56 protein-coding genes (2 of these 56 cut by a window edge) are annotated in these 55,227 nt (G+C 62.4%); 29 read left to right on the top strand and 27 right to left on the bottom strand.

Annotation, left to right across the window (positions count from 1 at the left end):
* Positions 1-762, bottom strand: the 5' portion of a protein-coding gene (cobT, locus tag MUU56_RS23090) for a nicotinate-nucleotide--dimethylbenzimidazole phosphoribosyltransferase (protein ID WP_244769611.1). The gene continues 255 nt to the left of window position 1, outside the view; 762 of the gene's 1,017 nt are visible here — the first part of the coding sequence; it begins with the start codon at positions 760-762; its stop codon lies beyond the left edge, outside the window.
* A 419-nt stretch (positions 763-1,181) separates the two neighbouring features.
* On the opposite strand from cobT, the gene MUU56_RS23085 reads away from it, so the two are divergent.
* From MUU56_RS23085 to MUU56_RS23075, 3 genes are read left to right on the top strand one after another with little or no spacing between them, the layout of a single operon-like run.
* Entirely contained in the window at positions 1,182-1,964 is a 783-nt protein-coding gene (locus MUU56_RS23085; RefSeq protein ID WP_244769610.1) for an adenosylcobinamide-GDP ribazoletransferase, read from the top strand.
* Positions 1,965-2,001: 37 nt separating this feature from the next.
* A complete protein-coding gene (locus MUU56_RS23080) occupies positions 2,002-2,223 on the top strand; it encodes a DUF1289 domain-containing protein (protein WP_244769609.1) in 222 nt (73 codons plus the stop codon).
* Entirely contained in the window at positions 2,220-2,918 is a 699-nt protein-coding gene (locus tag MUU56_RS23075; protein WP_244769608.1) for a retropepsin-like aspartic protease family protein, read from the top strand. Before MUU56_RS23080 ends, MUU56_RS23075 begins: the two co-directional genes overlap by 4 nt.
* Here MUU56_RS23075 and MUU56_RS23070 read toward each other — a convergent pair.
* From MUU56_RS23070 to MUU56_RS23050, 5 genes are all read right to left on the bottom strand, one after another.
* Positions 2,915-3,676 (bottom strand): ABC transporter permease, encoded by a 762-nt coding sequence (locus tag MUU56_RS23070; protein ID WP_244769607.1) that lies wholly within the window; start codon positions 3,674-3,676, stop codon positions 2,915-2,917. The two genes, MUU56_RS23075 and MUU56_RS23070, sit on opposite strands and share 4 nt — an antisense overlap.
* Complete coding sequence (locus MUU56_RS23065; protein ID WP_244769606.1) at positions 3,673-4,599, bottom strand: ABC transporter ATP-binding protein; 927 nt, start codon at positions 4,597-4,599, stop codon at positions 3,673-3,675. The genes MUU56_RS23070 and MUU56_RS23065 overlap by 4 nt, the downstream gene beginning before the upstream one ends.
* A 91-nt stretch (positions 4,600-4,690) precedes the next feature.
* Entirely contained in the window at positions 4,691-5,512 is an 822-nt protein-coding gene (locus MUU56_RS23060) for a sulfite exporter TauE/SafE family protein (protein ID WP_244769605.1), read from the bottom strand.
* A gap of 370 nt (positions 5,513-5,882) precedes the next feature.
* Positions 5,883-7,076 (bottom strand): extensin-like domain-containing protein, encoded by a 1,194-nt coding sequence (locus tag MUU56_RS23055; RefSeq protein ID WP_244769680.1) that lies wholly within the window; start codon positions 7,074-7,076, stop codon positions 5,883-5,885.
* 758 nt (positions 7,077-7,834) lie between these two features.
* Positions 7,835-9,655 carry a methyl-accepting chemotaxis protein gene (locus MUU56_RS23050; RefSeq protein WP_244769604.1) on the bottom strand — a complete coding sequence of 607 codons (1,821 nt, stop codon included), beginning with the start codon at positions 9,653-9,655 and terminating at the stop codon, positions 7,835-7,837.
* A 205-nt stretch (positions 9,656-9,860) separates the two neighbouring features.
* Here MUU56_RS23050 and MUU56_RS23045 point away from each other — a divergent pair, with 205 nt between their 5' ends.
* Both MUU56_RS23045 and MUU56_RS23040 read left to right on the top strand, forming a co-directional pair.
* Entirely contained in the window at positions 9,861-10,247 is a 387-nt protein-coding gene (locus tag MUU56_RS23045) for an acyl-CoA thioesterase (protein WP_244769603.1), read from the top strand.
* Between the two features lie 17 nt (positions 10,248-10,264).
* Complete coding sequence (locus MUU56_RS23040) at positions 10,265-10,855, top strand: hypothetical protein (RefSeq protein ID WP_244769602.1); 591 nt, start codon at positions 10,265-10,267, stop codon at positions 10,853-10,855.
* Positions 10,856-10,857: 2 nt separating this feature from the next.
* On the opposite strand, the gene MUU56_RS23035 is transcribed toward MUU56_RS23040, so the two are convergent.
* From MUU56_RS23035 to MUU56_RS23020, 5 genes are all read right to left on the bottom strand, one after another.
* Positions 10,858-12,027, bottom strand: a complete 1,170-nt coding sequence (locus MUU56_RS23035) for a DUF1501 domain-containing protein (protein WP_244769601.1) — start codon at positions 12,025-12,027, stop codon at positions 10,858-10,860.
* A gap of 9 nt (positions 12,028-12,036) precedes the next feature.
* The gene (locus MUU56_RS23030) at positions 12,037-13,503 is read right to left on the bottom strand and encodes a DUF1800 domain-containing protein (RefSeq protein ID WP_398431452.1); all 1,467 of its coding nucleotides are present in this window, start codon (positions 13,501-13,503) and stop codon (positions 12,037-12,039) included.
* Between the two features lie 57 nt (positions 13,504-13,560).
* Positions 13,561-13,914 carry a DMT family protein gene (locus MUU56_RS23025; protein WP_244769600.1) on the bottom strand — a complete coding sequence of 118 codons (354 nt, stop codon included), beginning with the start codon at positions 13,912-13,914 and terminating at the stop codon, positions 13,561-13,563.
* Positions 13,915-13,971: 57 nt separating this feature from the next.
* The gene (locus MUU56_RS32735; RefSeq protein WP_263193643.1) at positions 13,972-14,103 is read right to left on the bottom strand and encodes a hypothetical protein; all 132 of its coding nucleotides are present in this window, start codon (positions 14,101-14,103) and stop codon (positions 13,972-13,974) included.
* A gap of 125 nt (positions 14,104-14,228) precedes the next feature.
* Positions 14,229-14,816: an NAD(P)H-dependent oxidoreductase gene (locus MUU56_RS23020; RefSeq protein WP_244769599.1), complete on the bottom strand. Its 588-nt coding sequence runs from the start codon at positions 14,814-14,816 to the stop codon at positions 14,229-14,231.
* An 88-nt stretch (positions 14,817-14,904) separates the two neighbouring features.
* Between MUU56_RS23020 and MUU56_RS23015 the strand changes: the two genes are divergently transcribed.
* Complete coding sequence (locus MUU56_RS23015; RefSeq protein ID WP_244769598.1) at positions 14,905-15,873, top strand: LysR family transcriptional regulator; 969 nt, start codon at positions 14,905-14,907, stop codon at positions 15,871-15,873.
* Here MUU56_RS23015 and MUU56_RS23010 read toward each other — a convergent pair.
* Both MUU56_RS23010 and MUU56_RS23005 read right to left on the bottom strand, forming a co-directional pair.
* On the bottom strand, positions 15,818-16,594 hold the full coding sequence (locus tag MUU56_RS23010) for a LytR/AlgR family response regulator transcription factor (protein ID WP_244769597.1): 777 nt from the start codon (positions 16,592-16,594) through the stop codon (positions 15,818-15,820). The genes MUU56_RS23015 and MUU56_RS23010 overlap by 56 nt on opposite strands.
* A 4-nt stretch (positions 16,595-16,598) precedes the next feature.
* Complete coding sequence (locus MUU56_RS23005; protein WP_244769596.1) at positions 16,599-17,690, bottom strand: sensor histidine kinase; 1,092 nt, start codon at positions 17,688-17,690, stop codon at positions 16,599-16,601.
* 203 nt (positions 17,691-17,893) lie between these two features.
* Here MUU56_RS23005 and MUU56_RS23000 point away from each other — a divergent pair, with 203 nt between their 5' ends.
* Positions 17,894-18,526, top strand: coding sequence for a calcium-binding protein (locus tag MUU56_RS23000; RefSeq protein WP_244769595.1), 633 nt, complete (start codon positions 17,894-17,896; stop codon positions 18,524-18,526).
* 51 nt (positions 18,527-18,577) lie between these two features.
* Here MUU56_RS23000 and MUU56_RS22995 read toward each other — a convergent pair whose 3' ends face one another.
* Positions 18,578-19,522 (bottom strand): hypothetical protein, encoded by a 945-nt coding sequence (locus tag MUU56_RS22995; protein WP_244769594.1) that lies wholly within the window; start codon positions 19,520-19,522, stop codon positions 18,578-18,580.
* A gap of 113 nt (positions 19,523-19,635) precedes the next feature.
* Here MUU56_RS22995 and uvrB point away from each other — a divergent pair, with 113 nt between their 5' ends.
* Positions 19,636-22,713 (top strand): excinuclease ABC subunit UvrB, encoded by a 3,078-nt coding sequence (gene uvrB / locus MUU56_RS22990; RefSeq protein WP_244769593.1) that lies wholly within the window; start codon positions 19,636-19,638, stop codon positions 22,711-22,713.
* Positions 22,714-22,727: 14 nt separating this feature from the next.
* Here uvrB and MUU56_RS22985 read toward each other — a convergent pair whose 3' ends face one another.
* Positions 22,728-24,728, bottom strand: a complete 2,001-nt coding sequence (locus MUU56_RS22985) for an ATP-dependent nuclease (protein WP_244769592.1) — start codon at positions 24,726-24,728, stop codon at positions 22,728-22,730.
* A 622-nt stretch (positions 24,729-25,350) separates the two neighbouring features.
* Between MUU56_RS22985 and MUU56_RS22980 the strand changes: the two genes are divergently transcribed.
* Positions 25,351-25,773 carry a hypothetical protein gene (locus MUU56_RS22980; RefSeq protein ID WP_244769591.1) on the top strand — a complete coding sequence of 141 codons (423 nt, stop codon included), beginning with the start codon at positions 25,351-25,353 and terminating at the stop codon, positions 25,771-25,773.
* A 15-nt stretch (positions 25,774-25,788) separates the two neighbouring features.
* Here the strand turns inward: MUU56_RS22980 and MUU56_RS22975 are convergent, their stop codons facing one another.
* Complete coding sequence (locus MUU56_RS22975) at positions 25,789-26,376, bottom strand: J domain-containing protein (protein ID WP_244769678.1); 588 nt, start codon at positions 26,374-26,376, stop codon at positions 25,789-25,791.
* 220 nt (positions 26,377-26,596) lie between these two features.
* On the bottom strand, positions 26,597-27,631 hold the full coding sequence (gene dusA / locus MUU56_RS22970) for a tRNA dihydrouridine(20/20a) synthase DusA (protein WP_263193709.1): 1,035 nt from the start codon (positions 27,629-27,631) through the stop codon (positions 26,597-26,599).
* Between the two features lie 147 nt (positions 27,632-27,778).
* Between dusA and MUU56_RS22965 the strand changes: the two genes are divergently transcribed.
* The 4 genes from MUU56_RS22965 (at position 27,779) to MUU56_RS22950 (ending at position 32,303) form a co-directional block, all read left to right on the top strand.
* Positions 27,779-28,858 (top strand): site-specific integrase, encoded by a 1,080-nt coding sequence (locus MUU56_RS22965; protein WP_244769590.1) that lies wholly within the window; start codon positions 27,779-27,781, stop codon positions 28,856-28,858.
* Between the two features lie 437 nt (positions 28,859-29,295).
* Positions 29,296-29,682 (top strand): hypothetical protein, encoded by a 387-nt coding sequence (locus MUU56_RS22960; protein WP_244769589.1) that lies wholly within the window; start codon positions 29,296-29,298, stop codon positions 29,680-29,682.
* Positions 29,683-29,776: 94 nt separating this feature from the next.
* A complete protein-coding gene (locus tag MUU56_RS22955; RefSeq protein ID WP_244769588.1) occupies positions 29,777-30,016 on the top strand; it encodes a hypothetical protein in 240 nt (79 codons plus the stop codon).
* Entirely contained in the window at positions 29,997-32,303 is a 2,307-nt protein-coding gene (locus tag MUU56_RS22950; protein WP_244769587.1) for a bifunctional DNA primase/polymerase, read from the top strand. The genes MUU56_RS22955 and MUU56_RS22950 overlap by 20 nt, the downstream gene beginning before the upstream one ends.
* Positions 32,304-32,586: 283 nt before the next feature.
* Here the strand turns inward: MUU56_RS22950 and MUU56_RS22945 are convergent, their stop codons facing one another.
* Both MUU56_RS22945 and MUU56_RS22940 read right to left on the bottom strand, forming a co-directional pair.
* Positions 32,587-32,769 carry a hypothetical protein gene (locus MUU56_RS22945; protein WP_244769586.1) on the bottom strand — a complete coding sequence of 61 codons (183 nt, stop codon included), beginning with the start codon at positions 32,767-32,769 and terminating at the stop codon, positions 32,587-32,589.
* A 67-nt stretch (positions 32,770-32,836) separates the two neighbouring features.
* Entirely contained in the window at positions 32,837-33,067 is a 231-nt protein-coding gene (locus tag MUU56_RS22940) for a DUF2934 domain-containing protein (RefSeq protein ID WP_244769585.1), read from the bottom strand.
* A gap of 217 nt (positions 33,068-33,284) precedes the next feature.
* Here MUU56_RS22940 and MUU56_RS22935 point away from each other — a divergent pair, with 217 nt between their 5' ends.
* The 10 genes from MUU56_RS22935 (at position 33,285) to MUU56_RS22890 (ending at position 44,407) form a co-directional block, all read left to right on the top strand.
* The gene (locus tag MUU56_RS22935) at positions 33,285-34,547 is read left to right on the top strand and encodes a hypothetical protein (protein WP_244769584.1); all 1,263 of its coding nucleotides are present in this window, start codon (positions 33,285-33,287) and stop codon (positions 34,545-34,547) included.
* Positions 34,548-34,794: 247 nt separating this feature from the next.
* On the top strand, positions 34,795-35,187 hold the full coding sequence (locus tag MUU56_RS22930; protein ID WP_244769583.1) for a hypothetical protein: 393 nt from the start codon (positions 34,795-34,797) through the stop codon (positions 35,185-35,187).
* Positions 35,180-36,112 carry a hypothetical protein gene (locus MUU56_RS22925; protein ID WP_244769582.1) on the top strand — a complete coding sequence of 311 codons (933 nt, stop codon included), beginning with the start codon at positions 35,180-35,182 and terminating at the stop codon, positions 36,110-36,112. The genes MUU56_RS22930 and MUU56_RS22925 overlap by 8 nt, the downstream gene beginning before the upstream one ends.
* A complete protein-coding gene (locus tag MUU56_RS22920; RefSeq protein WP_244769581.1) occupies positions 36,105-36,530 on the top strand; it encodes a hypothetical protein in 426 nt (141 codons plus the stop codon). The genes MUU56_RS22925 and MUU56_RS22920 overlap by 8 nt, the downstream gene beginning before the upstream one ends.
* Positions 36,531-36,950: 420 nt before the next feature.
* Positions 36,951-37,217: a phage tail assembly protein gene (locus MUU56_RS22915; RefSeq protein WP_244769580.1), complete on the top strand. Its 267-nt coding sequence runs from the start codon at positions 36,951-36,953 to the stop codon at positions 37,215-37,217.
* A gap of 13 nt (positions 37,218-37,230) precedes the next feature.
* The gene (locus MUU56_RS22910) at positions 37,231-39,522 is read left to right on the top strand and encodes a phage tail tape measure protein (RefSeq protein WP_244769579.1); all 2,292 of its coding nucleotides are present in this window, start codon (positions 37,231-37,233) and stop codon (positions 39,520-39,522) included.
* A 70-nt stretch (positions 39,523-39,592) separates the two neighbouring features.
* Positions 39,593-41,938, top strand: coding sequence for an SGNH/GDSL hydrolase family protein (locus MUU56_RS22905; protein WP_244769578.1), 2,346 nt, complete (start codon positions 39,593-39,595; stop codon positions 41,936-41,938).
* A gap of 119 nt (positions 41,939-42,057) precedes the next feature.
* Positions 42,058-42,225 carry a hypothetical protein gene (locus tag MUU56_RS22900; protein ID WP_244769577.1) on the top strand — a complete coding sequence of 56 codons (168 nt, stop codon included), beginning with the start codon at positions 42,058-42,060 and terminating at the stop codon, positions 42,223-42,225.
* Positions 42,226-42,596: 371 nt separating this feature from the next.
* The gene (locus MUU56_RS22895; protein ID WP_244769576.1) at positions 42,597-43,475 is read left to right on the top strand and encodes a macro domain-containing protein; all 879 of its coding nucleotides are present in this window, start codon (positions 42,597-42,599) and stop codon (positions 43,473-43,475) included.
* Positions 43,460-44,407, top strand: a complete 948-nt coding sequence (locus MUU56_RS22890; RefSeq protein WP_244769575.1) for a DarT ssDNA thymidine ADP-ribosyltransferase family protein — start codon at positions 43,460-43,462, stop codon at positions 44,405-44,407. Before MUU56_RS22895 ends, MUU56_RS22890 begins: the two co-directional genes overlap by 16 nt.
* A 17-nt stretch (positions 44,408-44,424) precedes the next feature.
* Here MUU56_RS22890 and MUU56_RS22885 read toward each other — a convergent pair whose 3' ends face one another.
* From MUU56_RS22885 to MUU56_RS22875, 3 genes are all read right to left on the bottom strand, one after another.
* Positions 44,425-44,961 (bottom strand): hypothetical protein, encoded by a 537-nt coding sequence (locus MUU56_RS22885; RefSeq protein ID WP_244769574.1) that lies wholly within the window; start codon positions 44,959-44,961, stop codon positions 44,425-44,427.
* A complete protein-coding gene (locus tag MUU56_RS22880; protein ID WP_244769573.1) occupies positions 44,958-45,965 on the bottom strand; it encodes a tyrosine-type recombinase/integrase in 1,008 nt (335 codons plus the stop codon). The genes MUU56_RS22885 and MUU56_RS22880 overlap by 4 nt, the downstream gene beginning before the upstream one ends.
* A gap of 1,058 nt (positions 45,966-47,023) precedes the next feature.
* On the bottom strand, positions 47,024-47,500 hold the full coding sequence (locus MUU56_RS22875) for a hypothetical protein (RefSeq protein WP_244769572.1): 477 nt from the start codon (positions 47,498-47,500) through the stop codon (positions 47,024-47,026).
* A 111-nt stretch (positions 47,501-47,611) separates the two neighbouring features.
* Between MUU56_RS22875 and MUU56_RS22870 the strand changes: the two genes are divergently transcribed.
* Positions 47,612-47,845, top strand: coding sequence for a helix-turn-helix domain-containing protein (locus MUU56_RS22870; RefSeq protein WP_244769571.1), 234 nt, complete (start codon positions 47,612-47,614; stop codon positions 47,843-47,845).
* Positions 47,846-47,912: 67 nt separating this feature from the next.
* Here MUU56_RS22870 and MUU56_RS22865 read toward each other — a convergent pair whose 3' ends face one another.
* Entirely contained in the window at positions 47,913-49,082 is a 1,170-nt protein-coding gene (locus tag MUU56_RS22865; protein WP_244769570.1) for a hypothetical protein, read from the bottom strand.
* Positions 49,083-49,251: 169 nt separating this feature from the next.
* Here MUU56_RS22865 and MUU56_RS22860 point away from each other — a divergent pair, with 169 nt between their 5' ends.
* Entirely contained in the window at positions 49,252-49,455 is a 204-nt protein-coding gene (locus tag MUU56_RS22860) for a CsbD family protein (RefSeq protein WP_244769569.1), read from the top strand.
* A gap of 49 nt (positions 49,456-49,504) precedes the next feature.
* Here MUU56_RS22860 and MUU56_RS22855 read toward each other — a convergent pair whose 3' ends face one another.
* Positions 49,505-49,690, bottom strand: a complete 186-nt coding sequence (locus MUU56_RS22855; protein ID WP_244769568.1) for a hypothetical protein — start codon at positions 49,688-49,690, stop codon at positions 49,505-49,507.
* 189 nt (positions 49,691-49,879) lie between these two features.
* Here MUU56_RS22855 and MUU56_RS22850 point away from each other — a divergent pair, with 189 nt between their 5' ends.
* From MUU56_RS22850 to MUU56_RS22835, 4 genes are all read left to right on the top strand, one after another.
* The gene (locus MUU56_RS22850) at positions 49,880-50,068 is read left to right on the top strand and encodes a DUF2934 domain-containing protein (RefSeq protein ID WP_244769567.1); all 189 of its coding nucleotides are present in this window, start codon (positions 49,880-49,882) and stop codon (positions 50,066-50,068) included.
* An 87-nt stretch (positions 50,069-50,155) separates the two neighbouring features.
* Complete coding sequence (locus MUU56_RS22845; protein ID WP_244769566.1) at positions 50,156-50,353, top strand: hypothetical protein; 198 nt, start codon at positions 50,156-50,158, stop codon at positions 50,351-50,353.
* Positions 50,354-50,649: 296 nt separating this feature from the next.
* Positions 50,650-51,177, top strand: coding sequence for a gamma carbonic anhydrase family protein (locus tag MUU56_RS22840; RefSeq protein ID WP_244769565.1), 528 nt, complete (start codon positions 50,650-50,652; stop codon positions 51,175-51,177).
* 100 nt (positions 51,178-51,277) lie between these two features.
* Entirely contained in the window at positions 51,278-53,293 is a 2,016-nt protein-coding gene (locus MUU56_RS22835; RefSeq protein ID WP_244769564.1) for a caspase family protein, read from the top strand.
* A gap of 239 nt (positions 53,294-53,532) precedes the next feature.
* Here MUU56_RS22835 and MUU56_RS22830 read toward each other — a convergent pair whose 3' ends face one another.
* The 3 genes in view from MUU56_RS22830 to MUU56_RS22820 are tightly spaced (each overlapping or abutting the next) and all read right to left on the bottom strand, a layout consistent with a single transcriptional unit that may run on beyond the window.
* Positions 53,533-53,928 carry a Fur family transcriptional regulator gene (locus MUU56_RS22830; RefSeq protein ID WP_133033032.1) on the bottom strand — a complete coding sequence of 132 codons (396 nt, stop codon included), beginning with the start codon at positions 53,926-53,928 and terminating at the stop codon, positions 53,533-53,535.
* Positions 53,925-54,755, bottom strand: a complete 831-nt coding sequence (gene znuB, locus MUU56_RS22825) for a zinc ABC transporter permease subunit ZnuB (RefSeq protein WP_244769563.1) — start codon at positions 54,753-54,755, stop codon at positions 53,925-53,927. Before znuB ends, MUU56_RS22830 begins: the two co-directional genes overlap by 4 nt.
* On the bottom strand, positions 54,748-55,227 hold the 3' portion of the coding sequence (locus tag MUU56_RS22820; protein ID WP_317633303.1) for an ATP-binding cassette domain-containing protein. It continues 450 nt past the right edge of the window; only the last 480 of its 930 coding nucleotides appear in the window; its start codon lies beyond the right edge, outside the window; the stop codon is at positions 54,748-54,750. Before MUU56_RS22820 ends, znuB begins: the two co-directional genes overlap by 8 nt.

Here is a 55,227-nt window from a genome sequence, read left to right as displayed (position 1 = left end):
CACATAGCCGTCGAGGATGACGGGGATCTTCTGCATGCGGGCGGCGAGGATCGCGCCGGCCATGGCGGCGATCTCCCGGCCGCCGAGGCGGCGCAGCACTTCGAGCGGGTCGGAAAGATGCGCGCGGTGCAAGTCGACGGCCTTCTTCACCGCCGCCACCTTGCGCTCCAGCACCGCGCCTTCCGAGCCGGTGCCGGGCCCGACCCATTCCTCCGCCGTGCCGCCATAGAGCGCCAGGTTGATCGCCGCGGCGATCGTCGTGTTGCCGATGCCCATCTCGCCGATGCACAGGAGGTCCGTGCCGCCGGCGACGGCCTCCATGCCGAAGGCCATGGTGGCGGCGCAGTCGCGCTCGGAGAGCGCCGCCTCCTCCGTGATGTCGGCGGTCGGGTAGTCGAGCGCGAGGTCGAAGACCTTGAGGCCGAGATCGTGCGTCACGCAGATCTGGTTGATCGCCGCGCCGCCGGCCGCGAAATTCTCCACCATCTGCGCGGTGACGGAGGACGGATAGGGCGTGATGCCCTGCTGGGTGACGCCGTGGTTGCCGGCGAAGATGGCGACCAGCGGGCGCGTCACGGCCGGCGGACGGCCGGTCCAGGCGGCGAGCCAGAAGGCGATCTCCTCCAGCCGACCGAGCGCGCCCGGCGGCTTGGTGAGCTGCCTGTCGCGTTCGCGCGCCGCCACCAGCGCGGCCGAATCGGGACCGGGCAGGTTGCGCAGCAATTCACGAAAATCATCGAACGGCAGGCCGCTGGCACTCATCTTGGGGAATTCCTTAAGTTTCGGCTTTCAAAGGCGGGTGTTTGGTGTCTCCTAATAGAGGCAGGGCGCGAATCCGACAACCGCATTTGCGGCGGCCGGCGCCGCGTTTTGCGGATGGGACGTCTGGCGGCGTGCCGTGCGGGTGGATCCTCGGGTCAAGCCCGAGGATGACGGAGGAGAGGAAGTGCCAGGACGGCCCGGAGACTTGTGCAGGCATGCGCAGGAACGGGCAGGCTGGCGGCAGGGGTGAGCGCGGTCCAGGCGTCCGCGAGCGGTCCGGGAGCACACAAGCGTCCGAAGCGGCCTTACAGCGGTCGCGGCATCGCTTTTGTCGCCGACCGCCCCCCTCCTCCGTCATCCTCGGGCTTGACCCGAGGATCCATCCGTACAGCACCCCCTTTCCATTAACGGGGACTCACTTGGCCATTCAGGACTATATCGACGACACCGCCCGCTCGGTCGCCTTCCTCTCGCGCGTGCCGGTGCCGCAGCGCCACTTCATCGGCCATGACGGGCGGCTGTCGCGCGCCGTGCGCGCCTTCCCGCTGGCCGGTATCCTGATCGTGCTGCCTGCCGCCGCCCTTGCCGCCCTCCTCTCGGCCCTCCATGCCCCGCCGCTGCTCATCGCCTTCGCCACGCTTGCCGCCCAGGTCCTCGTCACCGGCGCGCTGCACGAGGACGGGCTTTCCGACAGCGCCGACGGCATCGGCGGCGGGCGGGACCGCGAGAGCGCGCTCGCCATCATGAAGGACAGCCGCATCGGCTCCTATGGCGCCGTCGCGCTGATCCTCTCCTTTGGGCTGCGCGCCGCGGCCATCGCCGCCCTTGCCACCACCCTCACCCCGTCCGGCCTCGGCATGGCGCTGCTTGCCGTCGCCGCGGCCAGCCGCACCGCGATGGTCTGGCACTGGTCGCTGCTGCCGCCCGCCCGGCAGGGCGGCGTCGCCGCCTCGGTCGGCGAGCCGGACGGCGGCGCGACGACCGTCGCGCTTGCAAGCGGCATCCTCCTTGCCGCCGCCCTCCTGTTGCCGCACGGCGGCGTGCTCTCCCTCGTGCTGGCGCTCGTCCTCGCCGTCGCCGCCGTCATCGCCTTCAACCGCGCCGCCCTCGGCAAGATCGGCGGGCATACGGGCGATACGATCGGCGCCACGCAGCAGCTCGCGGAAATGTCAGTGCTCTTCGCCCTTGCCTTGGCGCTCTGACCTGCCGATATAGGAAGGACAATTTTCGGGAGCCGCGATGGAATCGCCCTGCATCCTCGTCTGTTCGATCGACATGGTGACCGGCTACTGCTTCGGTTGCGGCCGCACGCGCGATGAAATCGGCGCCTGGACGCTCTATTCGTCCGATGAGCGCCGCGCCATCATGGCCGAGCTGCCGGCCCGCCTCGCCACCGTCGAGCGCAAGCCGCGGCGCGAGACCCGCCGCGCCCGCATGGCCCGGGAGCGCGACGAAGCATGAGGCTCTACGTCCTTCTCGGCATCCTCGCCGTCGGCCTCGGCGCCCTGATCCTCAACCATGACAACGGCCGCACGATGGGCATGGACAACAACGATTTCGGCCGCCTCGTCACGCTGTCGGCGCTCGCCACGATGATGGCGGCGGGTGTTCTGGCCGGGCGCCGGCAATGGGGCGAAAGCATACGCCAGGCCGGCATCTGGCTCCTGATCATGCTCGCGCTCGCCGCCGGCTACCTCTACCGCTTCGACCTGCAGGAGGTCGGCAACCGGCTCACCGCCGGCCTCATCCCCGGCCGCGCGGTGGTAACGACGGGCGCCGACGGCGAGCAGATCCTCGTCATCCACAAGGGCGTCTCCGGCCATTACGAGGCCGACGTGACGATCGACGGCACGCCGCTGCGCATGCTGGTCGATACCGGCGCCAGCTCCGTCGTGCTGTCCTACGAGGATGCCATGCGCCTCGGCATCAACCCGGACAACCTCGTCTTCTCCATCGACGTCTCCACCGCCAACGGCCGGGCGCTCGCCGCGCCCGTCACGCTGCGCCAGGTCGCGATCGGCCCCATCCTGCGCGGCGCCATCCGCGGCATGGTCACGGAACAGGGCCGGCTGGAACAGAGCCTGCTCGGCATGAGCTTCCTCGAAACGCTCGGCTCGATCGAGATCACGCGCGACGAACTGCGGCTGAAGGACTAGTTCTTCAGCTTGTAGCCCGTCTTGAAGATCCAGGCCGTGATCGTCAGGCACACCGCCAGGAAGCCGAGCACCGTCACGAGGCTGACGACCGGGCTCACGTCGGCGATCTCGTAGAAGCTCCAGCGGAAGCCGGAGACGAGGTAGAGCACCGGGTTGAAGTGGCTGACCGCCTGCCAGAAGGGCGGCAGCATGTCGATCGAGTAGAAGCTGCCGCCGAGGAAGACCAGCGGCGGGATGATCAGCATCGGGAAGAGGTTGAGCTGCTCGAAGTCCTTCGCCCAGATGCCGATCATGAAGCCGAACAGGCTGAAGCTGACGGCCGTCAGCACGAAGAACAGCACCATCATGAACGGATGCCTGATCGAGATATCGACGAAGAGCGAGGCGGTGACGAGGATGATCGTGCCGACGATCAGCCCCTTGGTCGCCGCCGCGCCGACATAGCCGATGACGATCTCGAGCGTCGAGATCGGCGAGGACAGGATCTCGTAGATCGTGCCGGTGAACTTCGGGAAGTAGATGCCGAAGGAGCCGTTGCCGATGCACTGGTTGAGCAGCGTCAGCATGATGAGGCCGGGCGCGATGAAGGCACCGTAGGAAACACCCTGGATTTCCTGCATGCGCGAGCCGATCGCCGCGCCGAAGACGATGAAGTAGAGCGAGGTGGTGATGACGGGCGACACGATGCTCTGCAGCAGCGTGCGGCGCGTGCGCGCCATCTCGAATGCGTAGATGGACTTGATCGCCTCGATGTTCATCGGCCCTCTCCCACCAGTTCCACGAAAATGTCTTCCAGCGAACTCTGCTCGGTGGAGATGTCCCTGACCCGAAGCCCCGCCTGCGACAGCGCGGAAAGGAGCGAGGAAATGCCGGTGCGCTCGCCGGAGGCATCGAACTCGTAGACGAGCTGTCCGCCGCCCTCGGCCAGCGTCACCCCGTAGGACGACAGCGCATCGGGCACCGCCGTGAGCGGCTCGGCCAGTTCCACGGTCATCTGCTTGCGGCCGAGCTTCGCCATCAGCGCCTTCTTGTCCTCGACCAGCAGGATCTGCCCGTGGTTGATGACGCCGATCCGGTCGGCGATCTCCTCCGCCTCCTCGATATAGTGCGTCGTCAGGATGATGGTGACGCCGGAGGCGCGCAGGCGCTCGACGAGCTGCCACATGTCCTTGCGCAGCGAAACGTCGACGCCCGCCGTCGGCTCGTCGAGGAACAGCACCTTCGGCTCGTAGGACAGCGCCTTGGCGATCAGCACGCGCCGCCGCATGCCGCCGGAAAGGTGGCGCAGCATCGTGTCCTTCTTGTCGTAGAGCGAGAGGTCGCGAAGGATGCGCTCGATCAGCGCCGGGTTCGGCGGACAGCCGTGCAGGCCGCGCGAGAAGGCGACCGTGTTCCACACCGTCTCGAAGGCGTCGAGCGTCAGCTCCTGCGGCACGAGGCCGATGATCGCGCGGGTCTTGCGATAGTCGGTGAGGATGTCGCTGCCGGCCACCGTCACCGAGCCGCCGCTCGGCGTGACGATGCCGCAGATGATCGAGATCATCGTCGTCTTGCCGGCACCGTTCGGTCCGAGCAGCGCGAGGATCTCGCCCTCCTCGATGTCGAGATCGACGCCCTTGAGCGCCTGGAACCCCGATGCGTAGCTCTTGGTGAGATTGCGAATGGAAACGATGGGCGCCATGGGAGGTCCGGAGAGAGGGATTTCATGCGGAAGGACACCCTATATGGCGTGCCCTTCGCCGATTTTCACCCTGAGGGCGCAAAAAAGTCGCTCAGCCGTAGATGCTGGCGAGAAAGCGCAGCGAGACGAGGATGAGGAAGATGCCGAAGCCGATCTCGAGCTGCCGCTTGCTCATCGAATGCGCCAGCCGCACGCCCCAGGGCGTGACGATGAGCGCGATGGGCACGATGAGCGCGACGGCGACCCAGTTGATGAAGCCGGTGGAGAACGGCGGCAGGCCCGGTTCGCCCCAGCCGGCCCAGATATAGCCGACGATGCCGGGGATGGAGATCAGCACGCCGACGCCGGAGGAGGTCGCCACCGCCTGGTGGATCGGCCGGCCGAAGGAGGTCATGTAGGTGTTGTTCAGCACCCCGCCGCCGATGCCCATCAGGCCGGAAAGCGTGCCGATGACGACGCCCGCCACCTGGTTGCCGATGCCCGTCGGCAATTCGTTGCCGACCCGCCAGGTATCGCGGTTGAACAGCATGCGCAGCGCGACCAGCAGCGCGATGGCGACGAAGACGAGGCGAAGGCCGACGCTGGAGATCACCGCCGCGATGACCGAGGCGAGGATGGCGCCGAAGGGCAGCGCGACGATCCAGCTCTTCAGGAGGTCGGTGTCGACCGCGCCGCGCAGCCGGTGCGCGGTGAAGGAGCGGATCGAGGTCGGCACGATGATGGCGATGGAGGTTCCGATGGACAGGTGCATGCGCACCGCCTCCGGCACGTCGAGATAGCCGAACACCTGGTAGAAGACCGGCACGAGGATCGCCCCGCCGCCGATGCCGAAGATGCCGGCGAGCAGGCCGGACACGACACCCGCCGCGACGAGCGCGAGCGCGAAGAGGGCAAGATCGGCGACGGACGGCATGGCAGGCTCCAGGGGATCCGCCAGGACGGCGGCGACTCGCGGGAATTTCGCATTTGCGAAAGCCGCACTGTCATCAAACCGTGACCCATTTCAACCATTGTCTCACGCGAGGCCGCCCGGAACGCCCTTGCACCCCGCTCTCCAGGCGTTTCCATTGCCCTGCGCGCAGCGGCCTTGCTCCCGACCCTGAGGGAGCGATCGGCGGTTCCCATCCGCCCGCTTCCTCCGCGGAAGCCCGCCTTGCATCTTCGCCGGTCCGCGCCGGCGCCGGTGATGGAATGTGACGTTCCAGGGCAGCCGCACCCTACGCGCTGCCACCCCTTTTCGACCGGCGGCCCCGCCGGTCTTTTTTTGTCCCGGGATCAGGCAGCTACAGGCTGCAGTGCCTGTAGCCGGACTTGCGCACCCTGAGGTCGAAGTGGAAATGGTCCTTGTGGTAGCGGTCGCTGCCGGGGCCGAGCACGGTGGAGAAGTACTTGCAGCTGTCGCTGCGCACCGACTTCAGCAGACCCTTCTCGCGGAAGGCGAAGAAGCCCTTCTTCTCGATGGCGATCGCCTTGCCGTTCTTCAGCACGATCTTGCCGACGTCGATGGCATTGCCCTTGGCATGCTCCGACATGGCGGCGCCGCGCTGCGAGTTCATGGTGCGGCAGGAATAGGAGGACATCTGGTGGATGGCCGAGACGCCCGAGAGGTAGCGCGCGCGGCTGGAGGGAACCAGCTCGTGCTTCACCCAGCGCGCGAAGGCCTCGGTGATCTGGCAGTTGACCTGTGCGGCCGGCTTGATCTGGATGCCGCCGGAAAGGCCGGACAGCTCGATCGGCCAGGCGATGCCGCAGGAGCGCCCGCGGGAAATGCGCGGCACGTCGCGGAACTTGACGCCGAGCTTTGCCAGGCGCTGGCGGCAGGCCTTTTCCGAGGCCGGCATGCCGCCCATGGTCTCCGGCGTCTGCATCGGGTTGTTGAGGCGCGGCAGGAAGGCGACCTGCTCGCCCCCGCTCGCCTGCCGTCGGCGGGTCGTCGCCTTGTCCGGCACCTGGAGATAGCCGCCGCCGTCCGGCGCCTCGCCAAGCTCGACGCCGGCCTCCGACATCGGGATCGTCGCCGGCTGGCCGACCTGCTGCGGCGTCTCCGAGCCGATGCCGCCGACGACAACCTGGGTGGCGTTGCCCTCCGCGATCTCGCCCGCCTGCGCCTCCGCCAGCCCCTCGACGCGCCCGACACCGAGCCCCGCATCCATGTTGACGCCGCCTTCCGGCACGGTCAGCACGCCGGAGGAGGCCTGGACGGGCTCCGTGATGCCCATCGCCTCGTCGCTGTCGATCATCGGCAGGCGCTTCTTCTGTGCAGGCGCGGCCATCGCCGTATCGGCCTCGACCGGGTAGTCCGCGAGATCCCCGCCCGTATCGCCAATATCGGCGGCGGGATGCTGCGAAACCTCCTCCGAAGGCCGGATGGCGCCGACGATGTCGTCGGGCGGGGTCATCCCCCCGGAACAGGCGGCCAGCATCGCCGGGACGAGGAACAGCCCGAGCGGTCGGCGCAGACGAGAAACAAACGCAATACCCATTGTCACTTCCGCCAGCCCTGCCCCGCGTCCCGCGGGTCCCGGTTGCGCACATTGTTGTCCGGTCATGGTGCAGGCCGCTTTTGTCCGCATTCGGACGGGACAAGCCCGAAACCGGACGCGAAAAGCGATCGTCCTGCATTTCCAGAGGATTTTCGCGCAACAGGGTAAAGGAACCGTTCCCAGGCGCCCCGCGAGATTAACGGGGGCGAAACCGCTCCGTGGCCCCCCCTCTGCCCTGCCGGGCATCTCCCCTTGTGGGCAGGCGAATTGCTTATGGACTGAGGCGACGCGTCTTGCCCCCTTCTCCCCCGCGGGGAGAAGGTCGCGGCAGCGGGATGAGGGGGTGGCGAAGACGTCAGACGGTGTGCAAGCCCCCTCATCCGGCCCTTCGGGCCACCTTCTCCCCGTGGGGGAGAAGGGAAAGCAGCAGCGTGCCATATGCAATTCGTCTGCTGCCCTGCCGGGCATCTCCCCCCAAAGGGGGAGATCGGCAAGAGACGAGGCAGAGTTCAATCAGCAACGTTTGAGATGGGCGAGACGGCTCTCCATCCAATCTCCCCCCTTGAGGGGGAGATGCCCGGCAGGGCAGAGGGGGGTGTTGCCACACAGGACCACATTCCTTTTGAGGGAGACACAGGCCTTCATGGCCAACCTCCCCGTCGCAACTGCGGACACCCCCCGGCACCGACCCCAACGAAAAACCCCGGCGCCTTGGGCACCGGGGCAAGCGTGTCCGGAGATCGTCTTTTGCGTTATGCCGCGCGGCGCCGGTGGTCCGCCGCTCCGGCTGCGTTCAGCCGGAAATTGCCGAGCAGGGCCTTCAGCTGCTCGCTTTCCTGGGTCAGCGTCTGGCCGGCCGCGTTGGTTTCCTCCACCATGGCGGCGTTCTGCTGGGTCATCTGGTCCATCTGGTTGACGGCCGTGTTCACCTCGGCAAGGCCGGTCGCCTGCTCGCGCGCGGCGGTGGCGATGGAGTTCACCTGGTCGTTCACCTTGTTGACCAGCGCCTCGATCTCGGTCAGCGCATCGCCCGTCGAGCGCACCAGCGCGACGCCGGTGCCGACCTCGGCCGCCGAATTGCTGATCAGCCCCTTGATCTCCTTGGCCGCATTGGCCGAGCGCTGGGCAAGCTCGCGCACCTCCTGCGCCACGACCGCAAAGCCGCGGCCGGCCTCCCCTGCCCGCGCCGCCTCGACGCCGGCATTGAGGGCGAGAAGGTTGGTCTGGAAGGCGATCTCGTCGATGACGCCGATGATCTGGCTGATGCGGCTGGACGCGTCCTCGATACGGCTCATCGCGGCGACGGCGTCGCGCACGATCGTGCCGGAGCGGCCGGTCGACTGCTTGGTCTCGGCCACCATGCGGCTCGCCTCGGCGGCGCGGTCGGAGGCGTTGCGCACCGTCGCGGTGATCTCGTCGAGCGCGGCGGCGGTCTCCTCCAGCGAGGCCGCCTGCTGCTCCGTGCGGTGCGACAGGTTGTTGGCCGCCTCCGCGATGCCGCCGGCGCTGCCGTGCACGATGTCGGTGGAGCGGGCAATGGCGTTGATGACGCTGGAGAGCGCGTCGACGGCGCGGTTGAAGTCGTCGCGCAGCTTGGCATATTCCGGCGCGATCGCCTGGATCGAGACCGTCAGGTCGCCATTGGCAAGGCGCTCCAGCGCCTGGCCGACCGTGTTCATGGCGTCCGCCTGGCCCTGGCTCACGGCCTGCTGGCGGCGCTCGCCCTCGCTGCGTTCCTCCTCGAGGCGAACCTGCTGCTCGCCCTCGCGAAGGCGAAGCTCGGCGCGCTCGGCGACCGACTGGCGCAGGATCGACACGACCTTGGCCATCTCGCCGATCTCGTCCTTGCGGTCCGTTTCCGGCACGTCACCGGACACATCCTCATCGGCGATCGCCTGCATCGAGGCCTTCAGGCGCGAGACCGGGCCGGTCACGCTCTTCACGATGCCGTAGGCGGCGAGGATGATGGCGAGGCCCCCGAGGGCGAGGATGACCGCCGTTTCGATGGCGTTGCGGCGGAACATGGCGGCAAGGTCGTCCGCATAGACGCCCGTGCCGACGATCCAGCCCCACGGGGCGAAGCCCGCGACATGCGAATATTTCAGCACCGGCTGCTCGAAGCCCGGCTTCGGCCACAGATAGTCGACGAAATCCTGGCCGGTCGGGCTTCCCTTCACGGCCTTCACGAATTCGACGAAGATCTTCTTGCCGGTCGGGTCGGCCATGCCGGACTGGTCCGTGCCGTCGAGCTCCGGCTTGATCGGATGCATGACGATCACGGCGTTCATGTCGTTGATCCAGAAGTAGCCGCTGTCCTCGTAGCGCAGCGCCCGCACCGCGTCCTTCGCCCGCGTCTGCGCCTCTTCGCGGGTCAGCGTGCCGGCGGTCTCGAGCGCGTGATAGTGCTGGAAGAGCGTCAGCATGCTCTCGTCCATCGCCGCCAGCTTCGACTTGCGCTCGGCCACCATCGCTTCCTGGTAATGATAAAGGCTGTAGACGAGCGCCGCGACGACGATGGTCAAGGCAAGACCGACGAGCAATGACAGACGCATGGATATTCTGAGATTCTTCACCGGGCTCTCCTCAATGGACGCGGCACTCCAACCTTTCCGAAAGTCCGGGAAACCCTTTAAAATCGCCTAAAATTGCAATCATCAATTTTTAGAGGTTGAAAATACTCGAAAATACCGATCGTCGGGTTTCGGCCGGCCGCGACGTGCCCTCTTCCGCCATCGCGCGCATTCCGTTAGACCGGTATCAGCCAGGAAGAGGATGCGCATGACCGACACCAGCAGGCCCAATGGACAACTCACCCTTCGCACGCTTGCCATGCCGGGCGATGCCAATGCCGCGGGCGATATTTTCGGCGGCTGGGTCATGGCGCAGATGGACCTTGCCTCGGGCATCCGCGCCGCCGAGCGCGCGCAGGGCCGCGTCGTCACCGCCGCGGTCAAGGAAATGGCCTTCGACCTGCCGGTGAAGATCGGCGACACGCTCAGCATCTATACGGATATCGTGCGCGTCGGCCGCACCTCGATCACGCTGTCGGTCGAGGCCTGGGCACAGCGCTATCTCACCACCACGCTGGAAAAGGTCACGGGCGCCACCTTCGTCATGGTCGCGCTGGACAAGGACGGCCATCCGACCCCCGTTCCGGTCGAATAGCGGCCGGGAGGCCCGCCATGGAGCACACCGCCCCCGATCCCGCCATCTTCAGCCATGTGCGCGTCGTCATCGGCATGGTGGTGAGCCTCAGCCTTGCGCGCCTGCTGACGGGCGTCGCGCTCTTCATCCAGCATCCGGGTAAGCTGAAGCCCTACCCCGTCCACCTCGCCTGGGCCGGTTTCCTCCTCCTGTTCCTCCTGCATTTCTGGTGGTGGGAGTTCCGCCTGCAGGCGCTGACGACGATCGGCTTCGGCGTCTATCTCTTCCTGATCAGCTATTGCTGCCTGTTCTTCCTGCTCGCCGTGCTGCTGTTTCCCACGACGCTCGACGACTATGCCGGATACGAGGACTATTTCTACTCGCGCCGCAAATGGTTCTTCGGCGCCTTCGCCCTCGTCTTCGCGGTTGATCTCCTTGATACGGCACTGAAGGGAGAGGCCTATTTCGGCTCCTTCGGCTATGAATACCCGATCCGCAACGTCGTCTTCATCGCGCTCTGCCTTCTTGCCGCCGCAACGGCCAGCCGCCGCTTCCACGCCGCCTTTGTCGGCCTCGGCATCGTCTACCAGCTGAGCTGGATCTTCCGCGCCTTCGACATGCTGGAATAGGGTCAGCCGCGCAGATAGGCCGCGTGCCTGTCGAAGCTCAACCCCGGGAAGACCGCGGTTTCGAGGTCCCGCGCCGAAATGCCGAACTGCTGGCGCAGCATGGCCGCCGCCAGCTGGCGCAGGTCCGTGGTCGGGCGAAGGTCGCGCCCGTCGAGCAGGTCACTGTCCGAAAGCGACGGCCAGTCGCGGTAGACCTTGCCCCCCGCCACGGCACCGCCCGCCAGGACGGCAAGGCCGCCCGTGCCATGGTCGGTGCCTTGCGAACCGTTTTCCCGCGCCGTGCGCCCGAATTCGGTGATCGCCAGGATCGCCGTCTTGCGCCAGACCACCGGCGACAGGTTCGCCTTCAGCGTGGTGATGGCCGTCACGAGCTCATCGACCGGCTTCAGAAAGATTTTCGACTGGGAGAGATGCGTATCCCAGCCGGTAATGGAGAAGCTGGCGATGCGATAGTCAGTCGAAAGCATGCCGGCCGCGAACTTTGCCACGGACTGGGTGCCCACGCTGCGCTTCTCGGTGCCGTAGAGCCTGTCCGACAGCATGTCCGTCACCATCGCCTCGCCGAGGGCGGCGGCAAAGGCCGGGTCGTTTCGATAGAGCTGCACGAAAAAGGCCTGCTCGTCCTCGGCCAGCGCGAGATCGGCGCGCGTCGACCAGACATCGACCGGGCTGTCACCCGAAAGGATCAGCTCCGCCGTCGCGTTGATGTCGATCGCCCGGCGATCGGCCGGCTGCGGGATACTGGCGATGGCGCGGTTGAGCCAGCCGGTGCGCTCGCCCTGTACCGCCGCACCGCCGCTCTCCAGAATGTCCTGCCCGTCGAAATGGCTGCGTTCGTTGCGATAGGGCGTGGAGGTGGCGTGGAGGAAGCCGAGTTCACCCGCATTCCACAGCGGCAACAGGGCCTTGGCTGCGGGGTGAAGGCCGAAGAAGCCGTCGAGATCGAGGAGGCCGTCATCGGCCCCGAGCGCCAGTTTCGGCCGCAGCAGCCTGAGCGCTGGGTCGCCGTAGGGCTGCACCAGCGAAAGCCCGTCCATTCCCCCGCGCAGAATGATCGTCACCAGCCTGTTCTCGCCCGGCATCGCGGCAAAGCTGACCGGCGTGACGAGCGGCGAAGCGGCAAGGCAGCAGGCTCCGGACAGGAAGGCGCGGCGATTGATCTGGCTGGCCATGGTCCACTCCTAACGATGGTTGAACTCGGGAGATGCCAGCACCATCGCCAGCGCCACCTCGCGGTTCGGCGCACGCGAGATGATCTCGATCGTGTCCGCCCGCGCCGTTTCCGCCATCGTATCCTTCAGAAAGGTGCGGGGATCGATGCCACTGCCAAATTGCGTCGCAAGCCGTTGCGCAAAGGCGATCCGCCCGGTGATCTGGCTGGCGGTGATCCAGGCGATGGGGCCTTCCTCCCAGCCCGCCGGGCTCGGTGGGGTCCAGAGCGGCTGCCCGAGCAGGTCAAGCGCCCCGGCGGTCAACGGATTGGTGACGAGCGCCGCCTTTCCGTCAGCCGTCATCATCGTCACATCCTCCAGCGCCGCGACGTCAGCAACCGGTCGCACGCCCTTCGTTCTTTTCTTCGGCTCCAGCTCAGCCACCGGCACGTTCAGCGCCCGCAGCGCCGCGACGACGAAATCGAAGGGTTGCCGCACCTTGCGCCCGTGCTCCTCCCAACTCCGCGGATGTTCCAGCATCGCTTGGTAGACGGCAAGAAGATGCCCGTCACTGCGCTTCCAGGCCGACACCATAGCCGCCACCACCGCCTCCGGCGGATCGTCGGCGATGAAATGCACGACGAGCTTGCGGCAGATATGACGACAGGTTTCCTCGCGCGCGGCCAGGTCGTCGAGCATGTCGTGGATCTGCTCGATCTGCCGCAGCTTGCCGCCATAGGCGCGGCCAAGCACGCGATAAGTGCCCGGCTCGGCCGCTCGCGGGCGGAAGGCCGTCTCGTAGAGCGGCGCTCGGAACCACAGACCGGTCAACACATAGGCCGCCGAACGGACATCCTTCTGACTATAGCCGCTGCCCGCGCCCATCGTATGTAGTTCGATCAGTTCGCGCGCGAGGTTTTCATTGAGCCCGCGCCCCGATTTCCGCCCCTCCGACGATTTGGGGCCGACCGAGCGATGCTGGTCGAGATAGATCAGCATGGCTGGATGCAGCACCGCCGCCTTCAGAAGATCGGCGAAGCGGCCCGCAAGGTTCGGCCGCACCGCCTCCGCCTCCTGCAATGGCGTCAGCAGGCGCATCACGCCACCCTTGCGCACATCGACCGAGAAATGGTCGCACCAGAAAGCGGCAAGCCGCTCGAAGAAGGCGTTGGGAGAGAGGACGGCCTGGCGTACCTTCAGGTGCCGGTCACGCTGAAACGTATTGGCCATCACGATATTGGGAGGATTGACGCTGACGCCATCAATCTTTTCCAGCGTATTGCTGTCGCGCGCCGTATAGAAGGCGCGCAATATCTTTTGATAGGCGGGAAGCCGCGCGCGCCGTCCCTCCATGCCCTCGTGGGGAAAGAGGCAGGTCTCGCGGGTCCCGCGCTCCACCTGGCGCAGGAGCGCATCGACGCTCTCCGGCGCCGCCTCGCCTGGCCTTCGGCCGTAGCCGAAACGTATCGACGCCATGGTCGTAAAGGTCGTGGTCACGCAAGCCTCATCCGATCCGTGCCATGCTTACGCCGGAATGCGACTATTTTAGGAGCCCTATCCCTTGAACACAAACGTCGCGCCGGCTGCGATCAGCAGGAAGCCGATGGCGTGGTTCCAGGTCAGGCTCTCCTTCAGCCAGAAGACCGAGAAGCCGGCGAAGACGACAAGGGTGATCACCTCCTGGATCGTCTTGAGCTGGGCCGCCGAATAGACCTCGTGGCCGATGCGGTTGGCCGGCACCGCCAGGCAATATTCGAAGAAGGCGATGCCCCAGCTGGCCAGGACCGCGACGAGAAGCGGCGCGGACTTGAACTTCAGGTGCCCGTACCAGGCGAAGGTCATGAAGACGTTGGAGAGGCAGAGCAGCACGATCGGCCAGACGGCCGCCGGAGTGAGGCTGAAGGGCATCGCGAATCCTGATTCTTAAGGAGGTCGGACAAGGGCATACCCGACCCGCCGCCGCCGTCAAGACCACCGCTCCGAAATCGCCCGGAGGGACAGATCCTCCCCGCCCGGCCGCTGCTCCGCCTTCGCGAGGACGACCAGCGCGGCGGTGAGCATCGGCCCGCCGTTGAAGGGATGCAGTGCCCGCAGCATGCCGGACCCCAAATTCTGCACGGCAACGAACGGCACGGCTTGCGGGACATGGGGCCGCGCGGCCAGCCCCGCCCACCGCCGCGCCGCGGCTTTTCGGGCGATGCAGGAGCGATCGCCGCAATGGCTCACCCCCAGGCCTCGACGAGATAGCGGCGCGGATCGTCCTCCGGCTCGCCCGCCTTACGCCAGGCTTCGAGCGTGGCGGCATAGTCCCGGCCGGCGGAAAACAGCGAGAGCTCGTCGCGCGTGTCCGCCCGGTAGACGAGGAAGGGCGGCTGCCACGGCAAACCGCAGCGATGGGCGGTCGCCTCCAGCGGGCGCAGCAGCTCCGCCATGGTGAACCGGTTGGCGCCACCGGGGGCATAGGCTTCCGGCACATTGCCCGCCGTCGCCGCGACGAGCAGCGGCTTGCCCGCCAGCAGGCGGCCCTCCGCCTCGTCGTGGATGTAGACCATGCGGGTGAGCACCGCATCCTGCCAGGCCTTGAGGAGCGGCGGCGTGGAATACCACTGGATCGGGAATTGCAGCACGATACGATCGGCCGAAAGCAGCCGGGCCGCCTCCTCGCCGGCATCGATCCTGCCGTCCGGGTAGAGCGCGTACAGGTCGATGAGTTCGACATCCGGCAGCCGCAGGGCCGAGGCGGCGAGCACGGCATTGGCGCGCGAGCGGGCGAGATCGGGGTGAAAGAGAAGGATCAGTGTCTTGCTCATGGCGTCGTCTCCTGTGTTGACGCAACCAGGATGCTGCACGACATGAAATCATTCCAATGGATGATTCATATGTGATATTATTGGTTTCATGAATTTACGATCGATCGACCTCAACCTTCTCGTCGTGCTCGATGCCCTGCTCGACGAGGCGCATGTCTCGCGCGCCGCCGCAAAGCTGAACCTGTCGCAGCCGGCGACATCGAGCGCGCTGGACCGCTGCCGCCACCTGTTCGGCGATCCGCTGCTGGAGCGCGGCAAGGGCGGCATGCGCCTGACGCCGCGGGCGGACGCGCTGCGCGACCCGCTGAAGACCCTCCTCGCCGGCATCGCCGCCGTCGTCGATGCGCCGGAGGAACCGCTCGCCGAGATCCGCCGGACGGTGCGCATCGTCACGGCGGACCATCCGGGCATCCTGATCGCCGGCCCGCTGCACCGGGCGCTCGCCGGCTCCGCCCCCGGCATCGATATCGTCATCCAGCCCTGGCATGGCGCATCGGCGGCGCTGGAGGCTCTGGCGCGCGGGGCGAGCGACATCGCGGTCTCGGTCTTCCCCAGCGTCGACGCGGCCGCCTTCCATTGCGAGACGGTGCTGGAGGAACACTATGTCGTGGCGATGCGCCGGGACCATCCGGCCGCCCGCGGCTTCTCGCTCGACGGCTGGCTCGCCTATCCGCACATCCTGGTCTCCGGCCGCGGCGATACCCGCAGCGGCTTCGACGACCAGCTTTCCGCCCTCGGCCGCAGCCGCCGCGTCGGCATCGTCGTGCCGAGCTTCCTGATGGTGCCGCCGCTCCTTGAGGAAAGCGATCTCATCGCCATGATGCCGAGCCATTGCCTGCCGGCGGATGCGGCGGCCCGCTTCCACGTCGCCCGGCCGCCGATCCCCGTTCCCGGCTTTCCGCTGCACATCGCCTGGCACCGCCGCCGCGAAAAGGATCGCGCCGTCCGGCATGTCGCCGACATGCTGCGCGATCTGCTGGCCGGCGCCGACGCGCCCGCCCTCACCCCTGCATCAGCCCGTCCCGCACCGCCCGCAGGTAGGTCCGGCCGACCTTGATCTCGGTCTCGTCGCGCAGCACCACATGCAGCACGCCGAGCGGCCCGCGCTTCACGCGCACCACCTGGTCGCGCCGCACGATCGCACTGCGGCTGATGCGCAGGAAATCCTCCGCCGGCAACCGCCGCTCCAGCGCCGAGAGGCTCTCGTTGTAGAGAAAGCTGCCCTGCTCGGCGTGCAGCTGCACATAGTCGCCGGCGGCCTGGAACCGCAGCACCTTTTCAGCAGGGATGCGGATGGTCTCCCGGCGCGATTTCACCCAGAATTGCGTCGGCCGCGTCGCCTGTTCGCGCAGCGCCTTGCGCAGCGCGGCGACGGTTTCGCGCAGCTCCGTCACCGCGTCCCGGTTCTCGCGGGCGACGATCATCGCGCGCGCCCGCTCGAGCGCCTGCCGCAGCCGTTCCGGCGTCACCGGCTTCGTCAGGTAGTCCACGGCATTGCATTCGAAGGCGCGGATGGCGTGATGGTCGAAGGCGGTGACGAAGATCGGCAGCGGCGCGTGCGGGCCGGTCTGCTCCAGCACGTCGAAGCCGCTGCCGCCGGGCATCTGGATATCGAGCAGCAGCACGGCGGGTGCGAGAGCGGCGATCTGCTCGAGCGCCTGCGGGACGTCGCCGGCCTCGCCGGCAACGCTCACGCCGTCGATCGCCGCGAGCATGCGGACCATGCGACGCCGGGCGATCGGTTCGTCATCGATGATAAGAACGGAAACTTCGGTCATGCGATCATGCGGTCCTGATGGGCATGGTCAGGGTCACGCGGAACCGGCCGTCGCCGGTCCGGCCGTAGTGATACCCGCTCGCGCCGGGAAAGCGCCGCGCCAGGCGCTCGCCGACATTTCTGAGGCCGATGCCGAAGCTCGCCGCGCCGGGCAGCTGGTCGGCAAGCGCCATGTCGTTCTCGACGAGGAGCCAGAGGCGCCCCGCCTCCTGCCTGGCGCGGATGGCGATGGTCACGCCGCCCGCCTTGCGGCAGGCGCCGTGCTTGACGGCGTTCTCGACGAGTGGCTGGAGGATGAGGCTCGGCACCAGGACCTTGCGCAGCTCCTCCGGCAGGTCGATCTCCACTCCCATGCGGTCGGAAAAGCGGCGCTGCTCGATGGTGAGATAGCCGGTCTGCAAGGCGACTTCCTCCTCCAGCAGCAGGTCCTGCAGCGGATCGAGCGCCAGCGTCGTGCGCAGATAGGCCGAGAGGGAGAAGACCATGTCGCGCGCATCGTCGCGCTCGCCCTCCTCGATCAGCCCGGCCATCGAATTGAGCGTGTTGAACAGGAAGTGCGGGTTGAGTTGGTAGCGCAGCGCCCGCATCTGCGCCGCCATGGCCTCCTCGCGCATCAGCGCCAACCGCCGCTCGTGGTCGCGCAGGTCGAAACTGTAGGACAGGGCGAGGAACAGGCAGCTCCAGCCGAAATAGAGCGACGTGCCGTAGATGACGTTGTAGGCGATGCCCGTCATGTCCCACACCGGCGCCGCGGGATAGACGCAGATCGCGTAGATCGCATGGTCGATGCCGCAGTAAAGCACGCCGCCGACGAGCGACAGGGTGAAGCAGAGCGCGGCCTTCGCCGGCAGCGGCAGCGCCTTCAGCCGGACCAGCAGCATCGTCAGCAGCGCCGCCAGCAGCGCGGCCATCGCCAGGAGAAAGACCTTGCCGACGGCCGAGTCGACCGGATCCGTGCCCGCCAGCCCCCACAGCAGGCTGGAGCTCAGGAAGACGGCAAGCAGATACAGCCCGCCGAAGCGCAACGTTGCCCGTTGCAGCTGCGACTCGCTCTGTTCGGCGTGAGGAATGAATGGCAGACTCGATACAGTGCTCATTGCGCGAATAATCGTTTTTTCCCTGAAAACTGTCGAGTGCCGTTCAGCGACGAAAATCAGCCGTTCACCGAAAGGCCGCCTGTTGGGCTGGCGCTTTGCATCCTTTCGCCGCTCCTGCGCTTCACAAGCCGGACAGCGCCCGACCATTCATGCGCACCGGTTGGCTGGACGCCGCCGATGTTTCATGATTCCGGAGATATTCCATGGCTACACTCAAAGGCGACAACAAGAACAACTTCCTGATGGCGGACCCGATGAACGGCGATTCCGTCTACAAGATCTACGGCTACGGCGGCAACGACCGGATTTTCGGCCACTCCAGCGCCTACAACAAGATTTACGGCGGCAATGGCAACGACATCATCTATGGCGGCGACTTCAAGAACTACATCGAAGGCGGCAAGGGCAACGACCAGATCCACGGCGGCGATGGCCGCGACGTCATCATCGGCGGCGCCGGTGTCGACAAGATGTGGGGCGGCGACGGCGGAGACCGCTTCGTCTTCAAGAGCATCGCGGAGATCGGCAAGGCCGAGGGCCGCCGCGACGTGATCGAGCAGTTCAAGTCGAACACGTTCGACGGCCGCGACAAGATCGACCTCTCCGCCATCGACGCCATCGCCGGCACCAAGAAGAACGACGCCTTCACCTTCGTGGCCAAGGAAGGCGCGGCCTTCAGCGGCAAGAAGGGCGAGCTGACCTGGACCGAGACCCAGCTCAACAACGGCCACTACACCAAGCTCGTCATGGGCGACGTCAACGGCGACAAGAAGGCCGACTTCATCCTGGAAGTCGATTCCTTCGGCGACCTCTACAAGGGTGACTTCATCCTCTGATCGCTCCTCCCAGGCGACGCGAAACGCCGGCCCGGCCGGCGTTTCGTGTTCCTAGCCGATCTTGCGCACGAGCTGCGCCGTCGCCAGCAGCGTCACAAGATCGCGGATCATCGGCCGGATGTAGCGGTCGAAGTCGATGGGCGTATCCACCGGCGGCAGCTCGAAGAAATCCTTCCTGGTCGGCACCAGCAGGTAGCATTCGCGCCCCGTGAGGGCGAGGCGCACCACGTCGTCCCGCCACACGCTCGCGAGATAGTCCAGCGCCTTCGCGAGCGTGCCCTGCACGATCGGCGTCGCCGCCTCCGCGCGGTCGGTGCGGAACTCGTGCGACACGTCCACCTCCACATTGCCGCTCGTCACCAGCGCCAGCCGGGAGCCGCCGAAGAGGTCGCGCATGAAGCGGTGCACGGCGTTCGGCTTGCGCGCGGCGATCAAGAGGCCGGGAAACTCCTCCTCCCGCAGGAAATGGAAGATCACGCCCTTGAAGGTGGTCTGCCGGCTCTTGCCGCTGCCGGTACTCAGCTCCGTTTCGGAAAGCGTGAAGGCCAGCCCTTCGTGCACGCCGGCGATCATGTCGCCATGCACGGCGCGGTCGCGCTGTACGAACTCCTTGCCCGGCATGCCGGCGATGAAGCGCGGCGTCGCGCCGTGAACGTACTGCACCTCGTCGACGAAGCCGAAGACCAGCGGCAGCATGCGGTCGCGCAGCGTCTGCTGGAAGCGCTTTGCCGGCGCCACGGCGAATTTCCAGACGAAGGTTCCCCCGACGATCAGCGCGGCCAGCGTGACGAAGGTCCAGTCCTCCTCGATCTGTGTCGCGACGAGATAGAGCACGAGCACCGAGAAGAGCAGGTAGACACCGAGCAGCAGCGTCACGGTGACATACATGTCGCGCGCCACCTTCGGTCGCGCCGCGTTGTACTCCGCCACCGCACCGTGCAGCGCGTCCAGCGAGCCCTCCTTCGGCATCAGTGCCGCCTCGTCCACCGTGCTCATGCGCGCCCCCAGACCGTGTTTCGAGGATAACGGCCGGGGACGGCGGCAAATTCGTTTCCCTTTTGTACTCACGCCCCCTTTCCTTTCCGGATGACTCTCTCCATATTCCCCGCATGGCCAGATCACCGAAGAAATCCCCGCCCTCGAACCCCGGTTTCGAGGAAGCCCCGCAGTCGGACTTCGAGGGCGCGCCGCTCAGCGGCAGCGTCTCCGACTGGGTGAAGCAACTCGAGGCCGAGGCGGAGGCCGCGAGCGTCGAGAGCCGCCGCGAGGTCGCCTCCAAGGCGGGCAAACACCGCAAGACGGTGGAGAACGCCGCCCGCCGCCACACCGAGCAGGTCACGGTCTCGAAAACCTCCCGCGGCGTCTCGATCGGCGGCTCGTCCGACCCGAAGACCCGCGCCGCCGCCGGCCTGATGCCCGTCTCCGGCCTCGACGTCTCGCTGGAGGATGCCGCCGCGCTGGAGAAGGGCTCCGGCGTCACCGCCACCGTGGAAGCCCTGTCGAAGCTCATCGAGAGCGGCAACCCCCTCTTCAAGGACGGCAAGCTCTGGACGCCGCACCGCCCCGCCCGGCCGGAAAAGTCGGAAGGCGGCATCCCGATCCGCATGATCAGCGACTACCAGCCCGCCGGCGACCAGCCGACGGCCATCAGGGACCTCGTCGACGGCCTTTCCGACGGCGAGCGCAGCCAGGTCCTGCTCGGCGTCACCGGCTCGGGCAAGACCTTCACCATGGCCAAGGTGATCGAGGAGACGCAGCGCCCCGCCGTCATCCTCGCGCCGAACAAGACATTGGCCGCGCAGCTCTACAGCGAGTTCAAGAACTTCTTCCCGGAAAACGCGGTCGAATATTTCGTCTCCTACTACGACTATTACCAGCCGGAGGCCTATGTCCCGCGCTCGGACACCTATATCGAGAAGGAATCGTCGATCAACGAGCAGATCGACCGCATGCGCCACTCCGCGACGCGCTCGCTGCTGGAGCGCGACGACTGCATCATCGTCGCCTCGGTCTCCTGCATCTACGGTATCGGCTCGGTCGAGACCTACACCGCCATGACCTTCCAGATGGAGGTCGGCGAACGGCTCGACCAGCGCCAGTTGCTGGCCGATCTCGTCGCCCAGCAATACAAGCGCCGAGAGATGGATTTCCAGCGCGGCTCCTTCCGCGTGCGCGGCGACACGATCGAAATCTTCCCCGCCCACCTTGAGGATGCCGCCTGGCGCATCTCGATGTTCGGCGACGAGATCGACGCGATCACCGAGTTCGACCCGCTGACCGGCCAGAAGACCGGCGACCTGAAATCGGTGAAGATCTACGCCAACAGCCACTACGTCACCCCCCGCCCGACGCTGAACGGCGCGATCAAGGGCATCCGCGAGGAGCTGAAGCACCGCCTCGCCGAGCTGGAAAAGGCCGGCCGCCTGCTCGAGGCGCAGCGCCTCGAGCAGCGCACGCGCTACGACCTCGAAATGCTGGAGGCCACCGGCTCCTGCGCCGGCATCGAGAACTATTCGCGCTACCTGACGGGCCGCCGCCCCGGCGAGCCGCCGCCGACCCTCTTCGAATACGTGCCCGACAACGCGCTGATCTTCATCGACGAAAGCCACGTCACGATCCCGCAGATCGGCGCCATGTACCGCGGCGACTTCCGCCGCAAGGCGACGCTGGCCGAATACGGCTTCCGCCTGCCCTCCTGCATGGACAACCGCCCCCTGCGCTTCGAGGAATGGGACGCCATGCGCCCGGACACCATCGCCGTCTCGGCGACGCCCGGCGGCTGGGAGCTGGAGCAGTCCGGCGGCGTCTTCGCCGAGCAGGTCATCCGCCCGACCGGCCTCATCGACCCGCCCGTCGAGGTGCGCCCGGCCAAAAGCCAGGTCGACGACGTGCTGGGCGAGATCCGCGAGACCGCGCAGGCCGGCTACCGCACGCTCGTCACCGTGCTCACCAAGCGCATGGCCGAGGATCTTACCGAATACCTGCACGAGCAGGGCGTGCGCGTGCGCTACATGCACTCGGACATCGACACGCTGGAGCGCATCGAGATCATCCGCGACCTGCGCCTCGGCGCCTTCGACGTGCTGGTCGGCATCAACCTCTTGCGCGAGGGCCTCGACATTCCCGAATGCGGCTTCGTCGCCATCCTCGACGCCGACAAGGAAGGTTTTTTGCGCTCGGAGACGTCGCTCATCCAGACCATCGGGCGCGCGGCGCGAAACGTCGACGGCAAGGTCATCCTCTATGCCGACCAGATCACCGGCTCCATGCAGCGCGCCATGGACGAGACGAGCCGCCGCCGCGAAAAGCAGGTGGCCTACAACGAGGCCAACGGCATCACCCCGGAATCGGTGAAGGCGAAGATCTCCGACATCCTCGATTCGGTCTACGAGCGCGACCACGTCCGCGCCGACATTTCCGGCGTCTCCGGCAAGGGTTTCGCCGATGCCGGCCACCTCGTCGGCAACAACCTGAAGGCCCATCTCGAAGCGCTCGAAAAGCAGATGCGCGACGCCGCCGCCGACCTCGACTTCGAAGCCGCCGCCCGCATCCGCGACGAGATCAAGCGCCTCAAGGCCGCCGAACTCGCCGTCATGGACGATCCGATGGCGCGGGACGAGGCAAAGGCGCAGGAAGGTGGAGCAAAGAGTGGGAAACCCCACCGCGAGTCGATCTCCCCCCTTGAGGGGGGTGAGGAGCGGTCCGCGCAGCGGAGCAATCGATCCAGTGAATCGATTGCAGCGACGAACGCCGGCAGGACAGAGGGGGGTGCCGCTTCTGGCAAGACCGCCTCAAAATCCCTCTTCCAGAAACCCTCGCTCGACGACATGGGCCCGGGCACCGACACCGAGCGCCCGCTCTTCCGCAAGCCGCACCTGGACGAGATGGGCCGCGACGTCGCGACCCCGGCGGGCAGATCCCTCTTCCGCAAGAACACGCTCGACGAAATGACCGTCGGCCGCACCGAAAAACCCGTCACCGGCGACCTGCCGGACCGCCCCCCGGAAACCATCGGCACCAAGAAGCGCCAAGCCCCCCTCCCCGAAGGCCAGCCCGACCGCGCCGCCAGCGCCGAGGACGCCAAGCCGGTGAGGCGCGGGAAGATCGGCGTCGGGAGTTATGAGGACCCGGCGGAGGTAAAGCGCAAGGGGCGGACGAAGGGGAAAACGGGGCGGCCGGGGCGGTAAAGGGCCTTACTTCCTCACATTCTTCTGACGGTCTCAATTATTCGGTCGAGTGTATCGTAGCTGATATGCGCGTCATTTGCCCTCATCAAGAAGGAGCTTACTACTGCAGGAGTCTTAACCGCATCGGTTAAGCTCAACCCAAAATCGTTGCAAACTCGATCCATGAGTTCGCGGTACTGATCTCCTGTTTCTGACCGTAAATAGTTTTCCAAATTTCCTTCGAAGCAAGAGTACAAATCGAACACACCAACAGGAAAATCTTCAGGCTTTTCTACATTGCATATGCTTTGTATATTACGGTTTCTTTTTGCAGACGCCTTTGGATCCTTGGCGGTACTATCATTGTCAAAGACAACGTGAACTGGGATACCTAGAGACCTAAAGGCAAAAAGCGGCTTGTCAATTTTTGTTTTCCCTCCGACTTCGATGACAGAAATACCCTCTTTTTGAGCAGAACTATTCTTACATAGAAGTGCAGCCTCCAAGATAGCTTTATCTGACACTCCCTCCACAAGAATTATTTTCTCGGCCAGAAAACCTTCTGAAACTTCCCGATTAAAGATGTGCAAAGTAGCAGAAAATGCTTCATTACTTAGAGGTCTAGCTGCACCTACAACAGTAGCCATTCCCTGGCTGAATTGCTCAATTGAAAGAGATTTCGCTTGGGTAATTACATCTCCAGATATATTTTTCTTTGAGATAATTCTTATATTCGATACATCTTTAATAGAAACAAATTTCTCCGAATGCGTAGCAAATATAATTTGAATTCTTATTCCACTCTTACGATTGAAAGCATCGGTTATTTCTTTAAACGCGTCATAAAACAGAACTTGCTTTATAGGATGCTGATATATCTCCGGCTCTTCAATTAGAAGGATAATATCACTCTGCGGATCCGAAAATTCTGGCCCGCTTTCCTTGCCATTGCCTTGTTCTGTTTGCTCCTCCGCTAGAAATTGGACGAGCGAGAAAAAAATCGCACGTTGCAAACCGTGGCCGACATGCGCGACATCTACCTTTAAGCCACGATGTACAACGGTAATTAGTGGATTGGGAAAGGTGACGTTTATCTCGTTTGCTTTACTTAGATCGGCAACTAAATTTGTATCAGCGTAGTATCTGGAAACTGCGCTCGTAAGGCGGGTGCTTATCCCCGCGAGTTGCGGCACGCTTGATGGATCGGAAAGTTCGGCAATTCGCTTGTTAGCGCTCTCAATAAATTCAGTAAATTCACTCTTATTCTCGAACGTTTGCTTTACTATCTCATTGAGAAGGCCAACAACGGGGCTTCGTTTGGCATCACTTGTTTCTTCCGACGTATCCTTCACGGCAGGAACAAGTCGCACAGACGTTTTCTTTTTTAGCTTTCCATTAGCGACATTCTTGGCGCCGAAGAACCCTCTAACTTTCTTAAATTGCAGTTTCGACGAGTTCTCCCGCTCCCAAGCGCGAAGATTTTCTTCCATTTCTTCACCAGTTGCAGGTGCTAGATCCGGATAGTTTTTTCGCAGATCTGAATATATTGACCTCTTTTTCGTTCCATTATTCTCGTCTCTAAAATTCTCAAAAGCAGGGTTTATGTCTGCGAACACGGCATACTCGCCGCTTTCTTGTGCCATCCCTCCAAATTCTCTGACAATACGCAATCGGCCGCCTTTGACCGCTCCACCAAACTCTCGGATTTCTTCTGGTGTCAAATTCTCAAACTCAATCGAGATCGAGATGGTCCGCGTCTGATCGTGCAGGTAATAGTCCGCCGGCGTCATCTTCGCTGCGGCATCAAAAAATAGATCAATCGCCTTCAGAATTGTGGATTTTCCGCAATTATTTGCACCTACGAGTGATGTCAGTTTCCCAAAATCGGCTTCAAGGTGTTCAATAGAGCGGAAGTTATCTAGTACTACTTTTGATATCTGCATGCGCGCCTCCAACACGCTGAATGATGCACGGTTTAGTTGCATTTGCAATATCCGCTGTTTCCTATTTTCCCCACCCCCACCCACCCATGCCATACTCCCCTCATCCCGCCGCGGATACACCGCAAGGCGTTGCGGCGAGGCGGGGTCGGCGCTTTTGGCGGGGGACGGACGTAAGCCGTCGCCAAGGGGGCTCGCGGAAAATGGTCTCCCTCCGGCGACACGGGGGAAGCGCCAGGGCGTCGGACCGGCCCTGTCGTTTCAGCCCCGGACGGCGCGTCGGGCGTGCCTGTGCGGCACACAAGGAGGCCGGGCGTGACGGATGCGTCGGCATCGTCCGCCGGAGCGGTGTTTTCCCGGGAAAGGCGTAAAAACCTTTCCGTCCGGACCGGGCTCAGGGCGAGCCCGCCCGGCGCGCAAAACCGGACAGAACCCGCCCCGGAAACCGGCGGCCAACATTCTTGCGCCCGGCCTTTGCAGAGAGACCCAAGTCGCGGGCAGAAACCGCCGAACGGGGCGCTGAAAGGCGTCATATACATATTTCTGACCCGGCGGCTTCCAGCGCCCCGTCCGAAAGCCGATGCACGGACCCCGGCGCGGTTCTTTTCCACGCGCGGCGATGCGGACCCGTGTCCGCACGACTTCAAGGCCGGAGCGAGCACCGGACGCGGCGTCTTTGCGCCCCCGGCCCCGCCTCCCCCATCTCAGAGGAACCCCGATGCCCAGGACGTACCAGCTTCCCCCGCCCGACCGTCACCTGCTCGCCCGCGCGGCCGAGATGCTGGCTCTGCCGCAGCGCGTCTGCCACATCCGCGCCTGCCGCCGCCAGGGGCGCTGCGCCTGGTTCTTCCACGGCACGCAGGAGCCCTGCTGCCTCGCCAATCTCGACGCGGCGCAGCGCCGCCTGTTCGACGACTTCGTCGCGGTCGCGCGCGACGTCCGGGATCTCGGCAATTCCTGGGGCAAGCTCTCCTTCGCCTCGCCCTGGCGCGAGACCCGCGCCCTGCAGGACGCCGCGGTGGAGGTCGCCCGCCCGCTCCTGCGGGGCGCCGCGCTTACCGAGTTCCGCGCCTTCGCCGCCGCGCGGGCGAAAAAGCCGCCGGTGCGCTACGAGGGCGACGAGCCGCCGCTGACGGTTTGAGACGGCGCGGCCGGCCTATTCCGCCGCCTCGCCCTTCACCTCGACCGGCAGGGGGTCGAGCGCGGCGGCGAGCTCGTAGGAATAGCCTTCCAGCATGGAATAGGCCTGCTCGATGGCCTGGATCTGCCCTTCCGCGGTGCGGATCGCCTCGGCGATCGACTGCGAGCGGGCGCGCAGCATGGAGCCGAGAAAATCCGTGCCCGCCTTGCGGCCGAGCCGGTCGATATGCTGGCGCACGCGGTTGCGGTGGCGCTCCAGCTCGAGGATGTGGAAGCGGCTCTTGACGATGTCGTCGGAAAGCTTCCGGCGCATCGCCGCCAGCGGATCGAAGCTGCCGGGCTCGCGCTCGTCGAGGATCACGTCGTTGACCAGCGGTTCGAGCAGCATCAGGCCCTTGAGGTCGCGCGGATCGGCGAGCTGCGGGTCGAAGCCGGTATCGTCGAAGACTTTTCGCCGCACGGGGTCGCGCAGGAGGTCGTAGCAGGTCTGCAGGCGGGCGAACTGGTCCGCGTCGCCGCCGGAATCCGGGTGCATGCCCTTGGCGGCCTTGCGGTAGGCCGCCTTCACCTGGTTGTCGTCGGCATCGCGCTCTAGTCCGAGCATGGCATAGGGATCGATCACGCGGCCACCTGTCCGTCTTCTTCTACTGCGTCGTCTGTCTAGAGCATTTCCAGCAAAAGTGCGAAGCGGTTTTGCGTCCGGAAATGCGGCAAAACAAAGGGCTAGGGCGTTTTCGCGATTCGGAGAAAAGCGGAACTGCTCCAAAGTCTCCGACCCCGAGGGGACGAAATTGTGGTGAGCCCGGGGCGATGCACAGAAAGCGCTATTCCGCCGCCGCGGCCGCTTCGCTCCGCCCCGCCAGCACCGCCGCGAAGGCGGCGGCGATCACCTCCGGCCCCGCCCCTGGCTTGGTCGCATCGGTGGAAAGGATCTGCCGGTATTTCCGCGCCCCCGGAAAGCCCTGGAAGAGCCCGATCATGTGCCGCGTCACATGCGCCACCCGTCCGCCCCGGGCGATCACATCGCCCGCATAGGCCATCATCGCGTCCCGCACCGCCTCCCAATCGTCGGCGGAAAGCGCCCCCGGATCGGAGACACGGCCGGACGGCGGGCTGCCCCCCTGAAGCGGATGCGGAAAGAGATCGTCCACGCCCGTCAGGATGCCGCTATCCTGATAGGCAGCCCGTCCGAGCATGACGCCGTCCAGCCCCGTCATCTCTTCGAGCGCCTGGCTCAGGGTGTGGAGCCCGCCATTGAGCCCGACGAAAAGGTCCGGGTTCTCCGCCTTCAGCCGGCGCACGAGGCCGTAGTCGAGCGGCGGGATGTCCCGGTTCTCCTTCGGCGAGAGCCCCTGAAGCCACGCCTTTCGCGCATGGACCCAGACGGCGTCCGTGCCGGCGAGCGTCACGCGCGAGACGAGGTCGCGCAGCGCCACCTCGGGGTCCTGGTCGTCGACGCCGATGCGGCACTTGACGGTGACGGGAATGGCGACCGCCGCCTTCATCGCCGCCACGCAGTCGGCCACGAGCTGCGGCTCGCGCATCAGGCAAGCGCCGAACGTGCCGGACTGCACCCGGTCCGAGGGGCAGCCGACATTGAGGTTGATCTCGGCATAGCCGAACCCCTCGCCGATCCGCGCCGCCTCGGCGAGTTTTGCCGGATCGTTGCCGCCGAGCTGCAGCGCAACGGGGTGCTCCATCGCGTCGAAGCCGAGCAGCCGGTCGCGGTCGCCGCGCAGGATCGCGTCGGCGACGATCATCTCGGTGAAGAGCAGCGCGTTCTTCGTCAGCTGCCGCGCGAAGACGCGATAATGCCGGTCGGACCAGTCGATCATCGGCGCGGTGGCGAACACTGGGATGCCTGATTTTACGGCTTTTTCATAAAAATTCAAGATCTTAGTGGCCTGAGATTGTTTCCGGTTTTGTCAGCATTTTTCCGTGTGTTGCACCATTTTTCAGTGTTAGGTACAACAATGTCGTACCGATAAGAGGAATGTTGTACCGACATGGGCACAATAAACGCACGGAAGCGCAAGGACGGTTCGCTCGGTTATACCGCGCAGATCATACGAAAAAAAGACGGGAAGACCGTTTTGCGAGAAGCCAAGACGTTCGACCGCAAGCGGGAGGCGGAGGCGTGGATCCGTTTTCGTGAGGGCGAGCTCGACAAACCCGGCGCCCTTGAGCGCCTGCGTGTCCCCTCTTTCACGCTTGCCCAGGCGATCGACCGGTATGTGCATGAGAAGAAGGACATTGGCCGCACGAAGTCGCAGTGCCTCCGATCCGTGAAACAGTACAACATCGCTGCGATGGAGTGCTCGACGATCAAGGCCAGCGACATCTCCGCGTTCGCGCGGGAGCTTCTTAACGGTGGCAGACAGCCGCAAACAGTGGGCAATTACATCTCGCACGTCTCGGCCGTATTCAAAGACGCAAAAACGCTCTGGGACATCCCGCTTGACTATCAGGCCATGCAGGCGGCGAAGTCTGCGCTGGCGCGGCAAGAGACGATATCAAAGTCAGCAAAGCGCGACAGGCGCCCTACACTCGGAGAGTTGGATGCCTTGATGAGCTTCTTCGTGGAGCGGCAGGCACGCGCACAGAATGCGGCCCCCATGCACAAGATCATCGCCTTCGCGCTGTTCTCGACGCGCCGCCAAGAGGAAATAACTCGGATCAAGTGGGCCGATCTAGATGAGCAGCATAGCCGCGTGCTGGTGCGTGATATGAAGCACCCGGGGCAAAAGAAAGGGAATGACGTTTGGGTGGAGCTTCCGCCGGAAGCCCTTCGCGTCGCTCTATCCATGCCGCGGGAGAAGGATCGAATTTTCCCCTACGGCACCGACGCAATCTCAGGCGGCTTTACCCGCGCTTGCCAGTTCCTCGAGATCGAAGATCTCCATTTTCACGACCTGCGACACGAAGGCGTGTCGCGCCTCTTCGAGATGGGGCGCACGATCCCTCTCGCTGCCAGCGTATCCGGCCATCGGTCCTGGAATTCGTTGCAACGCTACACCCACCTTCGGCAAACCGGCGACAAGTACGAAAACTGGCCCTGGCTGTCTGTGGCATGTGAAAAAAAATGAAAAATCCACTTAGTCCTTGACGGAATTCGACAGCATTAGGTTAATAGAGGGTTGCACGGAAAAAACCGGCTCTCAGTACTATATTAATGTTGCGACACCCATGACGGAGGGAGAATGACACAGCTTATGACGACGGTAACTGCCGCGGAATACATTAGCAAGTCCGCATCATGGCTCAACAAGACGCGGATGACAGGCGCTGGTCCAGTCTACCTAAAGATTGGCGGAGCCGTACGGTACACTAAGGACGAACTTGACGTCTGGCTCGCCGGAACGCGGCGCACGGCAGTCTACGATTTCGCCAATGACAACAATCGCGCGGCAGCGAGGGCCGCAGCCTGACCGACTTCACCGACTTCGACGCCGCCCTAGCCGCCTAACCACCTCACATCCCCAACATCGTCATTTTGACCGCCACACCGACGGAAGGATAATTCATGACTATTGATCGCACCCAAGCCATCGCCGAGTACATCGCAATAAACGCAGCGCTGCCATCCGTACCGACCGACCTGCGGGCAGATTTCCTTTCCAAGTTTCCAGAGCCGACCACCGAAGAGCTTTATGCTGGTTACGAGACAGCGCACGATCTGACTGAAGGCGAAGCAACGGACCGCATCGACGACGTCTTCGACGTGATCATCGGCGATGAGGAAGCCGGCCGCATGCAGCAGGTGGAGGATAGCCTTCTGCCCGTTCCAGCGAAATACTATTTGAGCGGCAAGGCGTGTGCCAACATTCTCGCCCGAGCAGATCACCGCGGTGGCACAATCCCCGAACCGCTCCGTAGTGTCCTGGAAGCCCAGGCGGGTCGCGCCGCCTAGCCCCACACACCCGCCTCAACATCACCCCGCCGGCCCCAGTCGGCGGGCAGCGCCTTCGTGCGCAATCAAGGAGGAAACATTGGAAGTCCTATCCATGAACCGGCTCGACGGGCCGGGTAATACATTAGCGGTTGCTTGTGTCCAGGTGACACCGGAGATCCGCGTCAACGGTCTGCGACTCGTGCGCGCCGGCAACGGCGATCTTCGCGTCTATTCCCCAAATGCAGGTGGTCTGTCCGTGCTGAGCTTCGCCCCAGCGGCCGTCGCCGAACTCAAGTCCATCATTATCGATGCCTACCGGAGCGAGACCGCCCATGACCGCAGCAGCCACTAAACCGGACCTCAGGCCGATCGTCGACCTCCGCCGGTCCCTACTGGCGAACGGCTACATCCCGGTGCCGGTGAAGGGCAAGCGCCCGAGAATTAAAGGGTGGACAACGTTTCGCCCCAGTGCTGAGCAACTCGAGGGCCAGGCGCGAAAATACGCGGACCACAAGTCGACGGGCGTCATCTGCGAGAATCTTGCAGCGATCGACATCGATGCATTGGACGCCGACGTTGCCGACACGCTGATTGTCCGGTTGATGCAAATCCCCGGTGCTGATCGTGCACCCTGCCGTGTTGGGAAGGCGCCGAAAGCACTCTTCCTCTTTCGCGCCAACAAGCCGCTGTCAAAACGGACGACTCCAGAATACACCGTCGGCGGCAAGAAATGCCAGATTGAAGTGCTCGGAAAGGTCCAGCAGTTTGTGGCGTTCGGCCTACATGCCGATACGGGTCGCGAGTACACATGGTCTAATGGTGATCCTCTATCCGTTCCGCTTGCCGACCTGCCGGAAATCACAGAGGCACAGATCGACGCCTATATCGCCGATGCCGCCACGATCCTCGCCGCTGCGGGCAAGCCCGTAAAGGCAGACAAACCGGCACAGCGCACCCACGCCGCCGCCGGCGGGACGTTCTGGACACGCTGCAATGCCGCTGCACTCGCCGCTCCCGAGCGATGGGTCCGCAGCCTGTTTCCTTCCGCCAGGAAGGAGACAGGCACCGGGGCATGGCGCGTATCGTCTTCTGATCTTGGCCGTGGCCTTGAGGAGGACATTAGCATCCATGCTGACGGCATTCGGGATTTCGGCGAAGAGAGGCCCGTCACTCCGATCCAGCTCGTCATGGATTACGGCGGCGCACCCACGACGAGGGACGCTGCGCACTGGCTCTGCGAACAGATAGGCATCAATCCTCACGATATCGGATGGGAGAACCGCCAGCCCGTCGCCGTCCGCTTCGGTGCGCTGCTGACGCCTCCAGAAGCTGCGAACGATGATTCCGAAGAATGGCGACGGGAGGAAGAGGAGCTATTTCGCAGCGACGCAACCCTGGCCGACTTAACACGCCCCGGCGGCTTCATTGAGGAGCTTGTCGACTGGATAGTTTCGTCTGCGGAGCATCCGTCTCGAGAGCTCGCACTTTCGGCCGTCATTCCGTTTGTCGGCTCGCTCATCGGCCGACGCTTTGCGGGATACCGTGACGCTCGTACCAACGTGTACAGCATCGCCCTCGCGCCGTCTGGCTATGGCAAGGACCATGCGCGCCAGCAGATTAAGCGCCTCATCGCCGCGGAAAACCTTCACCCGTTCTCTGGCCCTGCCAGGCTTATGTCCGCTTCGGGACTTCGGGCGGCGCTCATGGAGAAGCCGTCGATCAACTGCATGATCGATGAGATCGGCGGCCCTCTCCGCGAGATGCTGGATCCACGCGCCAACCAGCATCAGGCGATGCTCAAGAACGATATCCTCGAATACTTCAGCACGGCATCGACCTACTTCGAAGGCGCGGCCTATGCGCAGGTGAAAGCGGTGCGTCTGGAAAACCCGAACCTTGGAATCTACGGCACCTCGACCCAGGATGATTTCTGGAATTCGATGTCGTCGCTGTCGACGGTCGACGGGTTCATGGCGCGCCTGATCCTGTTCAACATCACCGGTTTAAAGCCCGCTCTTGTGGTGCCGGACCGCGATGTGAAGGAGATACCGCGTTCGATCCGTGAGAAGGCGAAGGCACTCGCCATGGCGGGGCGTGCCGCCAACCTGGATGTGCCCGCGGTGGATAAGGGTGACAAACCTCGGGTCGCACAGCAGGTGCCGCTATCGGCCGGCGCTGAACGGGTGCGACGCGAGTTCAAGGCCGACATCGAGAAGAAGCTGCCAAAGGCAGTGGGTGGCGATGCGGCGGTTCTCAACCGCGCCGTCGAGCATGCCGTCAAGCTAGCCCTGATCGTTGCCGTAGCGACTGACTGGGGCCACCCGGAAGTGACCGAGCGACAGATGTCCTGGGCCGTCCAGGTGGCGTGGCTGTCATGCGTTTCGCTGATGCGAGAAAGTCGCCTCAATGTGGCGGACAGTCAGCGAGAGCGGAACGTCAATCGGGTCCTGAAACTCATCCAAGCCGAGGGTGCGAGGGGAATGACACTGGGCAAGCTGACCGACAGGACGCGCGGCATTGACAAGCGACAGCGGGAAGAAATCTTGTCTGACCTCGCCGATGCCGGGCGTATCAAAGGAGAGCAGAAGGCACCCGCCAAGGCTGGTGGGCGCCCGACGTTCACATTCATAGCCAGGTAGGTTTCTCGTCATTTCGCCATGACGAACAACGGTTTTTCGTTGACGAACAACCCCATAAATTTTGACGTGAACGTCAATAAAAAGGGGGTTTCTCGTTAACGAGAAACCGGTTGTTCGGCGGCCGAAAAACGAACAACCGAGCGATGAAAAATCCAATAATATCATATATATAGTAGTTATATATATAGTTGTTCGGTTGTTCGTTAGCGAGATGAAAACCCCCTGTACCCCCCTCTAGGGGGTTTCTAGGGTCGTCAACGAGAAACCGAAAAACCTCCTGGCCCTACACCCGCTTCATCCCCGCCGCCGCAAAGAGCCGAGCAATCTTTGCCGGATCGACAAGCTCGCCACTTTCAAGCTTCATAATTTCGAGGGGGGTCAAGCCGCTGATGAGGGATAACTGCTCGGTTCCGTAGCCCGTAGCTTTTCGGAGATCCGCGATCGGATTTTGCGGTGCAATGTTCATGAGACACTCCTTTATTGCATCGCAATATAGGTAGTGCGCTATTAATCCACAAGGCTGCTTTCCCCGCTCATGGCGACCGCTTGTTCCGCCCTTCCACCTTCATCACCGACTCCGGCTTCTCGCGCTCGATTTCGCGACGCGCAGCAGCATCCGGGGCGTCCTCTTCAAGAACTGGATCGGTCTGGGCGATCTCGGCTTCGGCTTGAAGCCAGAATTCAGCACCGTCTCCGCGGGGAGACCCTGCAGCCTGCCAGAGTTCGTGAGCGCGGCGTCGGATTCTGTCTTCTCTGTTGTCCATGGGGCACCTCCGCGGCCACAAACGTCTTGTTGTGATTTTGGTTCCACGGCGAATGTTCGATGAGCGCATTCACACTTTCTCTGATTTGTCAATAGAAAAAGCTTGACAAATTTGTCAAAAAGATCTATTATTCACAATCGGCGTTGAACGCGCCGATTCCGCTTGCGCAAAGACCGGGAACCGGCGGCGCCATATTCTTCCAGACATCGGGAAACTCATGACCTTTATCCGCAGCAAAGCCGTGCCCGACGGGCACCGGCTCTACACCTCTGTCGCCACCATCCGAGAGTGGGGCGCGAGCGGCCAGCATGATGCAGGTCGCGAAAGCTATGACTCCCGCGGCTGGCTCGTGCCACCCAAGCCCGCGCACATACAATGGAAGGATTATGCGCCGAAGCGCATTCGCCCCTCCCGTTCTGCACCTCGCCTCGGTTCGAAGGAGTGGATAGGTTCGCGCATCACGGCCTGCCTGCCTGGCGTTACCGTCCGGCTTCCTAATGATGGTCCGACCCTTGGCTGGTTAGCCGAACGGGACGCTGCCGGGACGGCAGACAGGCACGGCCAGCACGCGACCAGAATTGAGCGTTGGATGGTGGAAGAGAAGTCGCCTCTCATCCTGCCCTTGCGCCTCGTCAAGGAACTCCTCCGCCCACCCGTCACGGCCGTCAATGACAATCGGCCCGCCGGTGGCGAAGACGAGGACGTGAACAACGGGACCGGCGCGGAACGCGTTCATAACCAGGGCTCCATCACGCCATCCGTGCCGATGCTCCTTGCCGCTTACGAGGACGGGGTGAGCAACGGGGGCTTCTCGTTCATTGAAGGCAATGTGCTACTCGGCTCAACCAACTGGCGGGGCAAGCTGACCGGCCTCATCTTCCGCAATGGGGAGCTTGTAGCATACGGCGACTACAAGGGGCGAAAGCGCCGCCCTGCTTACACGGCCGACCCGCTCGGGTTGGTCTACAATGAGAAGTCGGAAACTGCGAAGCACGTCCAAGCACAGCCGGCAGAGGACAGGTCGTACATGCGGCTAAAGTCGGCCGGCACCTATTTGTCGGCACAGTCCCCGGAAGCTCCACGGTCGCTCGCCCCGCCCCCACGGACGGCGCGGGCCGTGGCCAATGATAACGTCCTCGCCAGGGCAATCACAAACACGAAAGTCATGCCTCCCGTGAAACGGCTGCCCGATGGCGTGGCCGCGGATTACGGCCGTCTCGCCGGAATTTCTGAAATGAAGGGCGTGGGCGGGGCAAGCGCTGGATTACATGAGGTGCTGACCGAAATGGACCGCGCCGAGAAACTGGCTGCCGCAGGTATCGACGAGGTGGACCTGGAAGTGCTTGATGCAGTCCTTGATGACGCGAGTTTCCGGTCCATCGGCATGCGTTTCGAGCATCCGGAGTCCTCCGCATCGCATGAAGGCCGGAAGATAGTGGAGCGGACGCTGAAAAAAATTTCAGAAAAAATCGCCGCTTGATACCAACTCGAGAGTTTTTCAGCCCCCTTAGATATAGGGCGTTCTCCGATGTCCCAACTTGACCCCGTCTCGCACGGGGCTTTTCTATTCTGAAATCGCCGCCGTTGCCTTCATCCCTCGGCGCGATCAGCCCGCCGGCGCTGTATAGCGACGCGGGCAAGTTTCCAAAAGTCGTCCCCGCGAGGGGGCGGCTTTTTTTGTGCCTTCTCAAAACCCATTAAATCTAATAGCTGAAAGGAACCGAGAGATGCCGCGTGCCTCGCCGCACTACCACGATCGTGTCTTTGAATTCTCCGACATCTGCCGCGTCCTTGACGTCAATTCCGCTAGCCTTGGCAATTGGCTGGCCATCGCAAAGATGATCGTCCCGTTTGGTGAAAAACGCGGGCATCGCCGTGTATTCAGCCAGCACGAGACATACGTCATCGCCCTTCTGGTCGCCCTTCACCGAGCCGGCGTGCCGGTCAACGCGGATGCCATCTCCACCATCATCGCCGCCACATACGACCCCGAGCCGGTCGTGCCTCAACCGGGTGCACTCCTCACCGTCAGGGAAACCGACGCCGCCGGAATCGTGCTGCATGCCGCAAACATCTGGCGCGACGTTGAAACCGAACTGAAGGAACTCGAAATTGGGTAAAATCCTGAACAAACTTATGGGCAAACAATCGTCCGCCGATCTCGCCGCCGCCATCGAAAAGGCCAAGACCGAACTCGCCCAGGCCGAAGCGGCCGTCGCTGCTGCAGTAGAGCAATACGATGCCAACCTGCTGACCGCCGATAAGAAGTCCTTGCGCGGTTTCCTGGATGCGAAGGTCGAAGCGCAAATTGACGTAGACACCGCGCGTGCTCGCTTGGAGCGACTGACGCGCGAGCACGAAGCCGCCCTCGAATCTGAAGCTGCCGATCAGCGCCAGCGGCGGTACGATGAAGCAAAGGCCGCATCAGAAGCGGCCGAAAAACGTCTTCGTCGAGAATACCCCAAGGCCGCACTAGCCATCCGCGAACTGCTTGCCGAAGTCGCTGCAGCGTCGCTCGCAGTGCAATCCGCCAACGAGCACAGGCCGGAAGGTGCGCCAGCGCTTCTGGAACCCGAGTATTCCCGGTCCCAGCATCGACTTTATCGTGAAGTCATTTCCGAAGACGTGGTCGAAATGTGGGCGACGATCGACAGCGCATCGCCCATCCAGGATGAGTATCAGCGCACCGTGCGCGCCCATGCGAAGGGGCGCCGGGGCATGATGCGCGACCGCTCAGAAAGCGATGAAAACCCGCTGCTTTATGGCACCGCGCAAACGGAACACGGGCCACTCGAGGTTGTACGTAAGCGTTTCCGCCGCAGGAAAGTTCTCCCGGATTTTGGCGGTTACAGAGTTGGACCGCTGGCGACCGAGATTGTCCTGCCTCCGCTCGACGCGGCTGCGACACCGTTCTGGAAACCGGCGAACGATCAGCGAGATGCTGCCAATCAGGCCGCCTCCGAGTTGAAGCCGGCGCCGAAGCGGCCAGAGCGGGTTGCTGAATTTGAGTACTCGCTCGCCCCGAGGGAGACCAGCAATGTCTGATGACCGTCGAAGGGAGATGATCGCCGCCGCCGCCGTCGCGATGGCACAGCGCAACATTGCGATCGCAGCGACCCGCTACGGCTACGTGCCGCCGGAACGGCACACTGCCCCGGTTGCGTCGGTGCCGGCATCAGCACCAGTCACGGCGCGCAATGACGTCCTCGTCAAAGAGGCGGCCAGGCGCCGTGCTGAGCGGGAGGCTGCGGAGGCGGCTGAGACGAAGGTCTCTTGGGCACGGGTTGTTGCTCGTGCCAACGGCACCAAGACGAAGGACCCCAACCGATTGGACCATGGTTGGGGCAAGGTGGTGTCGGAGTTCAACAAGCGGAACGGCTCCACAGCCGCGGAAGACAAGCCCGCTGAGCTGTCAGGCTGGGGCAAGGTCATCGCCGAAATGAACGCCAGGGGCGGCCGGTAGCCCCCTCGGTCAGGAACCCTATCCCGTCCTGACCGCCAAGCGGTCACACAGCCCCGAATTCTCGAACTTTAAAAACGCACGGAAGGGGGTAACACATGCGGACACCAATCCAGAATCCACCGCCTGCGTTCTGTAAGCAGAGTGCTTACGCTCGATATCGAGGTGTAAGCCGCAAGACCGTCACCGTCTGGAAAGCTAAAGGATTACTTGTGCTTAACCAGCATGGGGTTGTCGACGTTGCCGCAACCGACAAGCTGCATCTGGGTCACTTCGGCGTTCTGAAGCTGGCCAGAGACCGGTAACAGTCGCGGACACTCTGGTGTCCGCATTTGTTACCTCTGCGGACACCTCCACCACAAACACCACCATCTCACCAACATCGCCCGGCCCATGCGCCGGGCTTTTCTTTAGGAGCACATCATGGCCAGCAAGCAGTTCAAACTCTCCGTACCCGTCACGGTCGACGGCACGACCTATGAAATTCTCCATATTCGAGCCCTTCGCTTCGGCGACCTCGAAAGTCTTTTCGGCGCCAAGAACGAGATCGAGGCAATGAAAATCCTGCTCGCCCGCCTGGCCGATGTACCGCAGGCCGTTATATCGTCGCTCGAAATCGACGATGTCGGCCAACTCCTTGGTGGCCTCGGTGACGACGCGCAGAAGATCGCCGATCGCCTCCCGGGTTAAGGGGGGGCTTGCATTGTCGATACTAAAAAGCACCCTACGCCTAGACCTCCTCGACGGCGTGACCGGCCCCGCGCGCCGCATCCAGGGCGTGCTTGCCGGCTTTCAGCGTCAGCAGACCGCTGCCATGGCTCCGCTGCGCGGCGTCATGGGGCAGGTGCTGGCGTTCGGCGGCGCGTATCTTGGCGTCACGAAGGGCATCAGCAGCACGGCCGGTGCGGCGATCAAGTTCGAGGAAGCCTTCGCAGACGTGCGCAAGGTGCTGGACGCGAACGATGAGCAGATGGCCAACGTCCGCCGGTCGATCCTCGCCATGTCGCGCGAGATGCCGATCGCCGCTGAGGGCATCGCGGCCATCTATGCCGCTGCCGGCCAGAACAACATCCCGCTCAACGAGATCAACCAGTTCGCCGAAATGGTGGCGAAGGTCTCGGTCGCATGGGACACGACGCAGGCCGATACCGGGCAGGCGCTCGCCGAAATCAAGAACCAGCTGCATCTGTCCGTTCGCGAGGTCGGGCTCTTTGCGGACAGCCTGAACCACCTGTCCAACAACACCGCAGCCAATGCACCGAGGCTGCTGGAATACACAAAACGTGTCGCCGCGACGGGCGAGATGTTCGGCTTCTCGGCCCAGGAAACCCTTGCCTTCGGTGGCGCGATGATCGCGTCCGGCGGCGAGGCGGAAGTGGCGGCGACGTCGTTCCGCAACATGGGCCGCGCCCTGACCATCGGTACGCGCGCCACGAAGTCGCACAAGATTGCCTTCGGTCGACTCGGTCTGGATGCGACCAAGACCGCGAAAAACATGCAGAAGAACGCGCTAAAGACGACGCTGGACGTCATCGAGCGCATTCAGACCCTGCCGGAATGGGAACGCATTTCCATTGCCTCGGCATTGTTTGGCGATGAAGCCCGTGCGCTCATGCCGCTGATCAACAACTCCACGGAGTTGCGACGTCAGCTTGGCCTGGTTGGCGATCAGGCCAACTACGCAGGATCGGCCTTCAAGGAGTACATGATCCGTGCCGACACTGTCGGCAACGCGCTAGCCATCCTGCGGAACAAGGTCGCCGACGTCTTCCGTGGCATCGGCGATGATATGCTGCCCGGCATCAAGGAGGCGGCGCTCGGGATTGGCGACGTCATCGACACCTTGGGTGAGCGTGCGTCTGTGTTTGATCAGGCCGAGGCCAGCCTGAAGGGGTTCCTTCAGGGGCTCGGCTACGATGGCGGTATCCGGGAGGCTGTTGAGGGTCTGGGCGACCTCCTGTTTGGCGAAGTCGATGGGGACGGCGCAGCGGACAAGTTGGGTCGGATTTTCAAGCAATTTGAGGGGTATGGGCAGGCAATCCGGCAACTCAAGGAGGACCTGAAGGACAACCCCATCGCCCAATTCTTCATTGATTTGGGTGGTCAGGGCTTCAAGTTGATGCTCGCCGCGGTTGGAATTGGCATCGTTGCCGGCGCCATCACGAAGCTGGGAAGGGCGCTGGCGTTTCTCACCGGCATCACGACGGCGATTGGTATCCTGAAAAGTGTTGCCAAGATTGGGGGCATCCTCAAAGATGTGCCGATTCCAAACGTTACCGGCGATGGCAAAAACAAGCCGACCGATAGCAAGCCGTCGGGATGGGGCACTGGCTGGCGTGGCCTCCTTGCCATGTTCCAGATGTTCGACGCTTACACCAACATGCCTTCGACAAAAGAGGGCGTTGAGGAGCTTTACAAGAAGAACCGCGAAGGGTCGAGCGGCCTAAACAAGTGGTTGGACGCGCGCATCACTACTCCGTCCGAGTGGTTCCGCAATCGCTTCGTCAACGACAACTCCAGCCATCCTTACCTCAACAAGGACTATGACGACGGTGGACGTGCCGCTAGCATGGACGCGTATCTCGGCAAGGACGGAACGAAGAACGTTCCTGCCGTGCCTACCGGCTGGCCTACGATCTTCGACAAGAGGTTTTGGATAGGCGCCGCTGCCGACCCGAACTTCGATCACCGGCAAAACTTTGGCATCCAGACCAGGGCGGGTGGCGAGAGCGGCGGTTCACCCCGGACCACCAGCGAAATGCTGGGCGGGCTCAACAAGCCCATCACTCTCGACGCCGGCACCATCGGACAGCTTCTCCAGCCGACCCGTGGCGTGCAGGAGGTTCGCGAGGTCAACAAGCAGCCTCCCGTCGTCACTGTTCACGCACCAATTTCCATCACTGGCGTGTCGTCGCCCGAAGCTGCGGCTGATGCCGCAGCTTCGCGGTTGGGGCAGGCCGTGAAGTCTGCCGTCGAGGCGGCGGACACGGATTAGTGTGGCGCCTTTGGCGCTCCCCCCCATCTCAGCCCGCCCTTCCGGCGGGCATTTTCTTTCCGGAGAATCTATGAATCAGCACCTCCCCACCCGTGTCACTCAACTCCCGATCGCCGAGACCGTCGAAGACCTCGAGGTCTTTGGTCTCAAGGACGACCGCGCCCACCGTCTGCGCAAGGGCGGCTTTCAGGCTTACGTCAACGACGAGACTGCCCGCCGTGTTGAGGCTGGCGTTGCGCCTTTTCTGGATCTTCTGGCGCAGAAACCGAATGCCGATGCGCTGGCAGACGTAGCGACGTCCGGCAGCTATGTCGATCTGACGAACAGACCAGCACTCGGCACGGCGGCTTCACAAAATGTCGAAGACTTCCCGAGCCATGCGGACCTGGGTTCGCTTGCCGCCGCAGTGTCCATCGGCACAAAGAACTTCGACACGCTGGCGCTCGCCAATGCTGCCATCGGGGATATCGCCGAAGGCGGCGGCGTGAACATTCTCGCCGACGGGTCGAACAACGGTTTTTATGTCAAGGAGTCCGGCGCGCTCGTCAAGAAGAGCAATGCCAGCCTGACCGGCATGGCGAGTGATATCTCGACTCATACGGCGTCCATCGCTCGGCTTGATCTCGCCGTGCAGGGCGCAGCGCCGAACGTCTTTGCGAACGGCAATCTTGCGGCAGATGGCGCACCGCCGGTCTGGTTTGACAGCCTGCTCAGCACCAATCAGACGTTCGCGTCCACGATTGTGACGACGACGAACCCGGTCTTGGCGGCTCTCGGCATCACGCGAGCGCTCGACGTACCGGCCAACGCGGAAACCGTCGGCCTTACTGGTAATCAGCTGTGCGCCGACGTGCGTCTCCGCGGCGGGCGCATCTACGCGTCAGTGCTCCTGGAATCAGTGACAGGGGGATGGGACCTCGGCTCCAGTGGGGAGCCGCGCGTCACGTTGCGCTATAGCGACGGCACTTTCGCTAATGTAGTTCTGTCCGCTTATGAAAGTCTCGGCAGCAATGTCCGTCGTTACTACGGCACGCTTGCGCTCAGCTCCGGTAAAACGGCATATCGCGTGGAGGTGGGCGCCGTTTTTGGACGACCGCGGGCGGACGCTTTTCGGGCAACCGGTTTCTGGGCCTCGCATTTTTTCACGACCGCGCCGACGATCACAGACACAGCCTATCCCAACTGGTCGCAGGCAGCATATCGCTACCCGTCGGCTCTTGATGCGCGCGTCTCGGTTCTGGAGCGCCCAACCACCTTGGCGCGGCTGCGGTACGCTCTCTATGATGACTTCCGCTCGGTCAATATCTGCCTCTTTGGTGACTCCAAGGTTTGGGGATTGGGCGCTTCCGGCCTATCTCCGTCATCACCGCGCACCGCGCATCTCGACGACCCCCGCAACACCATCGACGCGGCGGTCTCGCCCACATGGGCCAATCTCTTCCTCCGCTACCTCGCGCTGACCTATTGCAGTGGCGCGGTCACAGCTGGAGATCCGGGGGTTGGGTTTGCGCGCAAATGGGCCATCGGCGACGTCTGCTATGACAATGAGCGCTTCAAGGTCCGCGACCGCCGTACCGGCAGCCCCAGGCCAAAGAATGTCTTTGCGTTTGCGTCTGGGCCGCTCCTGCTGCGAGTGCTCGATCTTCCGCCAGTCTCTGGAGCGACGGATGATGCGCTGTATTTCGAGTTTACGGGAGACACATTCAAGATTCGGTTGGCGACCATCTCCACCGACCCGGCGGCCACTTATACCGTCGAGATCGATGGCACTGTCGTAGGGGTCTACAACGCTTATTCGTCCCCCTCCGCATGGGGGGCGGAACAGATGATCTCAACTGCCTTCGGGCGGCACAGGGTGCGAGTCTGGAACAACTCCGCACTGCAGGGCCTGCGGTTGGAGGCGATCCTCCATCATCGCCGTATCCAGGTGCGCAACCAGGGGATCATCGGCACGCAGTCGCAACAGTGGCTGCCAACTGACATGACCTACAATCTCTATCCCGGCATCATGGATGAGGATGAGTTTGTTTTCGGTCAGATCGGCACGAATGACCGCGCAACCACGACCTCTCCCTTGCGCATCAACGCGGGGCAGCGGACCCGCGATAGCCTCAAAACCATCGGCGCTCATCTTGCCGGACGGGGCAAGCACCTCATCCTCATGACGCCAACGCGCGCGACTACCGATTGGCCGGATGCACCCAACATGTCCTTTGACACGCAGGAATTGGCGATGGCCATCAGACAGGCGGCCGGTGATCTCGGCGTGTCCTGCATCGATAATTTCGCGATGAGCACGTTCGACCCGGCGGGCGGTTACCTCTCAGATGGGCTGCACGACAACGATAACGGCCATCGCGGGACCTTCCGCAACATCGTCACCAGCTTGGGGCTGGTGGGGATGCCGCTGCTGTAGGCGGAGTCACCCGACTCCGTGGACCCGGTTGAGCGGTAGGGCGCTCGGCCGGGTCCCTCGGCGCGCAGGCATCTAGCCGTCCGCTTTTAGCTCCTCACACACACATCAAGGACATCATTATGCAACGCAACCTCATCTGGATTCTCGACATAGACGGCACGCCGCTTGACTTTGGGCCGCCCTACGCGCCGCACGCCGCCGGCGACGACAACACGTCCGACGAACAAGAGCCAACCGGCCCAACGGCTGACGCCGGCAACACCACGGCAACCCCTACAACGCCCTGAAATCGGGCTTTTGCTGGCAACGTTGCCGAGCTTTTCGATCCTGTGGGTGGCCGCGCGCCGGGAGTTCCGACCCGCAGGGGCTGTTTTTGGGAGAATAGGGTTCCTATGCCAGGGGGGGGGTATGATCAAAATCACACATCTAAATCCGACACGCGGACGGATCGCTGCGACGTTCACAGCCACGGTCGGCGGTACCGTAAGCGATCAGCCTGCCTAGAAAGCTGGGACATATTAAGTCCTAGTTGAGATGATATTGACCAGCTCATATCGCTGCCCCTATCGGTGTGGCGACATCCCTTGAGAATCGTGCTAGCGTTCGGATGAATGTTCACTATACGTTCTCGTTCGTCTAGTGTGGGAAAGCGGAAAGAATGATAACATTTCTTGAAAGTAGCGTGTTCGAGTCACCCGCTCAAACCCTAGTCAATACGGTTAATGTTGTTGGGGTTATGGGTAAGGGGATAGCTAAAGAATTCAAAAGTAGGTATCCGGCGATGTTCAAAGAATATCGCCATTTGTGCGACAGTCGTGATCTAAAGGTTGGAAATTTGCACCTGTGGCGCGATAAGACACGATGGGTTCTCAATTTTCCTACCAAAACAACATGGAAGCTTCCATCCAAGATGGAATATGTCGAGGTCGGTCTTCAGAAATTCGTATCTACATATAAAGATCTTGGAATTACTTCGATCTCATTCCCGCCGCTCGGTTGCGGGAATGGGAATCTTGATTGGCAAGCCGTTAAACCACTTATGGTTGACTATCTGTCCAAGATTGATATCCCGGTCTACATTCATGATGTGCAGGTAGGGGCGAATTTTGAGCCTGAGCATCGTTCGATTGCACGAACCCCTGACGACTTTGAAGAATTCACCCAAGATATTGAAAAGGTTGCGAAGGGGCGATCTTTTGCGACGTCTCGCGCATCAAATTTTCGAGCAGAAGTCGATGACGATAATTCAATTATCGTGGTGCATTCGTCTGGGAAACGCGAGCGCATCGACCATGATTTGATAGAGGCTTCTTGGGTTCGCTTGCGAGAGAGACTACTTTCCTATGAAGGCTTCTCGGATGATAAGTCTCGCCGTCTGAAGTCTTATCTGTTTCCGATACTTCAAGAATTGCCGTATGTGCGGATGGTAAAGATCAAATCCGGAGCGAATCGTGCCGATGCGTTATTTATTGACCGCGATCAGTATTCTCCTGTCGCATCCGCTGAGAACGTGAGCCAAGGATGGCTATTTCAGTAGATCGCGCCAATGCGCATGTAGCATATTGGAGAGAACGGCTTGAAAGATTTTCAACCCGTGCTGGATGGGCTTCGTCATTATTTCATGCCTGCCAGATTGAGGTGGCTGAGAGGATAATTCGCGACGGCCGCGTGATATGCCGGCAGGATCTTCCCAACGTTATTTGCGACGTAGCAAACCAAGGGGCATTGTGGAACAATCTGACAGCTCACCAGTATGTCAGGCTTTATTTCCGGCCGAGAAACAGGTTTCATCTAAAGACCGAAGGCATAAAATCTCTATCGGACAATTATCGTATAGATCCACACATGGCTATACCCATTATGTTCGTATTCGACTTGGTGTCGGTTCTCTCTGATCAAAGTTCTTATTTTGTGCCTGGGAATTTTGCATCTACCGCGATGCAGCCGCTTTCTGGAAACGAAAGCTTTGATGCGCTAAACTTTGAATACATTTATCATGATTCTGCGCCGTCTCCAGATATAATGCATATGATTCAAGATGCGCGGATGGCAGAAGTAGTTGTTCTTAATTCTCTGACTCTACAGCATCTGAAGGCGGTAGTCTGCAGGACCATTTATGAGGAGCAGATGTTGCGCCACATGTTGCGCGATTTTGATGTCTCCAGAATAAAGTTTATTACCGAGAGAGGAGGAGCATTATTTTTTAGGCGAGGAATTTTTTTGTCTGAACTATATGTCAGTCAGGGGAATATACACTTCACTTTCCAGTCTCCAACTACTGCGATCCAACCTGATTATAAGGTTAAAATTGGTTGCGAAAACGTGTGGTATGATTTTAAATTAGGCGCAAAAAAGTGGCGCGTTCCACAGATTACGAATACCAATCCAAACGCTATCTGGACGATTTACATTGAGGATTGCCTCGCGTTCCAGGGGCCTGTTCGCAGTGCGTCTGGAACTGTGGTATAAGGGTACTCCACTCGACTTCACAACCGCCGCTTCCCGCCATGCCAGTCGTTGACGCGCGCCATCTCTTCTTGGCCAGCGTCCGTCACGGTCCAGGTTCGATCACCCTGCGCGTCCTTGCGCCCTTCCTTGACGGCGCCTTTCGCGGCCAATTCCTGCAGCGTGAAATCCGTGGCTCCTGGTATTTCGGCGCTGGTCCGCACGTCGGGATGCTCCACCATATAGCGAAGAGCTCCGAGGCAGCGGGTGTTCAGCCCCAGCTGCGGTTTGCGCTCGTTTCGTCGTTGTCGCCGCCCTTTCCATTCGCCGAGTTTATCTTCCCCATCCGGCCTAGCCACTTGGAAGCCCGCGGTGATGCCGAGATAGCCGTTGTAGAATCGGCGAACAAGCAGCACCGGCCGACCGTCGTGCAACGGATCGATCTTCGGAAAACCGTGCCGTTCCAGAATGGGAATAGCGGCCTTCACATACATTGAGGCGCGCTCCTTGCCGACGACGGCAATGGCGATTTCGCGGTCCGTGGCGAAGAGCGGGAGCTTGCTGAGGGGATCGGTCATTTGTTTTCCCATCTAGCTATCGCCTGCGCCGCCAGTTCTCGTTGGCCGCCGAGGTAGTGCGCATGCAGGATTGCGTCGATATCTTTCGGCGAATGCCCCGTGATTGCGCCGATCTCCGCAATAGAGCAACCGGCGAGCGCAAGGCGTGTTACCGTCGTGCCCCGTAGGTCATGGAATGTCAGCCCCTTTATACCCGCCTTCTCGCACGCTTTCCGCCAACTGGTTTTGAACCCCGCCTCCGTCCACGGCCGTCCTCTTGAGTTGCACAGAATCTGAGGAGCGCGCCGGGGCGCGTCCTTCAATGCCTCACGGGCAGCGCTAGCAACGGGAATTATCACGCGTCTGCCTGTCTTGCTCTGTTTTATGCGGAAGCTGGCACCGTCATAAGCTGCCCACGTCAGGGCCAAGAGATCGCCCTTGCGTTGGCCAGTCCAGAAAGCCAGGAGAAGAGCCAGACGAAGCTCCCGACCGGCGACGGCATTGAAAGCGGAGATATCGTCGTCGGTCCATACGCTCTCGCGCCTATCGGCCCGATAGAGTCGGCCGCCGCGTTCTGCAATGTTGCGGGAGAGAAGGCCGCGGTCCTTTCCGAAAGAAAGAACCCGCGCCAGCACACTCCAAGCGTAGTCAGCCTTGCGCGGGGTATCAGCCATGCTATCGCGCCAAGCCTTGAACCTGCCGCGTGTGCCAAGAGCCTCGAGATCGGAAAGCGAAAGCGTGCCGAATTGAGCGCGGATCATGTCGAGATATTCGGTGTAATGGCGCCTGGTGCTGGCCCCCTTGGACCGGAAGTCTGACGAACCGAGATAGGCGGTGACGAGGCCATAGAGCGTATCTGGGTTGGGGTTGCGCCGAAGATTGTGGGCGTCGTCAAACGCCGCCTGCAGGCCGACGTCGCCCGGCTGCATCGGCCTTCCACTCTTGGTTTTTAGGAGCGGACCTTTTCGCCAAGCGTAGTAGTAGTAGATGGTCTTGCCGCTGGCTAAGGTCTTCTTGACCTTCATCAGGCCCTTGAGATTTGCACGCATTGCTGCTCACTACCTAGAGGACACCATTGCCGCCGGCACGGATGCCGACCGCTATTTCGGGTCTCCTCTTTGTGGTGGTGCGGGCTGGCGCCCGGTGCGGTTGGTGAAGCCGCAACGGAAGATTAGGTGGCGGGTTGGCTGGGGTCAAGCGCATCGAATGCAGCGCATTTGTTCCCCCTCCGTCGCACAACCTTTGCCGGTTGACAGGCAGCCCGCATGACGTGAAGTTGCACCCTTCAAGAAGGGTGGGGGCTATGGGTAATTATTTTGAGGTTTGGGGGCCATTCGAGCTACCACGTAATACAGAGGAAATGCGTCCTCGTGTGAAGGAGTTGCTCGCGGAAAGTGAATACAACGATGGGGTTGATTGCGCAATCGGATGCTACTCGTTCTGCCTTCAGCATGGAAAGACTATTAAGCCCTGGTACGTGGGAATGACGGTAGCTCGCGCAGGCCTCCTGTCAGAGGCTTTCCAAGAGCACAAGCTCGAAAACTACCGCGATGTCCTCAATACAAGACGCGGTAAGCCACTGATCTTCTTCTTCGCTCTTCTAACTGACGAGGGACGTTTTGCATTTGGAAGCTCTCATCGTCAAAAAATTCTTTGGCTTGAGGACACACTAATGGGGATGGCATTTTCCCGGAACCCAGAAATACTGAACATCAAAGGTATGAGGTGGCGCCGGGAAATTGTGGTGAACGGACTGATGGGAGAGAAGGTTCGAGGACGGCCGCCCCAAGGAGTTATGCAAGCGCGTAGGGCCTTCCTGGGTGATTGATAGACAGAACTAAAACCACCCGCCGGTTAGGGCGAGCGGTTTATGCGATGAACGTCTGGTTGGTGAGACCCCAAGGTGGTGGCCGTCATCGCTGTGTAAAAAGCCGCGCGCTGCCCCCTAAGGGGCGTCAGCGGTAAGGCCGTGCCGGCATGCGTTCCGGCTTGGCAAACTGGTGGGTGCCGACGGCGCCATCGACACCCTCGCGGCCGTTACTACGCGGCCACGAGTCCGGCTTCACGGACCGGACGGGGAATTCTAAGCGGAGCGATCGATGCGGGTGTAGAACCCGGCCTTGAGCTGGAGCAGATCGCCATAAATGGTCTCCACGAGGTCGAATCCATCGGCGATCGTCTCGCGGATACGGTAGGCGCCGAGATCGTGCAGGACGGCTTGGAGCATGACGGTCTCGAGGGTCAGCACACCGCCTTCGTCACCCTCGACCAGATCAGCGAGAGCCCGGAGCTTTTCGGCGATCTCGGTGGACTTCGTCACCGGCGCCGCGGCGAGCTCCTTCACAACGGCCGTGTGTGCGTCGTTCAGGCTGTCCATCGCGTCGTCTGGCATGGGTTGAAGGTTGTGCATCGCGTCGCTCAGTTGCAGCGCCAACGCTGCCATACGGGGGATTTGCGTGACGGCCGCTTCGTCGTACGGGAAGGGCGGCTGTCTTCTCGGCAGCAGCCGGCGGGGTTCGAGGCGTCTATCGATTACGGCGGCATGCGTGGTGGTGGCCATTGCTGGTGGTCTCCGTTGACGTTATAAATCGCGTATGTCATTAGAAAACACTAACATCACGACGAAGTCAACACAAAATAATGACCTTGTTGTTATTAATTGAGGACGCCCATGAATCCGGCGCAATGCAGGGCCGCCCGTGCACTTCTTGAGTGGACCCAACCGCATCTGGCCAACGAGGCCGGCGTGTCCCCGTCGACGTTGCGCGACTTCGAGTCGGGAAAGCGGAAGCCAATCGCCAACAACGTGACAGCCATCCGTGTCGCCCTGGAAGCTGCCGGAATCACCTTTCTAGAAAAAGGAGAGGTGTCGCCAGGCCCCGGCGCGGCGCTCCGGCATCCGTAAAACCGAACGCGGTGTTTAGATTGAGGGCGGCCAGCCGAATGCGTTACGCTAAGGGCAATATTGGCAGCTATTTTGCGGAATCAACACCGACCGATTTCAGGTAGTTAAAGACAGTTTCTACCCATTCACCGCCGGGCACCCTGCTAATAATCGGAACAGCCGAAGCGCCGGCAACGAGCAGGACGACGAGAATCGCTTTGGCGGCCGCCTTTCGAACCTCAGATATGGTTTCTCGCCCGACTTCTATGCTCGATTTCACAGCTATGGACCAAAGATTAGCTAAAGTCCTGGTTAACGAAAAGACATCTCGCTTATCAGTACTGGCAGGCTCAGCCACCCAATCCGTTACCGTTTCAAGTGCGTCGGTGACTGTTGAATGGGCGGCACCAGTAAGGCGTATCTGCGCGATCACACTAGCCATCGTATGAGTAAGTTGGTCGATCGATTGGCGATCAAGGGGCACTCTCGAAGCGTTCTCACAATACTCGCGCCAGTCTTCAAATTGTGCCAGAGCTGAAAACACGTTCTCGATGTGGCTTACCAGAAGGCCGAATAGCGTTGGAGAAAGTTCCTCGGCTTCCGCTCGCACCATTCGGTCGCAAATCTGCGTCCTGGCGCCAATCTGAACAATGTTCGAGTAAGAACCCATCATGTCCTGAAGGCGCGCAAATGCGTCTTTTAACCGAGGAGATACATTGCTTGCGGCTAAGTCGAGCGTGACATACTCACCTTGTTCGATGGCGGCCTCAAGGGAAGCCATCGCTATCGCTTTCTCTTCTTCAGATGGACGCAGCGGTTGGTCTACAACCTGAATCTTGTCGTCGGAGAATCCAAACTGAAACGCCGCCAATTTTTGGCCGGGGACCTTTTCAATCAGTTCATCAGGTTCGAGTAGGTTAAGACCGATCCTCAGTCCACCGGTGAAGTGCTGTAGAGGTGTATCGTCATGGATAGACTTTAGGATGGTCCTAACGTTGGATGCTATCGTTGTTTTCAAACGATCTGCGAGGCGTTTCCGTAACTGATCGACATCCCGCTCAAGCGCTCCAACATCTTGGAGTCGTAGACTGTCAATTTTGTTCTGATGCCGGCGGAGTTTCATTGCGAGGCTTGAGACATCCTGCACGATATCGGCGTTTGGCCCAAATTCGCCCTCGATGGTCATAATAGATTTTGCGACGCGGGACAAACGCGCTTCTATATCGACCAATAGCTTTAGCAGTCTCTGCGGATTCATGGACCTCGCCCGCGTCGTTCCATTTGTATTCTACCACTTCTTGCCATCCAGGTTAGGCGTCATCCGCCGTTCTATCGCTTATCCACAACTCACGTGAACGTATAGCGACGGATCAATTCCTCAATTCGCGCGTTTCTTATCCATCACCATCCTAAGCAAGGAGACCACGATGGACTGGAACCGCGTCGAAGGAAACTGGAAGCAGATCAAGGGCAAGATCAAGGAACAGTGGGGCAAGCTCACTGACGACGATCTGGACGTCATCGACGGCAAACGCGACCAGCTCGAAGGAAAGATCCAGGAGCGGTACGGCTATGAAAAGGATCGTGCGACGCAGGACGTTGACGACTGGTATAAGCGCCAGACCTGGTAAGTCGCATTGCGAGGGCCGCCAGATAGTCGCTGTCTGGCGGCCCTTTTATTTAACGCTGCTTCTCGCCGGCACTCTTGCCATCAGAGCTTTTAGAGCGCTCCTCGAAGCGATCGGCGCCTTTTGCGAGCTCCGAACCCTTTTCAGCTTCAACCTCGCGCTCTTCGGCCCGTGCGGCCTTGTGGAGGCCACGGGCGCCTTCTTTGCCCTTCTCGGTCGGTGCGTTCTCAATTGCCATTCTGCGTCCTCCTATGGGCAGAGGAAACGGCTACGGCACGATGAGGTTCCGGCCGACAGGAACAAGATTGAAGGCCATCACGTTTGGCCCCGAACGAAAAAGGAGACCCATCATGAACAACATCATTTATCTCGTCGGCCTGGTGGTTGTTGTGATCGCCGTCCTGTCATTCTTCGGGCTTGGCTGACCATGGACCACAAACGCGAAAGACGGATCAAGGCGAGGGCCTTCGAACTCTGGCAGCGCGAAGGATCTCTCGACGGCCGGTCGCTCGGCCATTGGCTTCAGGCCGAGCGGGAGATTCAGGAAGAGGAAGAAACCGAAGCTGCGAGTCAGGATGTGGTCGGTCTGGCTGCAGCGGTTAATCCGACGCATTGAGGACACACGAAAAAGAAAGATGCTAAATTAGCGATCAATTAACTATTTTGGCCGGACCATCTTCCTCTCAACGCTGAGGAGATGAGTGTGAAGAGAAGACAGACCTATACGCCCGAGGACCTTGAGCCCCTTCTGATTTTCTTTGCCGAACTTGTGGACGAGTACGGCCCTGTGATGCAGCCCTGGCTGGATCGATTCGAAATGGAGTACGAGAAGGCCAAGCAGCCGCCACCGCCTAAGCAGGCCGACCGGATAAGGGCGAAGCTTGCTGCCGAAAAAAGCTGAGGCGTCGCCGCCGTCAGCCAAAACCGGCGCCCTGCCCCTTGCCGCTGGCGGTACGACGAGAAGTACGACTCGCCTCCTCACCCTCCTGCATTTCAGGTCAGGCGATCCAGTCGATCATCGGCGCGGTGGCGAAAATCTTCGTCCCCGCCGTCACGGCCTGCTGGTAGAATGTCGCTGCGTTCGTCATGGCCGGGCTCATACCCCATCACCGGCCAAAAAACCACCCTCACCTCTTTCCCCGCCCGCCCGGCGGGGTGCTAGAGTGGCGGGAGGAATCAGAACCGCCGGAGGACCCCATGCCGCTCTATGCCCTCGACGACAAGCAGCCGACGCTTCCCGAAGGCGGGCGCTACTGGGTGGCGCCGGATGCGAATGTCATCGGCCGCGTGGTGCTCGGCGCGGATGTCGGCATCTGGTTCGGCGCCACGCTGCGCGGCGACAACGAGCCGATCACCGTCGGCGCGCGCTCGAACATCCAGGAGGGCGTCATCGTGCACACCGATCCCGGCAAGCCGGTGGTGATCGGCGAAGGCTGCACGATCGGCCACGGCGCCATCATCCACGGCTGCACGATCGGCGACAACTCCCTGGTCGGCATGGGCGCGACGGTGCTGAACGGCGCCGTCATCGGCAGGAACTGCCTCGTCGGCGCCAATGCGCTGGTGACGGAGGGAAAGGTCTTCCCGGACAATTCCCTGATCGTCGGGTCCCCCGCCAAGGCGATCCGCACGCTGGACGAGGCCGCCATTGCCGGCCTCACCCGCTCGGCCGAAAGCTATGTGCGCAACTGGCAGCGCTTCAAGAACGGCGTCAAGGCGCTCTGATCCACGCATTCGACCGGAAAAATCCACCGGCGAAACTTCCCCGCACGACAAGGTTGCGGCATACTTCCCCCGCCATCCATGAAGGCCGCGTGAGGGGACCATGCTGCTTCGTCTCGCCATCCTGCTTCTTGCCGTCGTCATCGGCCAGCCGGCCCTTGCCGAGCGCAAGGCCGCCCTCTTGATCGGCAATGCCGGTTATGCCGCGCCGGCGACCGTGCTGAAGAACCCGCCCAACGACATCACGACCATGAAGGCGACGCTGGAGGGCGCCGGCTTCGAGGTGACGGTGCTGCAGGATGCCGGCCGCGCGGCGATGTCGGCGGCGCTCGCCGCCTTCGAGGAGAAGGCCACCGGCGCCGATATCGGCCTCATCTACTATTCCGGCCACGGCATCGAGGTGAACGGCGACAATTTCCTCATTCCGGTCGATGCGAAGCTCGCCTCGGACCGCGACGTCAAGTACGAGACGATCCTGCTCGACGACCTGCTGCATGCCCTGGCGGGCGCCACGAAGCTGAAGCTCGTGCTGCTGGATGCCTGCCGCGACAACCCGTTCCTGACCTCCATGAAGCGGCTCTCCACCCGCGGCATCCCGACCCGCGGGCTTGCGCGGGTAGACAGCGCGGAAAGCAACATGCTGATCGGCTATGCCACGGCGCCGGGCGAAGTGGCGCTCGATGGCGAGGGCACGATGAGCCCCTATGCGACGGCGCTTTCCCGCCACCTCGTCGTGCCGGGCCTCGAGGTCGAAGCGGCGCTCCGGGCCGTCGCCAAGGACGTGTTCGAGGCGACGGGCGGCAAGCAGCGCCCCTTCAAGACCGGCTCGCTGTTCGAAACGGTCATGCTCGGCAAGGGATTGGCGCCCGATGCCTCCGGCACGATCGGCCACAACGATCCCTGCCGGGATGCGGCGGCGCACTGGGCCGAGATCCGCGAGAGCAAGGACAAGGTGATGTTCGAGGATCACCTGCGGCTTTTCCCGACATGCGCCTTTGCCAACATAGCCCGCCAGCGCATGGCCGATCTCGCGCCCGTCGTCAGCGTGCGGGAGGCGACGGGCGAAACGGAGTGCGACCGCCTTGCGGCTGCCGAAAACGACCCGTTCAGGCTCGCCTCCACGAAGCCGATAGGCTTTTACGATATAGACTTCGCCCGCGCCATCCCGGCCTGCGAGGCGGCGATCCGCGACAATCCGCAGGAAAAGCGCTTCTTCTACCAGCTCGGCCGGTCGCTGGATCACGGCGGCCGCTTTCCCGAAGCGCTGGCGGCATACCGCAAGGCGGCTGATCTCGGCAACCACCAGGCCATGCGCAACCTTGCCATCCTCTACGAGAACGGGGAAGGCACGTCCCAGGACTATGCCGAGGCCATGCGCTGGTTCCGCCAGTCGGCCGAGCTCGGCAACGGGCTCGCAATGAACAATGTCGGCCTGCTCTACCGCAACGGCAAGGGCGTGCCGGAGGATCTGAACGCGGCGCTGGAATGGTACCGCAAGTCCGCCGATGCCGGCATCCCCGTTGCCATGCAGAATATCGGCGACTTCTACGACCTCGGCCTCGGCGTGAAACAGGACCTGAAGGAAGCGTTCGCCTGGTACAGGAAGGCCGCCGATGGCGGCAGCGCCGCGTCGATGACGAATCTCGGCTGGGCGCTGGCAAACGGCCGCGGCGTCAAGCGCGACGATGTCGAGGCCATGCGCTGGTACCGCAAGGCCGCCGCCGCGGGCGACGCGCAGGGCATGAACAATATCGGCACCTTCTATGAAAACGGCCGGACGGTGAAGAAGGACAAGGAAGAGGCGATGCGCTGGTATCGCATGGCCGCCGACAAGGGCAACACATACGGCGTCCACAATGTCGCCGCGCTACTCGACGGGGACGTCAAGGATGCGGATCCGAAGGAGGCGGCCCGCTGGTTCGAACGGGCGCTTCGCCTCGGCCACCAGGAATCGCTTCGGCAGGTGAAGGAGAACAGCCGCGCCTGGTCGCCCGCCTTCCGCAAGGAGCTGCAGCGCATCCTGACCGATGCCGGCGTCTATACCGGCCAGCTCGATGGCCAGTTCGGCCCTTCGACCGTTCGTGCCGTCGAGGCGATCTTCAACCGGCAGGCCAGCTGAACCGGGAGCGATCCCCGCAAGGGTGCGGAGCGGCTTTACACAAAAACAAACGGATGCAGTTCGATGAGAGCCATCGCTTCAAATGCTCCGTCATCCTCGGGCTCGACCCGAGGATCCAAGCTCCACCCGCGGCATGGATGGTCGGGTCGAGCCCGACCATGACGCAGGAGAGGTTCGCGGACGTCGTCAGCTCAGCATGAGCAGGGCATTTCCGCGATCCGGAGGAAAGCGGAAGTGCCTCAGGCACAGCCCGCGCAGGTGCCGCGGATCTCGATCGTCGTCTTGCCGGTCTTGAAGTTGCGGTCCTTGGCAAAGCCCTTCAGCCGGTCCTCGATGACATGGTCGTGGAACTCGGTGACCTTGCCGCAGGTCTCGCAGATCGTGAAGGCGGTGATGCCGTGGGCGTGGCAGCCCTCCTCCGGATGGGCGCAGGCGACGAAGGCGTTGATGCTTTCGAGCCGGTGCACGAGGCCGAACTCCAGCAGCTTGTCGAGGGCCCGGTAGACCTGCAGCGGCGCGCGAAACCCGTCGTCGCGCAGCTTGTCGAGGATCGAATAGGCGCTGAGCGGGCCCTCGGAATGCGTCAGCACGTCGAAGACGAGGCCCTGGTTGCGCGTCAATGGTTGCGTGGTCATGCCCGACCTCCCTGGCTTGCCGCCGAATGATCCGCTCCGCTCATCCTCGGCTTGGTGAGCAGGCTTAGAATGAACAGGGCCAGTGCTGCAACCACGATCGAGGGACCGGAGGGCGTGTCGAATTTCAAGGAACCGAAGAGCCCGCCGATAACGGCGAGCGCCCCGACGACGGAGGCGAGCACCGCCATGATCTCCGGGCTCGTGGAAAAGCGCCGGGCGGTGGCGGCGGGGATGATCAAAAGCGAGGTGATCAGCAGGATGCCGACGATCTTCATGGCGATGGCGATGACCAGTGCCATCAGAAGCATGAAGGCAAGCCGCGTGCGCTCCGGCTGCAGGCCTTCCGCCTCCGCCAGTTCCGGGTTGACCGTCGAGGCGATCAGCGGACGCCACATCCAGACGATGGCGAAGGTGACGAGGATGCCGCCGCCCCAGACGAGGTCCACGTCGGCGCGCGTGACGGCGAGGATGTCGCCGAACAGGAAGCCGACGAGGTCGATGCGCACCCAGGTCATGAAGGAGACGATGACGAGGCCGATCGCCAGCGTCGCATGCGAGAGGATGCCGAGCAGCGCATCGGTGGAAAGCGTGCCGCGCCGCTGCAGCAACAGGAGCAGGAGCGAGACGGACGCGGCGACGATGAAGACGGAGAGCAGCAGGTTGAACTCCATCAGCAGCGACAGCGCGACGCCGAGCAGCGCCGAATGCGCCATCGTGTCGCCGAAATAGGCCATGCGCCGCCAGACGACGAAACAGCCGAGCGGCCCGGCGGTGATCGCCAGCCCCACGCCGGCAACGAGGGCACGGATGAAGAAATCGTCAAGCATTGCGCCGCTCCTCGCCGCGGCCGGTCGGCGCTGGCCCGTGGTCGCAGCCGCAGTTCGGCCCATGCACATGGCCGATGCGCATCGGCCCCGCCCGCCCGCCGGTCGGCAGGATATCGACGGGGCGCCCGTCGTCCGGCCGGCAGTCGTCGGTGATCGAGCCGTCGGCATGCAGCACGCGGCCGTCCGGCAGGTGCGTATGGTCGTGGTTGTGGTTGTAGAAGGCGAGCGTCTGGCCGGCGCGGGCGCCGAAGAGCTTCAGATATTCCGGGCTCTGGCTGACGATCTCCGGCGTGCCGCGGCAACAGACATGGCCGTTGAGGCAGATGACCGTGTCGGTCTCCGCCATCACCACATGCAGGTCGTGCGAGATCAGCAGGATGCCGCAGCCGGTGGTGTTGCGGATCGTCTTGATGAGGTCGTAGAGCGCGATCTCGCCGGAAAAGTCGACGCCCTGCACCGGCTCGTCGAGCAC

Origin of the sequence: Shinella yambaruensis, from assembly GCF_022899355.1 — a bacterium.
In the GTDB taxonomy this organism is placed as follows: domain Bacteria; phylum Pseudomonadota; class Alphaproteobacteria; order Rhizobiales; family Rhizobiaceae; genus Shinella; species Shinella yambaruensis.
The sequence above is the reverse complement of the archived record's forward strand: the minus strand, read 5'-3'. Positions and strand labels throughout refer to the sequence as shown.

What these genes read in the sequence shown, in the direction of transcription:
- MUU56_RS22945 (WP_244769586.1), bottom strand. Translation starts at nt 32,769, where the DNA reads ATGAACATTGCACCGCAAAATCCGATCGCGGATCTCCGAAAAGCTACG.
- MUU56_RS32735 (WP_263193643.1), bottom strand. Translation starts at nt 14,103, where the DNA reads ATGCTGCGGGCACTGCATCCCTTCAACGGCGGGCCGATGCTCACCGCC.
- MUU56_RS23035 (WP_244769601.1), bottom strand. Translation starts at nt 12,027, where the DNA reads ATGGCCAGCCAGATCAATCGCCGCGCCTTCCTGTCCGGAGCCTGCTGC.
- MUU56_RS23005 (WP_244769596.1), bottom strand. Translation starts at nt 17,690, where the DNA reads ATGAGCACTGTATCGAGTCTGCCATTCATTCCTCACGCCGAACAGAGC.
- MUU56_RS22895 (WP_244769576.1), top strand. Translation starts at nt 42,597, where the DNA reads ATGATAACATTTCTTGAAAGTAGCGTGTTCGAGTCACCCGCTCAAACC.
- MUU56_RS22905 (WP_244769578.1), top strand. Translation starts at nt 39,593, where the DNA reads ATGAATCAGCACCTCCCCACCCGTGTCACTCAACTCCCGATCGCCGAG.
- MUU56_RS23020 (WP_244769599.1), bottom strand. Translation starts at nt 14,816, where the DNA reads ATGAGCAAGACACTGATCCTTCTCTTTCACCCCGATCTCGCCCGCTCG.
- MUU56_RS22960 (WP_244769589.1), top strand. Translation starts at nt 29,296, where the DNA reads ATGACTATTGATCGCACCCAAGCCATCGCCGAGTACATCGCAATAAAC.
- MUU56_RS22835 (WP_244769564.1), top strand. Translation starts at nt 51,278, where the DNA reads ATGCTGCTTCGTCTCGCCATCCTGCTTCTTGCCGTCGTCATCGGCCAG.
- MUU56_RS23000 (WP_244769595.1), top strand. Translation starts at nt 17,894, where the DNA reads ATGGCTACACTCAAAGGCGACAACAAGAACAACTTCCTGATGGCGGAC.
- MUU56_RS23060 (WP_244769605.1), bottom strand. Translation starts at nt 5,512, where the DNA reads ATGCCGTCCGTCGCCGATCTTGCCCTCTTCGCGCTCGCGCTCGTCGCG.
- MUU56_RS23040 (WP_244769602.1), top strand. Translation starts at nt 10,265, where the DNA reads ATGGAGCACACCGCCCCCGATCCCGCCATCTTCAGCCATGTGCGCGTC.
- MUU56_RS23065 (WP_244769606.1), bottom strand. Translation starts at nt 4,599, where the DNA reads ATGGCGCCCATCGTTTCCATTCGCAATCTCACCAAGAGCTACGCATCG.
- znuB (WP_244769563.1), bottom strand. Translation starts at nt 54,755, where the DNA reads ATGCTTGACGATTTCTTCATCCGTGCCCTCGTTGCCGGCGTGGGGCTG.
- MUU56_RS22865 (WP_244769570.1), bottom strand. Translation starts at nt 49,082, where the DNA reads ATGAATCCGCAGAGACTGCTAAAGCTATTGGTCGATATAGAAGCGCGT.
- MUU56_RS22955 (WP_244769588.1), top strand. Translation starts at nt 29,777, where the DNA reads ATGAACCGGCTCGACGGGCCGGGTAATACATTAGCGGTTGCTTGTGTC.
- MUU56_RS22875 (WP_244769572.1), bottom strand. Translation starts at nt 47,500, where the DNA reads ATGGCCACCACCACGCATGCCGCCGTAATCGATAGACGCCTCGAACCC.
- MUU56_RS22995 (WP_244769594.1), bottom strand. Translation starts at nt 19,522, where the DNA reads ATGAGCACGGTGGACGAGGCGGCACTGATGCCGAAGGAGGGCTCGCTG.
- MUU56_RS22880 (WP_244769573.1), bottom strand. Translation starts at nt 45,965, where the DNA reads ATGAAGGTCAAGAAGACCTTAGCCAGCGGCAAGACCATCTACTACTAC.
- MUU56_RS22840 (WP_244769565.1), top strand. Translation starts at nt 50,650, where the DNA reads ATGCCGCTCTATGCCCTCGACGACAAGCAGCCGACGCTTCCCGAAGGC.
- MUU56_RS23010 (WP_244769597.1), bottom strand. Translation starts at nt 16,594, where the DNA reads ATGACCGAAGTTTCCGTTCTTATCATCGATGACGAACCGATCGCCCGG.
- MUU56_RS22900 (WP_244769577.1), top strand. Translation starts at nt 42,058, where the DNA reads ATGCAACGCAACCTCATCTGGATTCTCGACATAGACGGCACGCCGCTT.
- MUU56_RS22830 (WP_133033032.1), bottom strand. Translation starts at nt 53,928, where the DNA reads ATGACCACGCAACCATTGACGCGCAACCAGGGCCTCGTCTTCGACGTG.
- MUU56_RS22975 (WP_244769678.1), bottom strand. Translation starts at nt 26,376, where the DNA reads ATGCTCGGACTAGAGCGCGATGCCGACGACAACCAGGTGAAGGCGGCC.
- MUU56_RS22915 (WP_244769580.1), top strand. Translation starts at nt 36,951, where the DNA reads ATGGCCAGCAAGCAGTTCAAACTCTCCGTACCCGTCACGGTCGACGGC.
- MUU56_RS22940 (WP_244769585.1), bottom strand. Translation starts at nt 33,067, where the DNA reads ATGGACAACAGAGAAGACAGAATCCGACGCCGCGCTCACGAACTCTGG.
- MUU56_RS22980 (WP_244769591.1), top strand. Translation starts at nt 25,351, where the DNA reads ATGCCCAGGACGTACCAGCTTCCCCCGCCCGACCGTCACCTGCTCGCC.
- uvrB (WP_244769593.1), top strand. Translation starts at nt 19,636, where the DNA reads ATGGCCAGATCACCGAAGAAATCCCCGCCCTCGAACCCCGGTTTCGAG.
- MUU56_RS22965 (WP_244769590.1), top strand. Translation starts at nt 27,779, where the DNA reads ATGGGCACAATAAACGCACGGAAGCGCAAGGACGGTTCGCTCGGTTAT.
- MUU56_RS22890 (WP_244769575.1), top strand. Translation starts at nt 43,460, where the DNA reads ATGGCTATTTCAGTAGATCGCGCCAATGCGCATGTAGCATATTGGAGA.
- MUU56_RS22870 (WP_244769571.1), top strand. Translation starts at nt 47,612, where the DNA reads ATGAATCCGGCGCAATGCAGGGCCGCCCGTGCACTTCTTGAGTGGACC.
- MUU56_RS22855 (WP_244769568.1), bottom strand. Translation starts at nt 49,690, where the DNA reads ATGGCAATTGAGAACGCACCGACCGAGAAGGGCAAAGAAGGCGCCCGT.
- MUU56_RS23075 (WP_244769608.1), top strand. Translation starts at nt 2,220, where the DNA reads ATGAGGCTCTACGTCCTTCTCGGCATCCTCGCCGTCGGCCTCGGCGCC.
- MUU56_RS22850 (WP_244769567.1), top strand. Translation starts at nt 49,880, where the DNA reads ATGGACCACAAACGCGAAAGACGGATCAAGGCGAGGGCCTTCGAACTC.
- MUU56_RS22920 (WP_244769581.1), top strand. Translation starts at nt 36,105, where the DNA reads ATGTCTGATGACCGTCGAAGGGAGATGATCGCCGCCGCCGCCGTCGCG.
- MUU56_RS23080 (WP_244769609.1), top strand. Translation starts at nt 2,002, where the DNA reads ATGGAATCGCCCTGCATCCTCGTCTGTTCGATCGACATGGTGACCGGC.
- MUU56_RS23015 (WP_244769598.1), top strand. Translation starts at nt 14,905, where the DNA reads ATGAATTTACGATCGATCGACCTCAACCTTCTCGTCGTGCTCGATGCC.
- MUU56_RS22860 (WP_244769569.1), top strand. Translation starts at nt 49,252, where the DNA reads ATGGACTGGAACCGCGTCGAAGGAAACTGGAAGCAGATCAAGGGCAAG.
- MUU56_RS22985 (WP_244769592.1), bottom strand. Translation starts at nt 24,728, where the DNA reads ATGGCATGGGTGGGTGGGGGTGGGGAAAATAGGAAACAGCGGATATTG.
- MUU56_RS22885 (WP_244769574.1), bottom strand. Translation starts at nt 44,961, where the DNA reads ATGACCGATCCCCTCAGCAAGCTCCCGCTCTTCGCCACGGACCGCGAA.
- MUU56_RS22950 (WP_244769587.1), top strand. Translation starts at nt 29,997, where the DNA reads ATGACCGCAGCAGCCACTAAACCGGACCTCAGGCCGATCGTCGACCTC.
- MUU56_RS23025 (WP_244769600.1), bottom strand. Translation starts at nt 13,914, where the DNA reads ATGCCCTTCAGCCTCACTCCGGCGGCCGTCTGGCCGATCGTGCTGCTC.
- MUU56_RS22930 (WP_244769583.1), top strand. Translation starts at nt 34,795, where the DNA reads ATGCCGCGTGCCTCGCCGCACTACCACGATCGTGTCTTTGAATTCTCC.
- MUU56_RS22935 (WP_244769584.1), top strand. Translation starts at nt 33,285, where the DNA reads ATGACCTTTATCCGCAGCAAAGCCGTGCCCGACGGGCACCGGCTCTAC.
- MUU56_RS23070 (WP_244769607.1), bottom strand. Translation starts at nt 3,676, where the DNA reads ATGAACATCGAGGCGATCAAGTCCATCTACGCATTCGAGATGGCGCGC.
- MUU56_RS23045 (WP_244769603.1), top strand. Translation starts at nt 9,861, where the DNA reads ATGACCGACACCAGCAGGCCCAATGGACAACTCACCCTTCGCACGCTT.